This is a genomic window from Vicinamibacterales bacterium (assembly GCA_036496585.1).
Taxonomy (GTDB): Bacteria; Acidobacteriota; Vicinamibacteria; order Vicinamibacterales; family 2-12-FULL-66-21; genus JAICSD01.
The window spans coordinates 114,261-171,931 of record DASXLB010000022.1; the positions used below are offsets into that span (position 1 = coordinate 114,261).

Below are 57,671 nucleotides of genomic sequence, written 5' to 3' on the forward strand. Positions count from 1 at the left end.
CCCCGACTGGCGCGCGTCGCTGCGGGAACTCTGCCGCGTCGCGTCCGGCCAGCTGGTGTTCGACTTTCCGTCGCTGTACAGCACCGCCGCGGTCCAGGCTGCCACGCGGCGCGTGACGCGCCGGTTCGACGCGTCGGTGGAGGCCTATCGCGTGTTCGCCCCGTCAGCGGTGGCGCGCGTGCTCGCGCAGGGCGGTTTTCGCGTCGACAGAGTGCACCGGCAGTTCGTGCTGCCGATCGCGCTGCACAAGACGATCAACTCGGCGGCGTTCACCACCGGCGTCGAAACGGCGCTGACGCGCCTCGGGTTGATGCGGCTGTTCGGCTCGCCGATCACCATGATCGCCACTCGCGAGCGGACGTGAAGGTTCTCGTCACGGGCGCGACCGGGTTCACCGGCGGCCACCTCGCGCGTGCGCTGGCGGCGGCCGGCGAAGACGTCACCGCGATGGTCAGGGACGTGTCGCGCGCCGGCGATCTGCAGCGTGAGCAGATCAAGTTGATCGCCGGGGATCTGGCGTCTCCGAGGACGTTGGCGCCCGCGCTTGCCGGCGGCTACGACCTGGTCTACAACATCGCCGCTCTCTATCGCCAGGCCGGGCTGCCCGACGCCGTCTACGAGCAGGTCAACGCGGTGGCGGTGGGGGAGTTGATCGAGGCAGCAGCCGCTGCCGGTGTTCGCAGGGTCGTTCACTGCAGCACTGTCGGCGTGCACGGCGATGTCGAGCATCCGCCGGCGGACGAGGACGCACCACTCCGGCCCGGCGACGTCTATCAGGTGTCGAAGGTGCACGGCGAGACGCTGGCGCGCGAGGCCGCGGCGCGCACAGGAACCGAGGTCGTGATCGCCCGTCCCAGCGGCATCTACGGTCCCGGCGATCGCCGTCTGCTGAAACTGTTCCGCGGCGTGGCGCGCGGCCGGTTCGTGGTGCTCGGCAGCGGCCGCATCTTCTATCACCTCACCTACATCGACGACCTGGTGGAAGGCCTGCGGCTCTGTGGCGAGCACCCGCGCGCCGCCGGCCGGACCTACATTCTCGCAGGCGGCGAGGTGCCGACACTCAACGAACTCGTCGAGATGATTGCCGAGCAGGCGGGCGTCAAGCCGCCGCGCCTGCACCCGCCGGTGTGGCCGGTCTGGCTCGCCGGGGCCGCCTGTGAGGCGCTCTGTGCGCCGCTCGGGATCGAGCCGCCCCTCTATCGGCGTCGGGTCGATTTTTTTACCAAGAGTCGCGCGTTCGACATCAGCCGGGCGCGCGCCGAACTCGGGTTCGCCCCGTCGATCGGTTTGCGCGAGGGCATCCGACGCACCCTCGCCGGGTACCAGCAGAAGGGATGGATCTGAAGCGCGGGCGTCAGGGGCACTGATACACCCGCGGCACGAGCATCCGTCCGCCGGCGCATGGCGTCCGCGAGATCCTGACGGCTTCGGCCGCGTGGTGCTCGACCAGCACGTTGTAGGTCCGGATCCGGACGAAGTCGCTCGACGCCAGGATGATCCGCTCGTCAGTGAGGAACGTGATGTAGTACGCGATCCAGTAGTCGGCGGTGCCGTAGCGCACCCCCTCCTGCTCGAGCATGCGCATGACCTCGCGTTTGGCGCCAACCGGCGGGTGGGTGAGGTACTCGTGCCACAACCGCGCGTGCGAGACGCAGGCGAGCAGCGTCCAGCAGGCAACCGCCGCCAGCCACGGCCGGGTCCATCGTGGAGAAGGCGAGAGGCTGAAAAACCATGCCGCCACACCGGCCGCGCCGAGCAGCGAGAGCAACTCGTACCGCATCGTGTAGAAGCTGAGTGATCCGCAGCGGCCCGCCACGTAGCCGGCAACGGAAAAGCATCCGACCAGGGTGAGGTAGCCGGGGATCGAGGTCAACGCCCGCCGGGCTGCCGGCCAGCCGGCCCGGGCGATCGCCACGCCCGCGATCAGCATCGCGGCCAGCGGCAGCAGCGAAGCCCACGCCAGCCCCTGAGACACGCCGCTCTCGATCGAGAAGTCGCTGAGCGGATACGGAGCGGTGCCGAAGAGTTGCGGCCAGTGCTCGGTGAGCAGCAGACGTCCGCCCTGCAGGAGTGTCGACGGAGCAATACACGTCCGGGCCACTAACTCCATCAGGTTGTTCGGGGCCGTGCCGAGGTCGGCGATCGTCGTGCCGGGACCGGCGGCCGACGACACGCGCTGCAGCTGCTGCACGATCACCCAGACGATCCCCGCGGTCGATACCATGAGCGCGACTCGTGCCAGCCCCTGGCGCGTGAAGAGCGTCCGTTCGACCGCCCAGACGACGCAGAGGGCACCCGCCGCGTAGACGGTGAACTCGCGGTGCAGGAACCCCACGCCCAGGATGGCGCCGCACAGGATCGGGTTGGTGCGGCACATCCACATCAGCAACGTGTAGAGAAACGGCTCGAGGTTGCCGCCGCTCGGCTCGAGCAGGTGCGCGGCGGTACCTGGTGCCGGAAGCACGAACGGCGCCGCCGCCACCGCCGCCGTCAGCGGCCGCAACTGCCCTTCGCGCTCGAACAGGCGCAGCAGCAGCACCGCCACCGTCACGTTGATGATGAGCAGCGGCAGCTTCAGCGCCGCGACCGACGGACCGAAGAGCAGAAACAACGGTGCCGCCATCCAGGCTTCGACGCCGAGGATGTAGCTCTGGCCGTACATGAACACGGGAAACGCGCGGCCTTCGCTGAGATGCTTTGCCATCAGGCCGAAGACCGCCTGATCGGAATCGAACTGCGCTTGTTGCCAGAAGACCAGCACGGCCGATCGCCAGATGACGGCGACGATGACGACGAAGAAGACGATCCGACGCTCGCGGGTGCGGCGGTTCCCGGCGGTGGAGGACACGATCAGTTAATCAGCGTCCGTTGTTGGCAGTTGGGGCAGCCTGTGCGGGATGAACGGCCCGGTATCGATCCGTGCGCATCAGGGTGCTGCGAAGCGTGTCGATCGATGCGTTCGCGGACTTCCCGGATGCTCTCGCGGAGAGAAAGATGCCCAGGCCTTCGGCGATGCCCTGTTGATCGAGGCGGCCGTCCGGGCAGGCGCCACCGCTGCGGCCGAAGCCCGCGGCCGGATCGCGGTCGAAGTCGTCGAGCCACCGGAGCGCGCGACTGGTCTCGTCGATCGGCTGACGCGTCCAAGATGTCGCCACGCCCACGACGGCCGCGTCGCGCTCGCTGCGCAGCGCCTGCAGATCGGCGCGCGTCCGACGTATCGCGACTGCTTCGACGCCGCTCGTCACGACCAGCAGCACCGTCGCGGTCAGCAGGAATCGAATCGCGCGCGCGGAGCGCAGATCGGACTGGTCCTTCATTCAGGCTCCCTGGTCGGCGGCGAGCGTCACCATGGTGCGCTCGACGCGCAACGATCCGTCGCGGAGTTGTAGCCAGGCGGCGATCGTATAGGTGCCGGTTTGCGAATAGCGATGCTGAAACTGGGCCGCGGAGACGATCCCTTCCCAGCCCGTCGCCGTGCCGTCGCCGAACTCGATGCGAATCCGACCGAAGCCTGCGACGTCCGGCGGTGCGTCGAGCGCGACGTGCACCGTCACGGCGCGGCGTGAGTGGTCGGCGTCGAGCCGAAGTCCGGTGGCGCCGTTCGGTTCCAGTTCTCTCCAGTCCACGGCTGGCCGCCGCGACGTGAAGCACAGCGCGCAGCGGTCCTGGGCGACGAGTCCGACCGCCGCTCGCTGATGCGCATCCGCCGTGGCGATCGTGTAGTGCTCGTCGGACCACAGTCCGTTTGCGGCGGTTGCGCCCGTCATCGCCAGGACCAGCAGGGCTGCGCCGGCCAGCGGCGTCCACCATCGGACGTCCCCTGCCGGACGTAGGGGAGCGCCGGGCGCGCGACGCGTCAGGAACCACACGACGAGCGTGGCGATCACGATTACGGCCGCGATCGCGAGGAACAGCCAGAAATTGCTCCACGAGGTATCCCACTGGGTATCGCGAATCACGGGAAATGCGAGATTCGGCTTCCACCCGCTGATACTGATGTCCCGCATAGGACCGACGTGCTTCTTGTGACTCACGTTGTAGGCGAGACCCGCGTCGAGCGACAGCACGACCGCGGCGACGACGCCGATCCGGAATGGCACGACCCTCCAGAACTCACGCGCAAGAAGGGCGACCGGCCAGATGGCGAGGGGCACCACCGCCAGCACCAGCCTGCCGGGTGTGCCGCCGGCCGCATGGATCGTGTGTCCCGACGCCGGGATGGCGAGCGCCAGACCGATCGCCAGAAGCGCCAGCGCATGCCCTGGTGTCCGACGCACCAGAAGGGCGAGACCCGGGAGCAATGCCAAAAGCCACGGAGCCTGCGGCGCCAGACCCCACTCGCGGTCGAGCCCGTACGCCACCAGGTTGAGGGGCATTGCCGACGCGTGCAGCGCCCCGTCCGGGGTCGCCACGTCCCACAACGACGTGGGGAGCGGGCTTCCGGTGATGCGATAGTCGTAGACCGCGAGTCCCAGCAGCACGACGGCGAACGCGGTCGCGAACCACCGGCGCTGGTTCGACCGCGTCTGGAGGAGGGCGGCGACGAGCAGGCAGACCGCCACGGCGAGAAATCTCGGATGCAGCCAGGTCAAAGCCGCGGCGGCAGCGCCCGCGATCGCGGCCGTCGTCGAACCCTGCCGGCCGGGGAACAGCGCGTAGGCGGTCACGGCAACCACGACCGCCGCGGCAGGCAGCTCCGGATACAGCTGGAATGCGAACGCGGTCGTCGGCATCGTCATCGCCCCGATGGCTGCCCATACCCATGCGAGGGGTCGATCGTCGAGCGCCCGCACCAGCAGACGGAAGAGAGCGAGGGCGCAGCAGACGTATGACAGCAGCATCATGAAGGAGGTCATGGGCAGCTGATCGGGGAACTCGTCGTTGTATCCAGGATTGAGGCCGATCAGATAGCGATCGACGAAATAGCCGGGCATCAGCACGGCGGAGGTTCCGGGCTCGTGAATCTGGTAGACGCCGCCGTGCTTGCCGTGTACGAAGCCGTTGTCGCCCGTCGCGCGAATCCACCTGAAGCCCCTCGGATCCGACGCAAACTGGCGCAGGTCGCCGGCGAACAGCTGCGCTTCCTGGATGGTGGCGTGGGCCGCTCCGGCAATCGCGTGCAGGACACGCGGCGGTGCATCGAGCGGCTGTTCGGAGAACGGCGTCTTCTGCGAGATGTCCGCTCCACCGCCCTGGTACCAGACCTCGCAGTAGCGCACATACTTGGGCTCGTCGCCGTGAAGGACGCCGATGAATCTCAGATTCGGCGTGGTTGCAATCGCCCAGGCGCTCACGGTAACGGCGAGGAGCAATTCAACGCCGATCCGACTCGAGACGCTCTCGGATCTGGCAAAGGCCTCGAGTCCGCTTGCGAGCGGAGCGCCGAGCAGCGCGTCGGCACGCAGCAGCGACCACCCGGCGAGCCCGATGCACCACCACCATCGCAGGTCGTAGAACACGTACGCTGCCGGAGCGCCGTACTGTCCGACCCCCGGTACCGCGGGCAGCACGCCCGCGACAATGGCCGCCAGTCCCGTCAGGGGTGCCAGCCATGCCGCCGACCGCGCGTCCGCCATGCGATCGGGAGTGCGCCCGGCACACAGTCGCATCGCGAGCTGGCGGAGCCCGCCAAGGACGAGAAACGCCGCCGCCCAGGAAACCACCACCGGAACGGCTCCCGGCCACGCGAACAGGTACTCGACACCCGCGGCATCGCGCAGCGGCACGAAAATGCCGGAGACGACGGACAGAAAGACGGCACACGCGGTCGCGCTCGCCACCAGCCAGGCCATGACTGCGGCAGATTCTATCCGACGCCGCCATGATGCACGCGGGCATTCGCGGCCTTATCATGTAGGCCGATCAGATGCCGGAGATTCAGCGAGCCCAGGACCAGCTGTTCGAGGGCGGGCAGTCCGCGCGCGAGCGGTACTCAGCGCTCGTCGTCGGCCGCCGCGGCTGGGGCGCGCTGCTGCACTATGAACTCGTGCAGCTGTTCTCCCAGAACGTGCCGGGCGCGCTCGGCCTGGCGATGCGCAAGACGCTCTTCCCGTCGCTGCTCGGCGCCTGCGGGCGCCATGTCGTGTTCGGCCAGAACGTCGTGCTCCGCCACCCGCACAAGATCCGGATCGGCGACAACGTGGCGATCGACGACAACTGTCTGATCGACGCCAAGGGGACCGGCAATCAGGGGATTACGATCGGGTCCGGTGTGTTCATCGGGCGCAACTCGATCCTGTCGTGCAAGAACGGCGACATCACCCTGGAAGACGGCGTCAACGTCGGGTTCAACTGTGAGGTGTTTTCGGCCAGCCGCGTCAGTATCGGCCGGGATACCTTGCTGGCCGCCTACTGCTACGTGATCGGCGGCGACCACGATTGGAGCGATCCGGCGGCCGCCGTGCTCGCGCAGGGCCGCACGTCGGCTGGGGTGACGATCGGCGCGGGCGCGTGGTTGGGCGCCGGCGCGAAGATCCTCGACGGCGTCAGCATCGGCGACCGCGCGATCGTCGGGGCCGGCGCGGTCGTCCGCGAGGCGGTGGCGGCCGGCGCGATCGCGGTTGGGGTGCCGGCGCGCGTGGTGGGACAGCGATGACTGGTGCGGCGGACCGCCGCCTGAACGTCCTGCAGGTCTGCGATCATCTCGGCTGGGAAGGTTCGCGGATGCACGGCGTCAAGCGGCTGTTCTCGTGGATGATCCCGCGCTTCGACCAGACCCGCTACAACGTCGCGCTCGTCAGCCTCCGCACGAAGGATCTCTCGGAAGAGACGCTCGAGTCGATGGGGATCGACATCACCTACCTGCACAAGTCGAAGTTCGATCCCGCCACGCTGACGGCGCTGCTCAAGGTCATCGATCGCCAGCAGACCGACATCCTGCACCTGCACGGCTACGGGGCGACCACTTTCGGGCGGCTGGCCGGGTGGATGCGCGGCATCCCGACGATCCTGCACGAGCACGCCAACCTGACTGGCACGCCGGCCAGTCCGACGTGGGTGACGAGGGTCGCCGATCGGGTGCTGGCGCCCGCCACCGACATCTCGATCGCCGTCTCGAAGAGCACGGCGGACTTCGTCGTCACCGAGCGGCAGATGCCGGCCGATCGCGTCAAGGTCGTGTACCTGGGCGTGCCCCTCGAGGAATTCAGCCGGCCGCGCGACGCCGACGAGATCGCCGCCGCCCGCCGCGAACTCGGCGCCGCACCCGATGAGTGCGTTGTCGGCACCGTGACCCGGCTGCACGACTCGAAAGGGAACGTCTACCTCGTCGACGCCGCGCGCACGGTGCTCGCCGCGCGCCCGAAGACGCGCTTCTACCTGTTCGGCGAAGGACCGCTCCGTCCGGCGCTCGAGGCGAGGGCGCAGGCGCTGGATCTCGGCGATCGGTTCGTGTTCGGCGGCTTCACCCGCGATGTCGCCCGGACTGTCTCGGCATTCGACGTCGAAGTGTTTCCGTCACTCTGGGAAGGCACGCCGCTCACCGTGTTCGAGGCGCTCGCGATGGGGAAGCCGATCGTCGCCACCGACGCCGACGGCCTCGTCGACGTGCTGACCCACCAGAAGGACGCCCTGATCGTTCCCAAGCGGAATGCCGACGCTCTCGCGGCGGCGATCGTGAGCCTGATCGACGAACCTGAGCTGCGCGCGGATTTGTCGGCGCGCGCCCGTCTCACCGGCCAGCAGTACGGCATCGCGGCATTCGTGCGCAAGATGGAACGGCTCTACGACCTGCTGCACCGGGTGTCGCGGCCGACGCGCCGGCGCGGCGTGCTGGACGCCGATCTGTCGTTTCTCGAAGAGTCGCGTCTGGCTGAAGGATCGCGCGCGTGAGCCTGAGGCCGGGGCTCGTCGTCGCGGCGCTCTTCCTGTGCGTCTACGGCACGTTCGCGCTGACGGTCGACGTGCCGAGAGCCACCTACGGGTTCAAGAGCGACGAAGCTACGTACTACATGCAGGGACTCAGTCTCGTCCACGACTGGGACCTGACCTACCGCAAGGAAGATCTGGTTCGGGTCTGGCGCGAGTTCCCGTCGGGGCCGGCCGGTGTGTTTCTCAAGCGCGGCAGCAAGATCGACGGCCGTCCCGATCCGGCGCGGAGCCGTTTCTTCTACGGCAAGTCGTTCATCTATCCGCTGTTCGCCGCGCCGCTGATTGCCGTGTTCGGCACCAACGGGTTCCTGCTGCTCAATGTCGTCTGTCTGGCGCTGGTGCTGGTGTGCGGCTATCTGTTCCTCCACGCCCGCGCGCCGGCGTGGCCGTCGGCGATCCTCGCGGCCGGGTTCGTGATGGCGAGCGTGGTCCCGGTGTATGTCGTGCAGATCATGCCGGAAGTGTTCACCTTCTCGGTGTGCTTCCTGGCGTACTTCTGCTGGCTCTACAAGGAGGTCGCGGCGCCGGAGCGATCGCCGCGCGGCACGCAGTGGCTCTTCACGTCGAAGAGCGACGTCGCGATGGCGATGCTGCTGGGCATCGCGACGTTCTCGAAGATCACCAACGCGCTGTTGTTCGCCGCGCCGGGCCTTGTCTGGATGTCGCGCCTCCGGCTCTCGCGAGCGAAGGCGGGGGTGAGCTCCAGCGGGTTTTTTCTCGCCATTCCCGCGTTTCTCGTCGTCGCCGGCGGGCTGTTCGGGATCAACATGGCGATCTCGGGCGACTGGAACTACCAAGGCGGCGGTCCGGAAGTGCGCAAGGCCTACTACTACGAGTTCCCGTTCCAGAACGACGTACCCGTGCACCAGCTCGGCGTGTCGAAGTCGCGCGACACGGCGATGACGCAGGTGATCTTCAATCCGCGAACCTTTCGGTCGAATCTGTTCCACAATCTGGAGTACTTCTTCATCGGCCGTTACGCGGGACTCCTGCCGTACTTCTTCCCGGGATTCTCCGCGATGCTGCTGATGCTCTCGGCGCCGCGACGCAGGCCGGGGTGGCAATGGCTCGTGCTCGGGACCGCGCTCGCGTCGGGACTCGTGTTTCTGATCGCCACGCCCTACACCTGGTCGGGCGGCGGGGTCGGCAACCGCTATTTCTTCGGCGGCTACAGCGTGATGCTGTTCGTGATGCCCGCGATGGAGTCGATCGCCGCCGCGCTGGTGCCCTGGATCGTCGGCGCGCTCTTCGTCGCGCCGGCGGTGCTCAACCCCTTCACAGCGTCGTTCCGGCCAGCCGACCTCGCCAAGGCGGGGCCCCTGCGCGCCCTGCCGATCGAGCTGACCCTCCTGAACGATCTGCCGGTGTTCTCGGAGGGGGAGGCGCGATCACGGGTCGAGTTCGGCAACGTGTCCGGCTCCGATCCTGCCTTTCTGGTGTCGTTTCTCGACGACAACGCGTATGGCCGCGAGGCGGATCGAAGCTTCTGGACCCGCGGCGATTCACGCGCGGACCTGGTCTTCAAGGTCGGTGGAACGCTCGCACGCATCGACTGGACCGTCGCGGCGGGGCCGGTGCCGGTCGATCTGCGCATCGTGGTCGACGGTCACGAGACGCGCGTCCATCTCGATGCCGGGGAGAGTACGCAGACCTCCGTCTCGCCGGGAAGCGGTCTGCCGTACGAGAAGGAAGTGCAGGACGCCCGCCTCTACAACGTGCGCATCTACACGGGCGGAGGCTTCACGCCAATCTTCTTCGACCCGGCGGCGAACGACGCGCGCTACCTCGGCGCGCGCCTCAAGCCGATGCTGGTGCCCGGCCATTGAGTCCTTGGGCGAAGCGAACCAGCGCCGCGAGTGAGAGATACTGAATGCGGATCGCCGTGGTCACGTCGAGCCCGCCACAGACCGAAGGCGGTCACATGGTGATCGCCCGCGAATTGACCGCGGCGTTGACCCGGGCCGGGCACGACGCAGCGCTGGTCGTGACGCCCGACTACGGATTCGGCCGCCAGGCGCGCGCCTATGTCGACACCTGGCGCACCGATCTCTCCCACGTCGAGGGACGTCGCGTCGATCAGATCGTCAGTCTCCGCTATCCGAGCTACGCGGTGCGGCACCCGCGTCACGTCTGCTGGCTCAACCACACGATGCGCGAGTACTACGACCTGTGGCCGCGTTTCTCGGCGCAGCTCAGTCCCCGTGGGCGCGTCAAGGAACGCGCCCGCCGGACCCTGATTCACGCCGCCGACCGCTATCTGTTGCAGCATCACGTGACGGCGCTCTTCGTGCAGTCGCGCACCATTCAGGACCGTCTGAAGATCTGGCCGTCGCTACGATCGAGCGTGCTCTACCCGCCGCCGCCTGACCGCGACTACCGCACCGAAGGGTACAACGGTGATCTCCTCTTCGTCTCACGCCTGACGGCGCTCAAGCGCGCCGACCTGGTGCTTCGTGCCGTGGCACACCCGGCGTCGGGCGGCGCCACCCTCACGATCGCGGGCGTGGGCGAGGAGCGTGCCGCGCTGGAGCGCCTCGCCGCGGAGCTGGGGGTCGCCCCGCGCGTGCGATTCGCCGGCAGGCTGACCGACGAGCAGATGCTCGAGGCGCTGGCGCGCTGCCGCGCGGTCGTATTCCCGCCGCTCCAGGAAGACTACGGCTTCGTGACGGTCGAGGCGTTTGCCTCGCGCAAGGCGGTCATCACGTGCCGGGACTCAGGCGGCCCGGCCGAGCTCGTCGCGGACGGCGTCTCAGGTCTGGTGACCGAGCCGGAGCCGGCGCCGCTGGCCGCGGCAATGCAGCGTCTGGCCGACGATGCCGCCCTCGCCGAGCGGATGGGGAATGCGGCGCACGACGCGGCCGCCACCCTCACCTGGCCCGAAACCGTCCGATCGCTCGTCTTACAATAAGAGCGCCATGAGTTACTCGAGCGAACTCGAATCGCGGATCGCCAGGAAGGTCACCAAGGTAATCGTCGAGCACAGGCTGATCGAGGACGGCGATCGCGTGATGGTCGGGCTCTCCGGCGGCAAGGACAGCTGGGCGCTCATCCAGATCCTCGAGGTCCTCCGCAAGCGGGCGCCGATCACGTTCTCGATCGTCGCCGTCAACATCGACTCCGGCTACGACGGCTACGAGCACCACAAGCTGACCGACGCGTGCGCCGAACGAGGCTGGGAGCTTCACGTCGAGCACACCAGCATCGGCGAGACGATCGAGGAGATCCTCGACGAGGGGGCGACGCCGTGCTCGCTCTGCGCCCGGCTCCGCCGCGGCGCCCTCTATCGCCTGGCCGACACCGTCGGCGCGACGAAGATTGCGCTCGGCCACCACGCCGACGACTTCATCGAGACGCTGCTGCTGAACGTCTTCTTCCAGGGATCGATCAAGGCCATGCCCGCGCGGCTCGTCTCGGACAACGGCAGGCATGTCGTCATCCGGCCGCTCGCCCACGTCCTCGAGTCGGAGGCGCGCCAGTATGCCAAGGCCTCGAATCTGCCGATCATCGGCTGCTGCTGTCCCGCCTGCGGCGACCTCAGTCTGCAGCGGCAGCGCATGAAAAGCCTGGTCGCACAGCTCGAACTCGAACACCCCGACGTGAAGAACTCGATCATGCGGGCGCTCGGTAACGTCCATCCGCGCCACCTCCTGGTGCCGGAGAAGAAGGCGGCCACCCGGCTGTCAACCGTCCAGTACCTCACGGAGGTCAGATGATCGGCGCGCGAGAAAGACTGTTTATCCTGGCGGTTGCGCTGCTGACGGCGGTCCCGGCCGCGGCGCAGCAGCGGCCGCTCGTCACCGAGGATCCCGAGGTGGTCGGCGCCGGCATGATCCTGGTCGAGGGGGGCTTCGATTTTTCGCACGACATCGTCTATCCGACCTCCGGACTGCAGGGCAATCTCCTCCGCGTGCCGCTGCTCGGCCTGAGCTTTGGCCTCAGCTCGATCGCCGAGCTGCAAATCGACGGCGGGCCGTACGATCACCTGTCGATCTCGCATACTGGCGTCGGCCCTGCGCCGCTCGCCGGCATGGTGACGGTGACCGGCGACTCGACCCACGACGTCGACGACATCGTCGTGGCGACGAAGATCCGGGTCCTGTCCGAAACGCCGTCGCGCCCCTCGTTCGGCCTCCGCTTCGCCACGCGCCTGCCCAACGCGGGCAACGAGAGCGGCCTCGGACTCGACACCACCGACTTTCACGTGCAGATGCTCGTCGGTAAGACCGCACGCTCGGTCCGCATCGTCGGCAACATCGGTCTCGGGATTCTTGGCGACCCGACCCGCGGCGACAATCAGAACGACGTGCTCGATTTCGGCCTGTCGATCGCGCGCGCGGTAAAGGAAGGCGTCGAGATCGTCGGCGAGGTCAACGGCCGCGCCAGCACGCGTGGCGGCACGCCGCCGGTCGGCACCGAAGGCCGGGGGATGATGCGCCTCGGCGGCCGCATCACCCGTGGGACCACGCGCTTCGATGCCGGCATTCTGTTCGGCATGACCTCGCGCGATCCGAGCGTCGGCTTCACCGCCGGCGTGACCTACGTGTTCAAGGCATTCACAGTGAAATAGAACGTCCGCGCGGGCCGCCACACCGGCGATCCGCGTTCTACGAACTGCTATAGTTACACGCGATGAGGATCTTTGCGTGGCGCCGGATCTCGGTGGCGATACTTGCGGCGCTGACACTCTCGGGTGTCGCCGTCGCACAGCGCGGCGGCGGCCCCGCCGGTCCGCAGCAGGCGACGACGCCGGAGCCGCTGAAGTTTCGCTACATGGGACCAGCGGCGGCAGGCCGCATCGCAAGTGTCGCCGGCGTACCCGGCGATGCCAATGTCTACTATCTCGGGTCGGCGTCAGGCGGCTTGTGGAAGTCGGTCAACGGCGGTCAGACGTTCGAGCCGATCTTCGACGACGAGCCGGTTGCGGCCATCGGCGCCATCGCCGTCGCACCGAGCGATCCCAACATCGTGTGGGTCGGCAGCGGCGAATCGTGGGTCATCCGCTACAGCGACGTCATGGGTGATGGCGTCTACGTGTCGAAGGACGCCGGCAAGACCTGGAAGAACATGGGTCTGCCGGAAACCGGCCGCATCTCACGCGTCATCGTTCACCCGACCGATCCCAACATCGTCTATGTCTGCGCGGCGGGCCGCATGACCGGTCCCCAGGAGGAGCGGGGCGTCTTCAAATCGACCGACGGCGGCACCACGTGGAAGCGGAGCCTGTTCGTCGATCAGAAGACCGGCTGCTCCGGGCTCTCGATCGATCAGAAGGACCCGAATATTCTGCTGGCCGGCACCTGGCAGGCCGAGCAGCACACCTGGGGTCAGTTCAGCGGCGGTCCGGGCAGCGGGGTCTACCTGACGAAGGATGCCGGCGCCACGTGGACGAAGCTGACCAAGGGCCTGCCCAGGCCGGATGTCGGCAAGATCGACGTCCAGATCGCGCCGTCGGACAGCCATCGCATGTATGCGCTCATCCAGACGGCGAACCAGGGCTCGGTCTGGCGGTCGGACGATGCGGGCGCGACCTGGAACGTGGTCAGCTGGGATCGATCGCTGATTGGCCGGGCCGGCTACTACATACGGATGGTCGTCAACCCGCAAAACCCTGACGACGTCTTCATCATGTCGAGCTCGATGCATCGCTCGCAGAATGGCGGCAAGACGTTCAGCGGCAACGGCGGCGGCGCGCAGGCGTTCGCCTTTACGCAGGGACAGGCGAGCTGCGGCGACTGCCACGACGTCTGGATCGATCCGAAAGATCCGAAGCGCTACGTCCTCGTCGACGACGGCGGCGGCTCGATCAACACGCCGAACGGTCCGCAGTCGATCCGCCTGCCGAATGGCCAGATGTACCACGTGCACGTCGACAACCGCGTTCCGTACTGGATCTACAGCAACCGCCAGGACGACGGCACGATGCGCGGACCCTCGACCAGCACCGAGGAAACCGGCAACGGCTGCCTGCCCGAGGGGAGCGCCATGCCGGTGAGCGCGGCCGGGTTGGGGCGTGGCGGGCGCGGCGGTGGCCGTCGCGGCGCGGCGCCTCCTCCGGCGCCGGCCGACAATCCGTGTGCCGGCGTCGGGCGCGGCTATCGCGCCACCAGCAACCCGCCGTGGCAGCCCAACATCGGCGGCTGTGAGTCGGGCTTCACGATTCCGCAGCCCGACAATGCCGACATCGTCTTTGCGAGCTGCTACGGTAACAAGGTGACGCGCTGGGATGCCAAGACCGGCACCGCGCGCTCGATCGAGCCGTGGATGGTCACGCTCGACGCGCCGCCCGAAGAGACGAAGTATCGCTGCCACTGGACCGCGCCGATGGCGATCGATCCGTTCGACACGCGCAACGTCCTCTACGGATGCCAGCTGATTCTGAAGACCTCGAACAACGGCCAGTCGTGGACCGAGTTGAGCCCGGATCTCTCGACCAAGGATCCGTCGAAGGTGGTCTCGAACGGTGGTCTCGTCGGCGACAACCTCGGCCAGTACGACGGCGAAGTCGTGTGGTCGATCGAGTACTCGAAGATCAAGCAGGGACTCATCTGGGCCGGCACCAACGACGGCAAGTTGTGGAACACGGACAACGGCGGCCGGACCTGGAATGACGTCACGAAGAACTTCACCGATCTGCCGCCCTGGGGCGCGTTCAACCAGATCTGGCCGTCCACCTTCGATCCGGCGGAAGCCTACGTGGCGGTCTCGCTCCATCTGATGGACGACCGCAAGCCCTACATCTACAAGACGACCGACTACGGGAAGACCTGGAAGAAGATCAACGGCAACATCCCGACCGGCCACAACCTGGACTACATCCTGTCGATGTCGGGCAATCCGAACAAGCGCGGCATGCTGTTCGCCGGTAGCGCGCACGCGTTCTACTACTCGATGGACGACGGCGGCACGTGGACGCCGTTCAAGGACGGCCTGCCGCCCGCGCCGGTCAGCTGGATCACCGTCGAGCCGCGCTTCCACGACGTCGTCATCTCGACCTACGGCCGCGGCCTCTTCATCCTGCCGAACATCACGATGTTCGAGCAGAACGGACAGCCGAATCCGCCGCCGCCGGCGTCGGCGAAACTCTACGACCCGGCGCCGATTTTCCGACTGGCGCGCAGCGTCTACGTGCAGGCCGACCGCCCGCACTTCCAGATCTATCTGCCGGCCGCCCCGACAGAGCCGGTGAAGATGGAGATTCTGGACGTAGGCGGCAAGCCGGTGCGGACGCAGACGGTGACGCTCCATCAGGGGCTCAACGGCATCAACTGGGATCTGGCGCTCGACGCGCCGAAGCTCGTCGAGCTCCTGACGACCCCGCCCGACAATCCGCATATCTGGGAAGAGGAGCGGTTCAAGGACGTCCAGGTCCGCCGCATCACGCACTGGGGGATCACGCCGCAAACCGGCATTCCGATGGCGGCGCCAGGCAAGTATCAGGTCCGCTTCACCGTCAACGGGCAGGCACTGACGGCGCCGTTCGAGGTGCTGAAGGATCCCGCCGTCCCGACTTCTGACGAGGATCTGATGGTGTCGACGCGAACGCAGATGCGCATCCGCGACGACATCAGCGATACCTCGACGATGGTAAACAGAATGGAAGTCTGGCGGCGCGCGCTCGAAGATCACGCCAAGGCGAACGCCAGCAAGCCGGCCATTCTCAAGGCGATCAAGGATCTGGACGCGAAGATCTGGGCGACCGAGAACCGCCTCGTGTCGCGCTCGGAGATCCACAGCGACGACAAGTATTTCCCCGAGGCCTACAAGGTCTACATGAACCTGATCTGGCTGAGCGGCGGGGTCGGGCAGGGGGCGAGCGACGAGGCGGGCAGCATCGACTACAAGCCGACCGACACCCAGATGCAGGTGCTGGAGGTCATCGAGAAGGAGCTCGCCACCGCACGGACCGAGTTCGAGCGGCTCCAGTCGACCGATCTCCAGGCCTTCAACAGGGCGATGGAGGGGAAGCTGCCGGCGATCAAGTAGGGCATTGGGGTGGTCGGCGGAGGGTGAATCGGGTAGTCTATCTCTCGACTTAATGCGCACGATTCCACGCCGCGTCTGGATTCTGGTCCTTCTTCTCACCTGCATGGCGGCCTCCGGCTGCCCGAGCGGTTGCGACGAGCTGACCAAGCTTCTGAACCCGACGGGCACATCCGTGGAGTCGGTGACGATCTCGCCAGTCGCGGCGCAGTTGACGGTGGGGCAGACGCAGCAGTTCACCGGGACGGTGCTGCCGACGGGAGTTTCGGACCGGTCCGTGACGTGGTCGGTGGCGCCCACGGGCCTGGCGACGATCGACACCAATGGCATCCTGACGGCGCAGGCGCCGGGCGCGGTCATCGTGACGGCGGTCAGCGTCGCGACTCCCGTCCACACGGCGCAGGCCGCCGTGACCATCGCCGGGTCGACCTTGACGCCGGGGAAGTAGGCCGGCGGCCCCCAGCCTGGCAGCAGGAGTCGCAGCCGCGCGACCTCAGCGAGCCCCAGGACAGACGCGGTTCCCGTCCTTCCGCGTCGCGGCTCCCACCCGCGCAGGAATGCCCCGGGCTGCTGCGCCCGCGTTTCCTATGAACTCTTGACGCAACGGAAGCCCAGGTGGTTCGTGCCCGTGTCGACGTCCCCTTTGCCGCGCGTCCCCACCATGTAGCGCGAGCAGTACTGATCGGTGCAGAGAAACGATCCGCCGCGCTGCACCTTCTTCTGGTGTCCCGGCTCCGACGGATCGAACGACGACGAGGGACCGCGCGGATTGCGCGCGACGCCGCCGGCGGCGACCAGCTGGGCGTAGGCGTCGTCGCGATACCAGTCGCTCGTCCACTGCCAGGCATTGCCGGCCATGTCGTACAAGCCATAGCCGTTGGGCGCGAACTGCGCGACTGGCATCAGGCCGGCGCGGCCGTCTTCGCCGGTGTCGTGATCGGGAAAATGCCCCTGATGCGTGTTCGCCATCCACTTGCCGGCGGGGCGGAAGTCGTCGCCCCACACAAACGGCTTGCCACTGAGGCCGCCACGCGCGGCGAATTCCCATTCCGCTTCCGTCGGCAGACGCTTGCCCGCCCACTTCGCATATGCCTCAGCGTCTTCGTAGGCGACGTGAACGACGGGATAGTCGTCCTTGCCAGTGAGGTCGCTCGATGGTCCGAGCGGATGGCGCCAGTTCGCGCCCGCGACGTAGCTCCACCACTGCAAATGGTTGTCGAGCGGCACCGGATGATCCGGCGGCGAGAAGACCACCGAGCCGGCGACGAGATTCTCGGGAGGCGCGCCGGGAAAGTCGTCGGGGCGCGGCTTGCGCTCCGCGACGGTGACGTAGCCGGTCGCCTTCACGAATGACGCGAACTGCGCGTTGGTCACGTCCGTTGTGTCCATGAAGAAACCGTCGACATGCGCGCGGTGGATCGGCCGGGCATCGCGCGAGGCCTGCATGCCGACGTCGTCCATCTGCGGCGGGTCGACGGCGCCCATCGAGAACTCGCCACCCGGAATCCAGACCATCCCGTGTGGCGCCGCAGCGGGCGGGACAGCGGTGTTCGGCACCGTGTCGCGAAAGCCGATTTCAGAAACGCCGGCCGGCGGCGGCGAAAGCGCAACCGCAGTGGTCATTGTTGAAGCCCGCCAACGGACAGACGCCATGAGCGCCACCACGGCGATTGCACCGACGATCGCGCCGAGTGCAGCTCGTCTCATGGCGAGGTCTCATCGCGCGGGTTGGTACGCCAGACGGTCTCTGCCATTTCGGCAACCGCCACGTCAGCGGCCGGACCAGCGCGGGCTGAGCCACACTGTCTGCCACGCGACCGAGACGGTGCGGAAATTCGTACCGGTGCGTTCGACGATCCCGGACGTGTACGCGACCTTCAGCGTGTAGCGCGTCTTCACCGGCAGTGACATCGTCGCGCCGACGCGCGCGTTGTTCAGCGGCGCCGACGGCGTGCCGCCGGTCGTCTGCGCGCTGCCGCCGCGATACCAGGTCCCGTCGCCAGCGATCCAGAACCCGCGCCGGATGGTGTAACTGGCGTGTCCCTGAAGGGTGAGAATCGGATCCTGCGATCGCGCGACGCCGCCGGGATACGAGTCCGGGTTGTCGAAGTAGAGCCACCCGCCGACGTAGGCGTCGAGATCCCAGTGGCCGCGCGGCACCGAGACGCCGAACTCCGGCTTCAGACTCCAGCGATTGGTGCCGAGGTTGATGAGCTTCGTGCTGCTGTACTGACTCGCCGGCACGGTTGTCGTCAGGCTCGCGCCAAGGACGACACGCCGCGGCGCCGCGGCGAACTCGCGCGGCGACATCGCATCATTGCCGCGGAAATTCATCGACAGCCTGACGCGCGAGTCGGCGAGGCCAGAACGTGTCACTTCCCGGCGATCCTCCCCGACGTTTCCCGTCACGTCGCCGAGCACATACGGCACTGCCACGCTGAGGAGTCCCAGCTTGCCAAACAGATTGAAGGTGTGGCCGAGACCGGCGGCGGTCGCTTCGACGGTGGCCTGGGCGTCGGTGATCGGCAGCGACGGATCGAAGACGACGCTGCCGGTGGATCGGCTGTAGCTGACGACGAGGAAGTTCACGCCGACGGGAGATGCCGAGTAGGCGCGCGGTTCCATGTCCTGCGCACGCGCCACGCCAGGGTTGGCTACGGTGCTTGCGAGTACAAGGGCGATCAGCAGGTTCCGCATCGGTCTCGTGTCAGTCTCGTCGGGAGATCCGCAAGCAGTCTATGCGGTTTTCGGCACGCGCTCCGACATGCCGGAGAATCTCCGCCGTCGCCATCGTGGAGTCCCGGGAGACGACGTGCGGCCGGATGTCAGAGCGGCCGAGGTGGCGCGGTGGACGGGGGAGAGCCTGCGCCGCGGTAGAACGCGTCGATCGAGGCAATCTCACGAGCCCGGCGATCCGCCGGCCACGCCAGTTCGTCGGCGGCGATGCGCGCGGCCGCGGCGGCGAGTTCAGGGCCTGGATGGTGCATCGCGCCGAGCTCCATCCGCCGGATCACGATGTCGGCGAGCGTGATCGCCATCTCGTGGCGGATCGCATGGACGACTTCCGCGCCGACCGACGGCCGGCCGGGCACGAGCGGCATGCGCCAGTCGGTCCGCTCGGCCATCAGCCGTACGATCGGCGCCGAGCGGTCGCCGTAGACGCTGGTGAGGTGGCTGACGATCGCCGGCGACAGCTCGAGGCCGGCGGCGCGGGCGGTCTCGATCACCAAGGCCTCGTGGTCGGCGATGCCTGCCCCTGGCAGCACGGCGATCGGCTCGCGCGCGGGTCGGAGCGACGGCTGGCCCAGGCGCCGGATTGCCGCGTCGGCGGCCTTCGCGCCGGTCGCGCGCGCGGTCGTGTACTTGACCCCGACAACCGTCAGCGCTCCGCCGGAACCCTCCGCGTCGTGATCGATGATCTGCGGCGACGCGAGCAGCGCGGCCGAGCCGTCCCGCCGCTGCTGCGCCGGCACGATGCCGCGGTGGACGAGCGTCACTTCGTCGCGGGTCAGGCGCAACGCGGGGAATGCCGCGTTCGCCGCCGCCACCATGGCATCGATTTCCTCCGGCCCCACAGCGAGGTCGGACGGCTGCTGGACGCGCGCCGACTGAAAAGTGCCGACCATCGCGCGGCCGTGCCACGGCGTCAGGGTCAGCATCGCGCCCGACGGTCCGCGAGCCGCCAGCGCCATGTCGCTCGCGGGCTTCGACGTCACCAGGTTCATGGCCTTGAGGAGCGGCAGCTCTCGGGCGACGCCGAACAGCCGCATGATCTCGCCGGCGTGGGCACCGGCGGCATTGATCGTCAGCTTGGCACGCACCTCGAGCTCCTCGCCGCTCAGCGCGTCGCGCACCCGCATGCCGGCGACCTTGCCATGGTCCTTGACTGCGGCGATGGCCGCGGCGTAGTTGACCAGCCGCGCGCCGTGCGCGGCCGCGCCCTCGGCAAACGCGAGGCTGAGACGGTTGGCGAGCACCATCTGATAGTCGTACCAGTTGGCGCCGCCGGTGAGACCCTCCTGCCGGATGCCGGGGAAGAGCTTCAGGGTCGCGGCGCGCGAGACGAGTCTGGCGGGCGGCAGGTGCAGCTCCGGTTCGACGCCGACGTTGCGGTCGCGTCCGAGCCAGGCGTCGATCCGGAACGCGGCGTGCAGCGCCAGTCGACTCCTGACCAGCGAGCGATAGGTACCGACGAGAAAGGGGAGCGGGCGCAGCAGGCGCGGCGCCATGCCGGCGAGCGCCCGCCGTTCCAGGATCGCTTCGCGCGCGTGCCGCAGCCGTCCGGTCTGCAGCGACCGCAGTCCGCCGTGCGCGGTCCGCTGATGGTTGAACGAGGTCGAGGCGGCGAAGTCCGCCTTGTCGATCAGCGCGACCGAGACGCCCCGCCGCGCCGCCGCGAGCGCCGTCGCGAGGCCGTGGATGCCGCCGCCGACCACGAGGATGTCGTACTGAGCGTTGGCGAGGGCGTGAAAGTCTCGGCGCTCCACAGGGTGAATATATAGTAGCGTCTCGCGACTCGACGCATGGCCACGATCACACAGGTCCGGGACTACTGGAACGCCCACATCCACGATCTCGACGTCAGTGCTCACCAGCCGGGCACCCGCGAGTTCTTTCAGGATCTGGATCAGTATCACTTCGAGAAGCTGCATCACCTGCCGAGGCTGATCGACTTCGACGCCTATCGCGGCAAGCGGGTGCTCGACGTCGGCTGTGGCGCCGGCACCGATCTGGCGCGATTCGTCAAAGGGGGCGCGCTCGGCGCCGGCGTCGATGTCTCGTCGTCAGCCATCGCGCTCGCCAGGCAGAACTTCGCGCAGCAGGGGCTGGAGGCAGACCTGCGGGAAGCCGACGGCGAACGGCTGCCCTTCGAGGACGACACCTTTGACCTGGTATTCGCGCACGGCGTCGTCCAGTACACCGCCGACGACACGGCGCTGGTCGAGGAATGCCGCCGCGTGCTGCGGCCTGGCGGAACTGCGATCTTCCAGGTCTACAACCGCATCTCGTGGCTCAACGCGCTGTCGAAGGTGATGAAGGTGCCGCTCGAACACGAGGACGCGCCAGTGCTCGAGCGCTACAGCGCGAAGGAATTCCGGGCGCTCCTCGGCGGATTCCGCGACGTGCGCCTGGTGGCGGAGCGGTTTCCGGTGAAATCGCGCCTGCACGGCGGCTGGAAGGGGTTGGCCTTCAACACCTGCTTCGTCGGCACTTTCAACGCTCTGCCGCGCGCGTGGGTGCGCCGCTTCGGCTGGCACCTGCTGGCGTTCTGCACCAAAGAGCGCCGGGGATAGAGATGACGCCGATGCGCCCCATCCGGCGCCGCGCGACGTGGGAGGGCCTGTGAGGCTGGTCAAGGGACACGCCTACGGCAACGACTTCCTGCTGGCGGCCGCCGATCAGATTCCAGCCGGTGCGGATCGCGCATCGCTGGCGCGCGCATTGTGCGATCGCCATCGCGGCTGCGGCGCCGACGGGCTCATCGTCTTCACGACGTCCGGCCGTATGGATCTGCTCAACGCGGATGGCAGCTATTCCGAGGTGTCGGGCAATGGTCTCCGCTGCCTGGCGGCGTGGCTGGCGCGTGAGAACGGACTCCCGGCAGGAGGTCGGATCGACATCGAGACCGACGCCGGCGTCAAGGCGCTGGAGCTGCTCGCCGTCGAGGGACCGCGCTATCTGTTTCGTGCTGCGATGGGGCCGCCCGAGGATCTCCAGCGGCGGACGATCGATGTCGGCGGTACGCCGGTTGACGCGATCACGCTGCGAGTCGGTAATCCGCAGTGCGTCGTCCTCGGCGCGGTGACGCACGAGCGCCTGCACACGATCGCGGCGCAGCTCGCCGTCCATCCGATCTTCCCGCACGGCAGCAACGTGGAACTCGCCGAGGTCGAGGCGCCCGACCAGGTTCGCATGCTGATCTGGGAGCGTGGCGTCGGACCGACCCAGGCGTCGGGTACCGGCGCCTGTGCGTCGGCGGTGGCGGCCATGGCGTACGGCGGCGCCTCGCGCGATCTGCGGGTGACGTCGCCGGGCGGGACGCAGCGCGTGGAATGGACGGAGGCCGGTCTCTATCTGACCGGATGGGCCGAGCTGGTATTCGAAGCGCGGCGGTTGACGTCGGACTGAGGCGTACGTCACACCTGGCGCGCGGTGCCTTCGGGCGGCAGAATGTCGCGCGATTCACGCAGGCTGCGGAACCCGCGGTCGACCAGGATGAGATGGTCGATCACCGCAATCCCCATGATCTCGCCGGCCTTCATCAACCGTAGTGTCAGCGCCACGTCGTCGCTGCTCGGACGTGGATCGCCCGAGGGGTGGTTGTGGAAGAGGATGATCGCCGCCGCGCCGGCGACCGCTGCCTCGCGGAACACCTCGCGCGGGTGAACGATGCTGGCGTCGAGCGTACCGACAGATACGAGCGTGGTGCGCAGCATCTGGTGGCGCGTGTCGAGCAGCAGCACGCCGAAGTGCTCGACCGGCTTCACCCCGAACTGCGGCACCAGCACCCGCGCCGCGTCGGTCGCGGAGGCGATCAGCAGACGCTCGCGACGGCCCCGCAGCAGCGTGCGCCGGCCCGCCTCGACGGCCGCGATCAACTGCGCGGCGCGCGCCACCCCGATGCCCGGCACGCGCCGCAACTCGTCCGACGAGCAGCGCGCCAGCGCGTGCAGGCCGCCGACCGCGTGCAGCACCGCGTTGGCCAGCTCGAGCGCGCCCGCGTTCGGCACGCCGTGCCCGAGCACGATCGCGAGCAGCTCGTTGTCGCCAAGAGCCGCCGACCCGGCGCGCGCGAGCTTCTCGCGCGGCCGGTCGTGAGTCGCAACCGTCTTCATGTTCCTTCGGTTCCTTCGTTCCTGCGTGTCCTTCGCCGTCCTTCGTGCCCTTCGTGATACGGTTTTCCCTGTGCGCCGTGCGTTGATCGGACTGTTGCTGCTGGCGGCCGCGGCCTGCTCCGAACCCCCCCAGAAAGAAATCGATCAGGCGCAGTCGGCGATCGACGCCGCCCGCGCCGCCGGCGCCGACACTGGCGCGGCTGCGGAGTACGCGGGCGCGACAGAAACGCTGCAGAAAGCCCGCGCGTCGGTCGATCAGCGCGACTACCGTCAGGCGCTCAGCTACGCGATCGACGCCCGTCAGCGGGCAGCCGAAGCCACGGCGCTCGTCGCCGCAGCCAGGACGCGGCAGAAGGCCTCGGCGGAGGCCGAGTACGCGACCGCCGCGCAACGCGGATCGATTCTCGAAGCGGATCTGCATGCCGCCGAGTCGGCTCGCGTCCCGGCGCAGCAACTGCGCACTGCCCGGGAGGCGCTCGACGCGGCGAAAGGGACCTTGCAAGAAGCGCGCAGACGGCTCGATGGTGGGAATACAACGGACGCGGAAGCGACGCTGGTGACAGTACGCGAAAAGCTCGATCTTGCCGCGAAAGCCGTGCAAGCGATTCCGCAGCATGGCAGAGCCACCCGGCGACGGCACTGACCGATGCTGTACCTTGATTGTTTTTCAGGCGCGTCCGGCGACATGGTGCTCGGGGCGCTTCTCGATCTTGGTCTTCCGCTCGACGCGCTGCGCGCCGCACTCGGCAGCCTGGCGCTCGAATTCGGCGACGTCGGCGCCGACGTCGTCACACGCGCGGGAGTGACGGCCAGGAAGTTCCGCCTCACCGATACCCGCGAGAAGACGGCGTCTGGCACGCACGCGCACTACCACCTCAAGGGCATCGTCAAAGCGATCCAGCGCTCGTCACTGTCAGCAGCCGGGCAGGATCGGGCGATCCACATGTTCGAGCGCCTCGCCGCGGCCGAAGCGGCGATCCATGGGACGCCGATCGAGAAGGTGCATCTGCACGAGGTGGGCGCCCTCGATTCGATCATCGACATCGCGGGGGCCGTCTTCGGGTTCGAGTATCTCGGCTTCGACGACATCGAGGCGTCCCCGCTGAACGTGGGCGGCGGGAGGGTGCGGTGCGCGCACGGCGTGTTTCCCGTGCCGGCGCCCGCCACCGCCCGGCTGCTCGAAGGCGTGCCGGTCTACGGCAATGGCACGTCGGAGTTGGTGACGCCGACCGGCGCGCTGCTGGTGACCACCTATGCGAAGGCCTATGGTCCGCTGCCGGCGATGACGATGTCGAAGATCGCCTATGGTGCCGGCGATCGCGATCCGACAGACACGCCCAACGTGCTCAGGATGGTGAGCGGCACGCGAACGCCACAGACGCGCACGTCGGGCGTCGCCCCGCGACCGTCCGACACCGAGACGATTCTCACGATCGCCTGCGAGATCGACGACATGAATCCGCAACTCTTCGGACCGCTGATGCAGCGCCTGCTTGCGCATGGCGCACTCGACGTGTTCTATACGCCGGTGCAGATGAAGAAAGGCCGTCCCGGCACGCTCGTGACCGTCTTGGCCAGACCTGCGTCGCGCGGGGCACTGACCGACGTGCTGTTTCGTGAGTCCACGACGATCGGCGTGCGCTATCAGGAGATGGAACGCTGCTGCCTGGAACGGACGGTCGAAACCGTGCAGACGCCGTACGGCAGCGTCCGCTTCAAGGTGGCGCGACGCGACGGACGCGAGCTGAACGCCGCTCCCGAGTTCGACGACTGCGAACGATTGGCGGCCGAGCAGAGCGTGCCGATCAAGGAAGTGCAGGCGGCCGCCTGGCACGCGCGCGGCCGTTGATGTGGAGATGTGAGCCTCTCCACATTTCCACATTTCCAAATTTCCACATAAACTTGTTCGGATGCCCCGGTTCTATCTGACGACGGCGATCGACTACGTCAACAGCTCGCCGCACCTGGGCACGGCCTACGAGAAGATCACCGCCGACGTCATCGCCCGTTACAAGCGTCTCGCGGGTTTCGAGACGTTGTTCGTGATGGGCAACGATGAGCATTCGCAGAATGTCTTTCGCCGCGCCAGAGAACAGGGGATGGATCCGGTCGCGTACTGCGATCAGATGGAGCGGGAATTCCGGGCCGCCTGGGATCTGCTCGACATTTCCTACGACGACTTCATACGAACCACCCAGCCGCGGCACGCCGCGGCGGTGCAGGAGTTCGTGCGCCGGATTGCCGCCGCGGGCGACGTCTACGAAGGCTACTACGAGGGCTGGTACTGCGTCGGCTGCGAAGCGTTCAAGCAGGACAAGGATCTCGTCGACGGCAAGTGCCCGCTCCATTCGACTGTCGAGTGGATCAGGGAGAAGAACCATTTTTTCCGTCTCTCCAAGTATCAGCAGCCGCTGCTGCGCCACTACGCCGCGCACCCGGAGTTCATCGAGCCCGACGTACGGCGCAATGAAATCCTGCGGCTCGTCGAGGGCGGCCTCGAGGACATCTCGATCAGCCGCGCCGGGCAGTCCTGGGGCATTCCCGTCCCGGACGATCCGCAGAGCGTCGTCTACGTCTGGTTCGACGCGCTCATCAACTACGCCGCGGCGGCGGGCTTCGGCACCGACGCCGCGAAGGCTGCGCGGTGGTGGCCGGCCGACCTGCACGTCATCGGCAAGGACATCACCCGCTTTCACACGGTGATCTGGCCGGCGATGCTGATGGCGGCGGGGCTCGAACTCCCGTCGCAGGTGTTCGGTCACGGGTTCATGACGGTGGAAGGCCAGCGCATGAGCAAGTCGCTCGGCAACGTCATCGATCCGAACGAGGCCGCCGCCAGCCACGGCGTTGATCCCCTGCGTCTGTACCTGGTGAAGGAAGTGACCTACGGCGGCGACGGCGATTTTTCGTGGTCGCGGTTTCACGAGCGCTACAACGTCGACCTGGCCAATAACCTGGGGAACCTGGTCAGCCGGACGGCGACGATGGCGGAGAAGTATCGCGGCGGTCGCCTCGCGCCGTCCGGCGAGCCCGGACGTCTGGCGGACGCGGCCGCGGGCGCCCTGGCCACGTATCGCCGCGGCATGGATGCCTTCGCGCTCGAGCAGGGCGCGGCGGCAGCGTTCCGGCTCGTCGACGCGGCCAACGAGTACATCGCCGAGACGGAACCCTGGAAGCTGGCGAAGGACGAGGCGAACGCGGCGCGGCTCAGCCAGGTGCTCTTCGACGTCGCCGAGGCGGTGCGCGTCGCCGGCGTGCTGCTGCTGCCGATCATCCCGCGTTCGGCGGCCGAGATCCTGCGCCGCGTCGGCGAAGGGACGCCTGCCGCCGACCTCCGTCTCGAAGACGCGGCCTGGCGTAACAGCGGCGAGCGGATCATGCTCAAGGGGGCGGCACTGTGGCCGCGGGCCGACATCCCGGCCGCAACCGGCGCGCGCACGAGCACCGACAAGCAGGGATCGACTGGCGACAAACAAGGACCCGGAACGCCGGACGTGGCGCCCGCCGCAGCCGCGGCAGGCACGCCGGCCGGGCGCGCGATGAGGAGCAACCACGTGTCAGAACAGCAGAATCCAGGCCCGGCCGCGCCCGCATCAGCACCCGCGGCGCCACCGGCCGACAACCGCATCACCATCGACGACTTCATGAAGATCGACCTGCGTGTGGCGAAGGTGCTCACGGCGGAAAAGGTACCCAACTCGCGCAAGCTGATGAAGCTGTCGATCGACGTGGGCACCGAACAGCGAACGCTCGTCGCCGGCATTGCCGAGGCCTACGAGCCGGAGCAGCTCGTCGGCCGGACGGTCGGCGTCGTGTTCAACCTCAAGCCGGCCAAGCTGATGGGGATCGAATCGAACGGCATGATCCTCGCCGCCAGTCCCGAAGGGGGGAAGCCGACGCTCGTCGCGTTCGAAAGTGACGTGCCGCCCGGTTCGCGCATCCGGTAGACGGAATGGACCGAGCGTGAGGCCCCGGAGCGAATGGTGAGGCGAGCGAGCGTCGCGAGGCGAGCCACGCCAACGGCGCGCGCCGGCGAAGCGGCGCGCCAGCGAGCGTGTAGGGGGTCCGCGGGGCGAAGCCCCCGGATCAAATGATCGACAGTCATTGTCACCTCGCCGACGAGGCGTTCGAGCGCGATCTCGACGCCGTGGTGGCGCGCGCGACGGATGCGGGCCTGACCGCGGCGCTGGTGATCCTGTCGGCCGGCGACGAGGCTGAAGCGGCGCGGGCCCGCCGCGTCCGCGAGTCGTGGAGCGCGGTCCGGTTCGCGAGCGGGGTGCACCCGCACAATGCCGGCGCGTTCGCGGGGCGGCCGGAGGCGGCCGCCGCGGTCGCCGCGGCGCACGGCGGGGCGTTCGCCTCGTGCGGCGTCGGCGAGATCGGCCTCGACTATCACTACGATTTCGCGCAGCGCGACGTCCAGCGCGCCGTCTTCGCGGCCCAGCTCGCGCTGGCCACCGAGCTCGCGCACCCGGTGATCATCCACACCCGCGAGGCGACCGACGACACCTTCGACCTGCTGGCGCAGGCCGGCGTCGGCCGGGGGGTGTTCCACTGCTTCACGGGCGATGCCGCGATGGCGCGGCGCGCCCTCGACTGCGGCTTCTACGTGTCGTTCTCGGGGATCGTGACGTTCCCCAAAGCCGAGAGCATCCGCGAGGCGGCTCGGCTCGTTCCGGACAACCGGCTGCTCGTCGAAACCGACAGTCCCTACCTGGCGCCGGTGCCGCGGCGCGGCACGCGCAACGAGCCGGCGCACGTGGCCCACGTGGTGGCGGCGGTGGCGGCCGTGCGCGGCGCCTCGGCCGGGGACGTCGCCGAACGGACCAGCCTCAATTTCGACGCCCTTTTCGGGCCGTGCTGAGTCTGATATTGTGAAGCAGCAACCGGCGACACCCCTTTGAGCGAACTCGCGCAAAACCTTCCCGTGACGGCGGATCTGGCGCAGATCTTCGAGCCGATCCGCGACGATCTGGATCGCGTCGAGCAGGAGTTCGAGCGCCGTATCCAGTCGCGCGTCGCGCTCATCCCCGAAATGGGGAAGTACATCCAGAAAAGCGGCGGCAAGCGCGTGCGCCCGGCCGTTCTGCTGATGGCGGCGCGCCTGAGCGGCTATACCGGCGACAAGGCCGTCCTCAACGCCTCGGTCGTCGAATTCATCCACACCGCCACGCTCGTCCACGACGACATCATCGACGGCGCCGACGTCCGGCGCGGCCGCCTGGCCGTCCATTCGCGGTGGGGCAACGACATCACCGTCCTGCTCGGCGACTACCTCTATATCAAGTCGATGGCGATGGCGCTGACGCAGGACTCGCTCGACATCGTGCGGCTGCTCTGCGACGTGACGCTCCGCATGATCGAAGGGGAGCTCTACCAGCTCACCAAGACCGGCGACGTCGACATCACCGAGGACGAGCATTTCGAGATCATCCGCCGCAAGACGGCCTACCTGTTCGGCGGCTGCGCCGAAATCGGCGGCCTGCTGGGCGGCGTCTCGAAGGAGCGGCAGCACGCCCTCCGCGAGTTCGGCTTCAACCTCGGGGTCGCCTTTCAGGTCGTCGACGATCTGCTCGACTACACCGCCGAGGAATCCGCCCTCGGCAAGCCGGTCGGCGGCGATCTTCGCGAAGGCAAGGTGACGCTTCCGATCATCTACCTGCGGGAACGGGGCGGCGAGGAAGCCGGCCGCCTGATTCGCAGCGTCGTCTCCGAGCGCGCCGTGTCGAAGGAGCAGTGGCGGCAGATCATCGCGCTGCTGCGCGAGCACCGGACGCCCGATCTCGCCTACGCGAAGGCGACCGAATACGCCGGCAGGGCCAAGGCGTCGCTCGAGATCTTCCCGCCGAGCCGCGAACGCGACGCCCTCACGGCGCTCGCCGACTACGTCCTCTCCAGGGACCGGTAGTCCCGGCCCCCGCGCCTCTCGCTACGTGGCATGTCCCGGCGCCTCGCCGGGCGCCAACTGCGCCGCGAGCTGGTGCAGGAACAGTCCGACGTCGGTCACCAGCCCCATCGTTTGAGACGACCCCCGATCGGCCAGCTTGGTGACCACCGCCGGGTTGATGTCGACGCACACGACCGGCACCCACGCCGGCAGCATGTTCCCGACCCCGATCCCGTGCAGCATCGTCGACAGGACGATGACGATGCCGACGTCCTGCAGCGCGGCGGTATAGCGATTCTGCGCCTCGGTCATGTCGGTGATCGTGTCGGCCAGCGGCCCGTCGTCGCGGATGCTGCCTGCGAGGATGACCTCGACGCCCGCGCGGTGGCACTCGACCATGATGCCGCTGGTCAGGATTCCGGCATCGACCGCGGCCCGGATGCCGCCGGCTCGGTTGACCGCGTTGATCGCGCGCATGTGGTGGCGGTGGCCGCCGCTGACCGGCGCCCCGGCATCGAGGTCGACCCCCAGCGAGGTGTTGAAGAGCGCCTGTTCGGCATCGTGGACCGCCAGCGCATTGCCGGCGAGGAGCAGGTCGGCGAAGCCCGCGCGAATCAGCCGGGCGAAGTAGGCGGCCCCGCCGGTGTGGACGACCACGGGTCCGGCGACGAACGCGATGCGCCGGCCGGCCGCCTTCACGTCGCGCATCATTCGCGCGATGCGCATCACGCTCACCTCGACCCGCCGCTCCGACGACACGTCGTTGGACATGAACGTGAAATCGGCGCGATCGCGATCGCGGAATTCCGGCGTGACGCGGATGCCGTCGAGCCCGCAGACCACGCGGTCGCCGGTGCGCAGATCACGCAGCTTGCGGCACTCGGCGCCGTCGGCCGTGAGTACGACGGCGGCGTCCATGCGCTGTTTGCGGACGTCGAGCCACAGCCCGCCGACCCGGACCTGGGTCCGCTGGTTCGTGGTCGAGTAGAAGTCCTCGGGGGCGGCGCCGTCGCGGTCGCCGTCGCGGATGACGGCGTCCTGTTCGCTGGCCGCATGGCAGCCGAGCGGAATCAGCGCCTCGACGAGCGCGCTCAGAGCGCCGGCGTCGGGGGCCGACACCTTCAGCGTCAGCCGGGAGTATTCGTCGTTGGTGCGGCCGATCGTGAACGCGAGGACCTCGAAGGCGCCTCCGCGGTGGATGATCGCGTCGAAGATGCCGCTCAGGAGCTGCGAGTCGATCAGGTGGCCTTGAGCGACCACGGTGGCGGACGGCTGCATGGTGAGGGTCAATTATAGGTACACTGGACGCTCGACCGCATGGATCCCGCTCAGCGTCTCGACAGCCTCCGCCAGCAGATCCGACGCCACGAAGAGCTCTACTACGTCCACGACAGGCCGGAGATCTCCGACGAGGAGTTCGATCGCCTGCTGCACGAGCTCGAGCGGCTGGAGGCGGAGAACCCGGATCTGGTGACGTCCGATTCTCCCACCCAGCGGGTCGCCGGCCGGCCGACCGAGGGCTTCTCGACCGTGCGACATCTCACGCCGTTGCTCAGTCTCGACAACGCCTACAGCGAGGAGGAGCTGCGCGCCTTCGACGAACGGGTGCGCAAGGGCGCCGGTCCCGCCGCGGGTCAGATCGCCTACGTGGCCGAGTTGAAGATCGACGGGCTCAGCATCGCCTTGACCTATCAGGACGGCGTGCTGGTCCGTGGCGCGACGCGCGGCGACGGCACGCTCGGCGAAGACGTCACGCCCAATGTCAGGACGATCCGCGCGATTCCGCTGGCGCTCGCCCGGAGAATGCCGGGCCGCCTTGAAGTGCGCGGTGAAGTGTACCTGCCGCGCGTCTCGTTCGAGCGAATGAACCACGAGCGGGAAGCGCTCGGCGAGCCGCTCTTTCAGAATCCCCGGAACGCGGCGGCCGGGACGATGCGCAATCTCGAGCCGTCGCTGGTGGCCAGGCGGCGGCTGTCGGCGTTTACTTACCAGACGGTGGTGGGGCCAGGGGACTCGCTGCTCCTGCCGGCGGAAGGGGATCAGGGGGCGCCGGTCGTGTCGTCGCATGCGGCGGTCTTGCGGGCACTGCAGCGTCTGGGTCTTCCGGTTGAGCCGCATTGGCGTCGATGCGAGAACATCGACGCGGTCGTGGCGTTCGTCAACGAGTGGGGGGACAAGCGCCGGGGCCTCCACTTCGACACCGACGGGGTCGTCGTCAAGGTCGACGACCTGGAGCTGCGCGAGAAGCTGGGAGCCACGGCGAAGTTCCCGCGATGGGCGACGGCCTACAAGTTTCCCGCCCAGCAGGCGCAGACGAAGCTGCTGCGCATCGACGTCAACGTCGGGCGCACCGGCGCCAACACGCCCTACGCCGTGCTCGATCCGGTGTTCGTGGCCGGCTCGACGATCTCGATGGCGACGCTGCACAACGCCGAGGACATCGCTCGGAAGGACCTGCGCGAAGGGGATACGGTCGTGATCGAGAAGGCCGGCGACGTCATCCCGCGCGTGGTGGCGCCGATCGTCGGGCTGCGTCCGGCCGACTCCGTGCCGTGGGTCATGCCGATGGACTGCGCGGCGTGCGGCAGCGCGCTGTCGCGAGACGAAGAGGAAGTGGTCTGGCGCTGCGAGAACACGTCGTGTCCGGCCCGCCTGCGCCGGAGCCTCGAGCACTTCGCGTCGCGCGGCGCGATGAACATCGAGGGGCTCGGCGAATCGCTGGTCGATCAACTGATCGAGCAGGGACTGGTGCGCGACTTCGGCGACCTCTACCACCTGACCGCCGCGCAGCTCGAAGGGCTGGTCGTGGCTCCCCGCGAACCGCGCTCCGAACGTGCGGTGCCGCGAAAGCTGGGCAAGGTCGGACGCAACGTCTGCGAACAGATCGAACGCAGCCGGCACAACGATCTGTCGCGGCTCGTCTACGCGCTGGGCATCCGCCACGTCGGCGAGAAGGCGGCGGCGACGCTCGCCCGCCACCTCCGCACGATGCCGGCGCTGCTCGACGCGCCGATCGCGTCGCTGCAGGCCGTCCCGGAGATCGGTCCGGTGCTGGCGGCGTCGGTTCGGGCGTTCGCGGAGGAGCCGCACAACCGCGGCCTGGTCGAGAAGCTGGCCGCCGCCGGGGTCAACATGGAAAGCCAGCAGCCGCCGCCGGCTGCGGCCGCCGCCGGGGCGCTTGACGGCAAGACCTTGGTGCTGACCGGGACGCTGCCGACGTTGACCCGCGAAGAGGCCACCCGGATGATTCAGGAGCTCGGCGGTAAGGTAGTCGGTTCGGTCAGCCGCAAGACCGCTTACGTGGTCGCGGGCGCAGACGCCGGCAGCAAGCTGCAGAAGGCGACGGACCTTGGCATTCAGGTGCTCGACGAGACCGCATTTCGCGAGAAGATAGACACTGGCAACTGGTAATCGCTCCCTGCCGACTGGGAGCCGTGACCAGTCGCCTTCCCTGATGCGCCGCTACACGCTGATCGTCGTCTCGCTCGTCGCCGTCGTGTCGTTCCTGCTCGGCGCCATCGTGACGGGCGGGTCGCCTGGCACGCCGACGGTCGCCGCGCCGCAGGCGCGTGCCACGATCCGCCCGGTCGGCCGACACGCGCCGGCGCCGGCCGGTGTCGGCGCGCCGAACTTCGCCGACGTCGCCGAGCGGCTCAATGCGTCGGTGGTGAACATCGACGCGGCATCGCGCGCCGGCCGCGATCGCCGGCCGCACGGCGACGACCAGGAGGGCGCCCGCGACTTCGACGTGCCGCGCCAGGGATCGGGCAGCGGCTTCGTCATCGATCGGACGGGCTTCATCCTGACCAACTACCACGTCATCGAGGACGCGGACCGGATCGCCGTGACCCTCGCCGACGGCCGTCTGCTGCGCGGCGAGATCGTCGGCACCGACCCGGCGATCGACGTGGCGCTCGTGCGGGTCGGCGGTGCGGGCCCGCTGCCCGAAGCGCCGCTGGGCAATTCCGACGAGCTGCGCGTCGGCGAATGGGTCTGCGCGATCGGCAATCCGCTCGGCTACGTCCATTCCGTGACCGTCGGCGTCGTCAGTTTCATCGGCCGCAAGCTGTTCGACGCCAGCCTCGACGACTACATTCAGACCGACGCCGCCATCAACCTGGGCAACAGCGGCGGCCCGCTGATCAACGCGCGCGGCGAGGTGATCGGCATCAACGCCGCGATCAGTTCGCGGGCGAACAACATCGGCTTCGCCGTGCCGATCAACCAGGCCGTCGCGATCCTGCCTCAGCTCAAGGCGCACGGCACGGTGTCGCGCGGCTACATCGGCGTGACGCTGGTCGACGTCAACGCCGATCTGCAGCGCTCGCTGAGGCTCGGGGTATCGCGCGGCGCGCTGGTCGAGGACGTCCGCGCCGACTCGCCTGGGGAGCGCGCCGGGCTGAAGCCCTACGACGTGATCCTGACGGTCGACGGCCGCGAGATCTGGACCAACGAGGAGCTGATCCGCGACGTCTCCGGCCGCCAGCCCGGCACGGTGGCGCGTCTCGAGGTGCTGCGCGACGGCCATCGTGAGCTCGTGCCGGTGAAGCTCACCGAACGCCCCGGCACGGAGGACAGCCTGGCCGGGGGCGCGTTGCCGACCCGCGCACCGGCGGCGCCGTCCGACCCGCTGCTCGGACTGACGGTGCGCGACATCGACGCGGCGGCGGCGCGGCGGATGGAGCTGCCGTCGTGGCTCGCGGGGGTCGTGGTGGTGCGCATCGATCCCGCGGCGGCTTCATTCGTGCCAGCGATGCGGCGCGGCTTCGTGATTGTCGAGATCAACCGGCAGCCCGTTCGATCGCCGGCCGAGTTCCAGCGGGTGATGAACGCGGCGCGCACCGGTGACGCGCTGGCGTTTTACGGCTACGATCCAGCCGTGAAGCAGCGGGCGATCGTGATGGCGACGGTGGATGCGCGATGAGCGGGAGCAGATCATGAAGGCGAGAATCCTGGTCATCGACGACGAGGCCGAGATTCGGCGATCCGTGCGGATGATCCTCGAGTACGAGGGGTACGACGTGCAGGAGGCGGCGAGCGGCCCCGAAGGGCTGGCGCTGATCGAGCGGGAGCCGCCCGACCTGGTGTTCATGGACATCCGCATGCCAGGGCTCGACGGCCTGGAGGCGTTGCAGAAGATCCGCGAGATCAACGAGGCGCTGCCGGTCGTGATCATCTCGGGACACGGCACCGTCAGCACCGCCGTCGAGGCGACCAAGCTCGGGGCGTTCGATTTCATCGAGAAGCCGCTGGCCAGCGAGCGGGTGCTGGTCACCATCCGCAACGCGATCGACTCGACCCGGCTGCAGAACGAGAACCGCTCGCTCAAGCGGGCCGTCGAGGCGCGCCACCAGATGGTGGGCGAGAGCCCGGCGCTCCGCTCGATCTGGGACGCGATCAAGCGCGCCGCGCCGACCAACGCGACCGTGCTGCTGCTCGGCGAGAGCGGCGCCGGCAAAGAGCTCGTCGCCCGCTCGATTCACCGCAACAGCCTGCGGAGCCGCGAGCGCTTCGTCCAGGTGAACTGCGCCGCCATTCCCGAGGAGCTGATCGAGTCGGAGCTCTTCGGACACGAGAAAGGCTCGTTCACCGGCGCCACCGAGAAGCAGATCGGCAAGTTCGAGCAGGCCGACCGCGGCACCATCTTCCTCGACGAAGTCGGCGACATGAGCGCCAAGACCCAAGCCAAGGTGCTGCGCGTGCTGCAGGAAGGGGAGGTCGAGCGGCTCGGCTCGGCGCGCACGATCAAGGTCGACGTGCGCGTGATCGCCGCGACCAACAAGGATCTCGAAGTCGAGATCGAGCGCGGCACCTTCCGCGAGGATCTCTACTTCCGCCTGAGTGTCATCCCGATCCGGGTGCCGCCGCTGCGCGACCGCCGCGACGATATCCCGGCGCTCGTCCGCCACTTCGCCGATCTCTTCGGACGCGAGAACAACCGGCGCGCGCAGCGGTTCACCGCCGCCGCCCTCGAGTTCATGCAGAAGGCGCGCTGGAAGGGCAACGTCCGCGAATTGCGCAACACGGTCGAGCGGCTGCTGATCATGACGCCCGGCGATTCGATCGACGTCGACGACCTGCGCGACGTGGTCCGCGCCGAGGTCAAGGCTCCGGCACCGGAACCGGCCGGTGCTGCCGGCGGCGTCTCGCCGAACACGTTGCGCGAGTTCAAGGAATCGGCCGAACGCAGGTTCCTGGTCGAGAAGCTGCGCGAGAACGCCTGGAACATCTCCAAGACGGCCGAGGTGATCGGCACTCCGCGATCGAATCTCTACAAGAAGCTCGAGCAGTACGCCATCAGCCAGGAATCAGACGGCTGAGTCGTGCGACAATACGAGGTTGTCGCAGAGTGCCAGACGATCGCCCGTTGTCGCGCCCGCGTGGGCGCGGCGGCGAGAGGAAAGTCCGAACTCCGCAGGGCAGTGCGCCGGTTAACGGCCGGTCGGGGCGACCCGAAGGACTAGTGGCACAGAAAACATACCGCCCTGAGCGAGGCCGCAAGGCCGAGTGAAGGGTAAGGGTGAAAAGGTGCGGTAAGAGCGCACCGCGCCGGTGGCAACATCGGTGGCAGGCAAAACCCCGCACGGAGCAAGGCCAAATAGGGGGACCACGGCCCCGCGCGCAAGCGTGGCGGCCGATCGATCGGCCCGATCGACGTGTCTCCGGGTAGGCTGCTCGATCGCGTCAGCAATGACGCGGCTAGAGGAATGATCGTCGCTCCGCCGCGAGGTGGAGAACAGAATTCGGCTTACGGCGCTCTGCGACTCTATTTAATTCTTTAGGTGTATGTGCATCCTGACAGATACGCGATCCGTAAGACGGTGATTGACGGTTGAGTCGCTGCAGGTTAACGTAGTTGTCACACCCCATGGTACGGCGTCTCGTTCTACCGGTCATGACAGTTCTGCTGATCGTCAGCGCTGTCCTGCCGGCGTCCGCGGCGACCCGGCGCGCGTCACGCGTTCGCCACATCGCGCGCGTCAGCGTCCAGAGGGAAGGGCGCGGCAGCATCATCGCGGTGACCTACCGCAGCGGGCCGCGGCTCCACATCCGGTTTCTCCATTCCGCCACGGCCATCGACCGCGTCGCGCTGAGCGACGCCGACTACGACGGCCGGCAGGACATCCTGGCTCTGCCATACGACGGCCGGCTGCAGTTGTGGCGTAACGTCGGACAGGGCAGGTTCGTCCTGGCCTCGCTGCCGGGCGGCATACGCCTGGTGGCAGAGCGCGGACCGCGCTACCTGCGCTACGGGTCCGGCGACGAGGCCTCGCAGTGGGGCGACGAACGATACGACGCCGCGATGCCGCGCGCGCCGGCTGCGGCGACTGTCCTGCCGGTTGCGCTCCTCACTGTTTCCGCCCCCGCTTCCGCTCCCCTCGTTTCCGTTCCATCCCGTCCCGGCCGCGCTCCGCCGTCGCTCTCGTAGCCCTCTCGCAGTCACGTTCGTGTTGGGTCGTTTCGCGCGCCGGCTGGGCCGTGCGTACGGGCGGCGCCTTACAGGGATTCCGTTCCGGAGGGAACTGATGCGTGTTCTGTTGGTGGATTTGCCGGCGCGCGACGGTATCGTCTCGAAAGACACCGTTGTCGGCGGCTACGGTTCGCGGCTGCTACCGTTCACGCGGGTCACCGCGGTCATCGGGACGCTCAAGGAGCGGCTGCACGCCGTGCCGAGCGTACAAATGGCCTATCTCGCCGGCGTGTTGTCCCAGTACGGGCACGAGGTGATCTGGTCGCACGGCGAGTTTCCCGAGACCGGACGGCCCGACGTGGCGATCGTGCTCAGCTCGCTCGTCGACTACCGCAACGAGACCGCCTGGGCCGATCAGGCGCGGGCGCGTGGGATTCGCACCGGCTTCGTTGGCCTCACCGCCTCGAAATTGCCGGAGCTGTTCCGCGATCACGCCGATTTCGTCATCCTGGGAGAGCCCGAGTCGGCAGTCCAGCGGCTGGCCCGCGGCGAGACGCTGACGGGGGATTGCGTCAGCGACCCGATCAACGATCTCGACTCGCTGCCGTTTCCCCGGTGGAACATGCGCCCCGCCGAGAAGCGCCGCTTCACGCTGCCGTTCGCCGGCCGCGGAAACGGCGGCGGCATCCCGCTGCTGGCGAGCCGAGGGTGCCCCGAGTTCTGCACTTATTGCCCGCACCGCATCCTCGCAGGCCATCGCGAGCGATCGGTGGCCAATATCCTCGAGGAACTCGACGTGCTGAACCGGACGTTCCGGCGTCCGTACGTGATCTTTCGCGACCCGCTGTTCACCGTGAACCGCGATCGCGCGATGGAGCTGGCCGAAGGGATCCGCTCGCGCGGCTTCGACCTGCGCTTCGAGTGCGAGACGCGCATCGACCGTCTCGATCCGGCGCTCCTCAACGCGCTCCATGCCGCCGGCCTGCGCGCGATGAGCTTCGGCGTCGAGTCGATGTCGCCTGAAACGCTGAAGAAAGTCGGCCGCCGTCCAACGCCCGAAGCGCAGCAGCGGCTGATCATCAACCAGTGCCGCGAGCTCGGCGTCGCTACGGCGGCGTTCTACGTCCTCGGGTTCCTGCACGACGACTGGCAGTCGATCGCCGCCACCATCGACTATTCGATCGACCTGGGGTCGACAGTCGCGCAGTTCAAGCTGCTGACGCCGTACCCCGGCACGCCGCTCTTCAAGCAGATGCGGCCGCGCATCTTCGAGACAGATTGGCAGAAGTTCGACGGCTTCACGCCGACCTTCGAGCACCCAAACCTCACCGCCCTGGAGATGAAGTTTCTGCTCGGCGCCGCGTACAACCGCTTCTACCTGCGGCCGTCGTGGCTGGCTGACTGGGCGCGGGTGACCGCACCGAGCGTGCGCGCTGGCGTACGGCGCCTCGACGAACGCGCCAACGCCCGTCACGCGCGGCTGGAGATCAGCGACATGCAGCGGTCGGTGAGCTGCTGAGCCGTCAAGGTGAGGCATCCGGGGGGCGCCGCCCCTCGGATGGGATATGCTTGCATGCTTATTGCTTAGGCAGGCGGCATGTCGACTTACCTCGTGACCGGCGGAGCCGGCTTCATCGGCTCGCATCTCTCTGAAGAACTTCTGCGCCGCGGCCACGCCGTGCGGGTGGCCGACAGCCTGATTACCGGCAAGCGCAGCAACCTCGCTCACCTTCCGGCGGTGGAATTCCTGCAGGGGGATCTCGCCGATCTGCCGTTTGCCCAGCGCGCCGTGCAGGGGGTGGACTACGTCCTGCACCAAGCGGCCATTCCGTCTGTCCCCCGATCGGTCAAGGATCCGATTGCCTCGAACCGTGCCAACGTCGAGGCGACCCTCAACGTGCTGGTGGCGGCGCGCGACGCCGGCGTGAAGCGCCTGGTCTTCGCCGGGTCGTCTTCCGCGTACGGGAACGCGCCGACCCTGCCCAAGCACGAGGGCATGCCGAACAGCCCGCTCTCCCCCTACGCGCTGCAGAAGGTGATCGGCGAGCAGTACCTGCAGATGTTCACGACGCTCTATGGGCTTGAGACGGTGTCGATCCGCTACTTCAACGTGTTCGGACCGCGCCAGGATCCCTCGTCGCCCTATTCCGGTGTGATTTCCGTGTTCGCGACGGCGCTGCTCGCCAATCGTTCGCCGACCATCCACGGCGACGGCGGACAGACCCGCGACTTCACCTACGTCGCCAACGTCGTCGACGGCGTGCTGCGCGCCTGCGAGGCACCCGGGGCGAGCGGCGAAGTCATCAACGTCGCGACCGGCGGCCGCATCTCGCTCAACGAACTGTTCTCGAAGATGCGCGACCTCGCCGGCGCGACGGCCGAGCCGACCTACGTCGAGACCCGGGCCGGCGACGTCCGCGACTCGCAGGCCGATATCGCCAAGGCGTCGAGGCTGCTTGGCTATACGCCGATCGTGTCGTTCGAGGAGGGCCTCTCGCGGACCCTCGACTGGTACCGATCGGAAGCCGTCGTCTAGCAACCCGTGATCCGGATCGGGATCCTGATCACGGATCCCGGATCGATGATCAGGGATCGATGATCCCCGATGAAGGATCCAGGATGAAGGATCAGGGATTCGCGATTCGACATCGTCTGCTGGTACTCCTCTCGGCCGCGATCGCCGCGCTCGTCCTTTCGGCCGGCCCGCACGGCCAGTCGGTTGTCGCGGCATCAGATCGGATGTGGTTCGCACCATCTCCAGGGTCGATCGACTATCTCGATCTCTTCACCCGTCCCGACGAGTGGCCGCTCGCGCGGCAGCTCGTGTCGGTCTTCAAGTTCTATCAGCAGCACACGCAAACGCCGGCGCCCGCGCTCGTCGGGCCCAATACCTACGACGCGCTGGTACGCGCCAACGCCTTCCGGCTGCTGACCTCGTGGCACAAGGCGATCGCGATCGAGGCCGGCGCGGTGAAGGACTTCTACTGCACGCCCGATGCGAGCGGCATGAACGCGGCGATCGCCGTCACCGTCGCGTCGATCCAGGCGGTGCAAGCGGCGGGTGGCACGGTCGGCTACGTCTCGATGGACGATCCGTTCGCATCGGGGCAGGCCACCGTGTGCGGAGGGCCGGCGCTCGAACCCACCGCCGATCGGATTGCCACGTACGTGCATGCCGTCGGGGCAGCATTTCCAGGGATGCGAATCGGGTTCAGCGAGGCGTTTCCGCTGCTGAGTGAACCGAGCCTCGAGCGGGCGCTCGATCTGCTCATCGCCCGCGCCGCCGCGCCGGCGTTCCTGCACGTGGACGTCGACTCGCGGGCGCTCGTACGGTTCGGCGCCGACTTCACGCGGGACATGCGCGCGCTGTCACAAGCGTGTCGAGCCCGCGGCGTCGCGTTCGGCGTCATCCTCTGGGGCTACAACGGCGACGCCGATGCCCTCTACGCGGCCGATGCGGGAGCCGTGGCGCGCGAGGTCGGCGCCGCGTTTCCGACCTGGGAGGACATGCCAGACAACCTGATCGTCCAGAGCTGGGCGGTCTCGAGCACCGGCCTGGCGATCACCCCGTCCAACCTCCCTGAAGACCAGCTCGACACCCACACGAATCTCGTTCGCCAATTCTGGCATCAGTTCCGCGGTCAGACGGCGCCGCCTGTCGATACCGCCGTGAAGAAGCGGCCGTAAAAGGCCTGCGCTCAACGGGACGCGCCGCGAATACGTGCGCTGACCGCAACGTTGAGTACGACGATCGCCGCCATCACGGCGAGCGCGGTCGTCCACGTCGACGGAGACGGCACGCGGAACGAGGGGAGCCACTGATCGGCGCCCCCGCCCAGCAACGCGGACACCACGCGGTTGTGTCCGTCGCCGTGCGGCCAGAGGTCGTGTGGATGCTGCCAGCCGTAGGCAGCGATGATCGCCTGCGGAACCAACAGCAGCAGGATCGCCACGCGCGCTCCGCGGTTCCGCAGCAGGTCCGCGCCGACGAGGGACAGAATCGGCATGAGCGGCACCAGGAAGCGGCACGCCGGCGAGAATCCGGCCCACCACTGTTCGTGGGCCGCGGACGGAATGAACAGCGCCGCAATCGGAGCCAGCCAGAGCAGGCGAGATCGATCGAGCGCGAGCGCTGCCGGCGCGAGGATGCAGACCGGCGCCCACCAGAACAGCCCGTTCTCGCGATCGATCAGCAGGCCGGGTCCGCCATACGCGAATCTCGCCAGCGAGAATGGCGCACCCTCGAGCGTCAACGGTCCGCCGACGCTGCCCCAATAGTGATACGTCCAGGCCGCCAGCACCGCGGAGGGCAGCGCCAGCAGCGCGCCGGCCGCGACCCACTCGACCGCAGACAGACGAGCCATGGTCTGTCGTTTCTGCCACAGCACGACAGCGGCGACGCTCACCGCGTAGAGCAGATACTTGCGGTGGAACCACGGCAGCAGGCCGAGGGCCGCCAGGAGAACCCAGCTCCGGCGCGTCCATCGGGCCGGATCGCTGGTCCACTCGCGAATGCCCCATGCGGTTGCCAACAGCGCGAAGGGCTCTGGAAACACCTCGTAGGCGTTGGCGAGGACCGGCGCCGTCGCCCACAGGGCAAAGACGATGACGGCGGCCGTTGCCGGAGAGTGCGCCCGCTGCAGCAGCGCGGTGAAGGTCGCACTGGCGGCGAGCAGCACGACCGCCATCACGGCGAAGGTCATCAGCGCATACGCGAACAGCCCCCGGTTCATGCGGAATCGGGTCAGCAGGCGTGCCGGTACGCGGGGCGCCACGGTGGTCGCCAGCACGTAGGCGGGCAGCAGCGCGACTGCGACCCCTACATCATGCACGGGCCGCAGCGCGCCATCCCGCGCCGGGACAGCGTGGCGTTCGTGTTGGAGTCCAGCTGCTCCAAAAACCGATCCCTGGTCCTGAGCGTAGTTGTTGCCCAGATCGAAATCGCGGTCGGCCCAGAGGCTCTGCGCGACCATCAGATAGTGTGGCTCGTCGCCGCTATCCGTGTACTTGCCGTGGGTGGTCAGGCTCCAGAAGACGAGGAGCAGCAAGACGAGCAGCAATCGTCGGCACCGCCGCGCCACCATTCGTCGCGATTATAAAGGCACCGGGCCTGCACGCTGTCTGGTCCGTGACGCGGACCAGCGCCCGCCGCGCGCAATAAAAGCGTCCAGCTCCGCGATCGCCGAGGTGGCGCAAAGTCCGCCCCAGGCCGATGGCGCTCCACAACTCCAATCGCTGCCGTGAAATCGGCAGGCATCCGACGCCGCGCCGCACTGGCGCCGCGCTTGCCATAGGAGTCCACGGCCCCGCCACGACTCATCACAAGGTGCCCGAGCCTCTGTGTCTTGTGCGTGTGCCCGGGCGGGGTCGCCACCATCTCTTTCTCTGGAGGAACGTCACATGCGAATCGCTCTCATGCTCCTCGCCGTCGCCGCCATGGCTGTCATGCCGGTCGCCGCCGCGCAGCAGACCAAGACGACCGCGGGCGCACCCGTCAAGGCCTCGCGCGCGAAGGCTGCCCCGGCACCAACCACGCCGGTCAATCTGAATACCGCGACCCAGGCGCAGCTCGAAGCCTTGCCGGGCGTGGGTCCGAAAGCCGCCGAGCGCCTCATCGAGTACCGGAAGCAGAATGGCAGCTTCAAGAAGGTCGAAGATCTGATGAACGTCAAGGGCTTCGGCGAGAAGACGTTCCTGAAACTGAAGCCGATGATCACGGTCGGCGACAGGGCCGCGCCCTCCGGGCCCTCGCTCTAGCAGCCGGCGAGGCCCACGTCGATGGCGCGCAGTTCCGGCGACACACGCCCTGGATTCACCCTCATCGAGCTCTTGTTCTCGATGGCGATCATGGGCACCTTGACGACAATCGCCGTCCCGCAGGGGTTGCGCGCCCTCGACGACTTTCGCACGCGTGCCGCGGCGCGCTACCTGGCGCAGCGTGTGCTGGAGGCTCGGTTCCGATCGATCACGCACTCGGTCACCAGCGGTCTCCGCTTCGAGTCGTCGTCTATCGACTATCTCATCACATCGGTCGAGGACGGCAACGGCAACGGCCTGCGGACGACCGAGATCCTGCGCGGCGTCGATCGCACGATCACTCCGCCGGAGCGGCTCGACGCGCAGTTTTCCGGCGTGGCGTTCGGGATCCTCGACGGTGTTCCGGACGCGGATGGCGGGCCAGCTCCGGGATCCGATGGCGTTCGACTCGGCGTCTCCACGATTCTCTCGCTCAACGCCGACGGCACCGCCACGTCCGGCACGCTCTATGTGCACGGCCGCGGGCGCGCCCAGTACGCCGTGCGCGTGCTCGGCGTGACCGCGCGGGTGCGTGTCCTGAAGTTCGACTTCGTCACCGGCCGGTGGGTCGATGCCTGATCGCCGTCGTGCACCGCGTCGGCGTACGCGCGGTCTCGCCGCCCGCGTTCGGCCCGGCCACCTCGTCCTCGTGCTCGACGTCGGGCCCGGCGGCGCGCTGCTCGAGGGGGTACGTCCACTGCGCCCTGGCGCCGAAGTCGAAGTGCAGTTCGACCTCGGCACGCAGCGCATCCGCGTCGGCGCGACGGTGGTCCGCTGCAGCATTGCGATGCTCGATCCGCACCGGGGCCCCACCTACCGGTCCGGGATCGCCTTCGAGGCCGCGTTCGACTGGACGCGGGAAGACACGACTCAGCGCGGGTATGGAGTGCCCGATCCGCACGACCGCCGTGCGTCACGGGATCACGGGAGCGCGAAATGACCTTGGAAACGTCTGTGCAGCCGGTGGCAAGGGAATTGGAAAGAGCGCCAGCCTCGAACAATGGGGGAGGCGGCATGACACGCAGTGAGAGGCGCGCACCCGAGCGGCGGCGCGGCCTGATGGCTCTGCTCGAATCCGTGGCGGACGTGTTGCCGTCCTGTCGGGAGGCGCGCGCGGTGCGCAACCGCTTCGAGCGCAAGCTGTGCGATCTGCTGCACCTTCGCGAGGTCGAGCTGCGCGACGGGCCGGCGATTCCACACCCGCCGGAGGATGTGCTGTCGCTCGAGGTGCGATCGGGCGAGTTCACGTTGGGCGCCATCGACGCGGTCGTCGATCCCCAGCGCGCGCTCGACGCGTGGGATCGCCAGTTGCTCGACGCGGCGCGGCAGATCGCGTCGCTGGTGCTCACCATCGATCGGGCGCAGCGGGCGGGGATGTTCACGACCGCGGGAGGATATCGGCGCAATGGCGCGGCACCGATCGTGGGCTCGAGTGCAGGCATCCGGGCCGTCCGCGAGCGGATGGAGCGAGTGGCGGCGACGCACTTCACCGTCCTGATCGAGGGGGAGTCAGGGGTTGGGAAGGAACTCGTGGCGCGGCAGATTCACGAACTGTCGCCGCGCCGCGGCGGGCCGTTCGTCGCCGTCAATTGCGCGGCGATTGTCGAGACGCTGCTCGAGGCCGAGCTGTTCGGCATCGAAGAGCGCACGGCGACCGGCGTGCGCGGCCGCCGCGGCAAGTTCGAGCATGCGGACGCCGGGACGCTGTTTCTGGACGAGGTGGGCGATCTGTCTCTGGCGGCGCAGGCCAAGCTGCTGCGCGCCATCCAGGAAATGTCGGTCGAGCGGGTCGGGGCGATCGGCGCACGGCCGATCGATACGCGGATCATCGCCGCCACGAACCAGCCGCTCGCGGAGCTCGTCGATCGGGGCAAGTTCCGGCTCGATCTCTACTACCGCCTCCACGGCGTCGGGATCGTCGTGCCGCCGTTGCGCGAGCGTCCCGAGGATGTGATCGAACTGGCCGAGTACTTCCTCGCGCTGCATCGGGATTTCCGGAAGCTCAGGCTGTCGCAGGCGGCGGCGGATGCGCTCGTGGCGTACCGCTGGCCGGGCAACGTACGCGAACTGCAGCGGGTCATCGAGCACGGGGTGGCGTTGGCGGAAGACGATGCGCTCCGGCTGGAGGATTTGCCACCGTCGGTGCTCGACGGCTATATGCCGGTGTTGCTGCCGTCCGTTCACGCCGTCGACACGATGCGGGCGTGGGGCGCCCGCTATGCGCGGTTGATCTACGAGCGGTGCGGCGAGAACAAGCGCCGGACCTGCCGCGAGCTGGGGATCTCGTATCACACGCTCGTGGCCTATCTCCGCTATCGACCAGATCAACGCCGCGGCATGCCTGCGGCGACTCGTGCCGGGTTGCCTCCGGCCACACACAGCGGCGCAGGCGGGGCGGATGGTCCGCAGAGGTGCGCGCCGGCTCAATCTGGAGGTTTGTAATGGTGAAGAAACTGCTGTTTGCGTGCGTGCTGCTGGCCGGATTCGTCGCGACTCCGCGTCCCGCGATCGCGGGATGCACCACCGATCTGGGTGACTGTTACGGCCGGGCCGCCCGCGTCGACAGCTTCTGGTACCGGTGGGCGACCGGCCTCGACTGCGAGCTCGACTACACCCAGTGCGTCCGCATCAAGCTGGTAGGGGCCTGATGCTGCGCTTCGCCGGCTCGGCGCTGCTGCTGGCGATGACCGTGGGCGCCTGCAAGACCCCCGTGGCCGGGCAGGCGCCCGCTCTGGTCGCACCGGTGCCGATCTTCGGACCGGTCATCGGTTCCGAAGTCATCGCCGGGAGGTCAGACGATGGGGTGGTGACGTTGTTGGCGGGAGGCCTGGATTTGGTGCGAGTGGATGTGGAACGGAGGCGTGTCGAGCGGGTCCGGCTGGCCCTGGCGCCTGGCGAATCGTGTTGGGGGCTGGCGCGGTTGTCGGATGGCACGCTGTGGACCTTGAAAGGCCGACAAGTCGCCGCGCGCCTCTCGGTCACCGGTCGCCTGGCGGAGCAGATTCCGTTGCCGACGCCGCAGTTCGGGATCTTCGCCGCGGGGAACCAGCTGCTCTTTCAGGAGGCCGTGTTCACCGCTCCGTCCCCGGCGCTGACGAGTGGGAGTTCTGGCGCCCCCGCGCGCGTGCCTTGGAGCAGTCTCATGACGAGGCGGTTCGATGGCCTCGCGCGCGCCTCGGCCGCCGCCCTCAACCTGCTCTCGTGCGGAGCGACGCGCGATCGCGAACGCGCGTGCTGGTTTCCCGACGAGCCCGCGGTGAACCTCGTCGATGATGACGGGCACGCACGGCGTGTGACGCTGGCGGGGCTTCGCGTCGTGTCGCCCGAGGTGCTGCTCACGTCCGACAATCCCCCTCGCCCCGTACGCGATGCGTTCGTCACCGAGCATGGGGAAATCTGGGTGCTCAGCAGCGGGGTGCCGCCGCCGGGACATGCCGACACGCCAGGCGGATGGACGCTGGCGCGTTTCGGGAGACGAGGCGAGGTGCTGGGGCAGAGCCGGCTCGCGGAAGCGGCCCGTCTGATTCTTGCTGCGGACTCCCGGAGGGTCGAGCTGCTGCTCGCCAGCGGAAAAGTCGGAGAGGTACCTGCATGGTGAGCTTCTTCTTCGCGCTGCGGCCGTTTCCCGTGTCTGGAGTCGTCGCGCTGGCGGCGGTCACGCTCTATGGCGCGGTGATCGTGGCCTCGAGCCCCGGCGAGCTGGACTCGGCGCTGGGGCTGCTGTTGTTCGTGCAGATGTTCATGGCGTCGAGCGGCTTTCTGATGGCGGCGCATCGCGGTCATTTCGATCCGATGCTCGGGTACGGACGCAGCCGCGCGGCGGCTCTGGCGGTCCAGTGGGGCGCATCGGTCGTTCCGGCCTTGGTGGCATGGCTGGCCCTGGTGTTGGCTGGCTGGGTGGAGGGGAGCGCGGTGGTGCTTTCGGCACTCGCCGGTCGGCGTCTCGCAGCCTTCTTCATCGTTTCGGCCATTGCATGGTCGTGCGGTTTCGCGCTGCCGCGTGGCGCCGCCGGCGCTCTGTGGATGGGTGTGCTCGGCTGGCTGCTGCTCCGTCATCCGGATCTGCTGTCCTGGGCCGGACCGGGTACCTCGGCCCTCGCGGTGACGAGACGGGCGATGTCGATCGTAGCGTGTCCGTTTCTGCTGATCGGTGGTCCGTCCGGCATCGACGCCGCGTCGGTCACTGCCGCGCTGGCCGCGAGCTGTGTGCTCATGCTGACTGTCTGGCGCGCCGGGCGCTGGATCGACGTATACCTCGTGGAGCGAGCGTGACACCGCGCCTCGACGTTGCGGGCGTGTCGAAGGCGTTCGGCCGGCACCGCGTGCTCGACCAGGCATCGGTGCAGGTACGCGCCGGCGAAGCGGTCGGCCTGCTAGGCGCCAACGGCGCCGGAAAGACCACACTGCTGCGTGTCGCCGCCGGGTTGATGCGGCCTGACGCGGGTGGCGTGCGCTGGCTGCCGTCGGAACCGTTCGCCGTGCCGTCTGTACGGTATTTCGGGGGCGAAGGCACGCTGCCGCCAACCATCAGCGCGCGCCGCTGGGCCTCACTCTTCTCGATCGTTGCGGCCGAGCGGCGTGCGATTGGCCGGCTGTCGCGGGGCAGCCGCCAGGGACTCGGGTTGCGGGTCTTTCTGGCCGGCGATCCGACCGATATCGTGCTGCTCGACGAGCCGTGGGAAGGGCTCGACCCGCCGGGAGCCGCATGGCTCACCGACACGCTGCGGCGTTGGCAGCGTGCCGGCTCGGCGATCCTGCTGTCGTCACACCGGCTGTATGACCTCGACTCGATCTGCACGCGATTCGTCATGCTCGAGGACGGGCGGTGCTCGCCGCTCGTCGCCCGCGATGAGCGGCCACGACTCGAGCAGATCCAGCGTGCCTTTGTACGGGGTGGCCGATGATCGCGATGCCGATCGTCTATCACGACGTTCCGGCCGAGGTCTCCACAGTGACGCCGTACGCATGGCGCCAGGGGAGTGCGCCGGTACCGCTGCATGTGGCGGTCGAGCGCGACGGCCGGGACGTCAGGTTCGTGCTGGCCGTCGAATCTCCGATCGTGGTGTTGTTGCAGCGTCCCGATGGCTTGTATTTGCTCGACGGGCCGTTGATTGTCGACCGTCCCCTCGAACGGCGTGTCGACGGCAATTGGCGGCGCTCGGTCGTTGGATCGACCGCCGGAGTGACGGCGGCGGCTGCGCCGCTCACCTGGATCAGCGCTGATGGCATCGGGGGAGTGTGGCCCGCGTGCTGGTGGACGTCTCCATCGCGGTGGGAGTGCATGGGCCTGCCGCTCGACGCGGCCGGCGTCGTGACGGCGATTCAGGATGGGTGGCTGCTGGCGGCTCCGGTCAGTGGAAATGCCGTGCCCACCCTGCGTGCGTCAGCGTGGGGCCGGCTTGCCGTCGTCTCCGACCGCGACGGGGGACTGCCACCGCGCCTTCGCTTCACCGCGGCCGAGCCGCAGACGCCGCCGCAGCGCGCCAGGGCCGTGCGCCTCGAGACGAGACAGCTCGATCTCAAGGTCTTCCCCCTTTCGCCTGGCGTCTTCTGGCTCGCGGGAGGGTCGTCACCGCCCGATTCGTGGCTCGAAGTCCGCAGTGTGCGATCGGGGCCGCAGTTTCTCTCGCTGGACGAGGTCGCCAGGGACACGCCGCTGTCGCCGTTGCGCGTCGTGCTCGAAGCGCGGAGAGATGTCGATGCGGTCGTGGCGTCGAATCGCGGGGATCCGATTCCTGGCGCACTTGTCACCTTGTTTCGGCTGATCGATCGTCAGCCCGAGATCGTGACGCCGGGACAGCCGCCGCCACGCCGCGTGCTTGCGGGTGAATGGACGACTGCTTCGGATGGCAAAGTCGTGGTCGAGAGCGCTGGCGAGGCGGACTACGAGATCGTCGCGTGGCATCCGCAGTTCGGGCGCACCTCGCTGCGGCTCCGTCCTGGTGTGACGGCCGTGAGCATTCGGCTGCAGCCAGCCGGCGTGGCCGGTGGCCGCGTCCTCTCCGGCGGTCGGCCGGCCGCCGGCGTCGACGTGATCAGCGCGCCCGACCCGTCGGCATATGCGGCGGCCACTGATCCGATCGAAGTGAAGGGAGGAGAAGCCCGCACCGGTTCGGATGGTCGATTCGCCGTCGCGTTGGCACCGGACGGTGGAGGGGAACTGCGTATCGGCGGCGCCGGCTTCCCCACAGTGCGGGTGCCGCTGCCGCGGGCGCCGCTCCCCTTGATCGAGCTCGGCGACATCGAGCTCGGTCGTCCGATCGCTGTCTCGATCGCGCTCGATCAGGAGACCAGCTGCGACCTCAAGGCGGCGGGGCCGGTCGGGCGATCGGGGTTGCAGATTGTTGCCGCGTCGCGCACCGGGCCGGGTCTGTTCTCGATGGTCCTGCCCGAGGAAGGGACCTGGGAGTTCGTCTTGATCTGCGGCCGTGAGGAGCGGTCCCTCGTCCCGTCGATCCTGACGGTTTCGGCGCGCGACGGCCCCCGTGACCTGCGCCTGAGCGTTCGATGACGGAGGGGCCCTGGTGGAGGGTGGGCGCCCGCTTGTCGAAATCGGTCGTCGCATAGTACCTTTGAAGGCTTGAACGCCCTCAAGAAGACTCCGCTCCACGCCCGTCATCGCTCTCTCGGCGCCCGCATGGTCGAGTTCGGCGGCTGGGACATGCCGGTCGAGTACAGCGGCATCGTCGACGAGCACATGGCGGTGCGGACACGCGCCGGTTTGTTCGACGTGTCCCACATGGGGGAGATCGAGGTTGCCGGCGCCAACGCGCTCGACGCCGTCCAGCACATCACTTCTAACGACGCCTCGCGGCTCGCCGTCAATCAGATCCAGTACTCAGCGCTGACCACCCCGCAGGGGACGTTCGTCGACGACGTGCTGACCTACAAGTTGGCGGACGACCATTTCATGCTCGTCGTCAACGCGTCCAACATCGTCAAGGACTTCCACTGGATTACCGAGCATGTCCGCGAGGTCGGCGGCGATGCCGTGGCTGTCAACACCAGCTCGCGCTACGCCCTCGTGGCGCTGCAGGGGCCGGTGGCCAGAGAAGTGCTGCAGTCGCTGACTGGCGTCGATCTCGCGGCGCTCAAGTACTACTGGTTTGCGACCGGTGAAGTGGCCGGCGTCCGCGTGACGATCTCGCGCACGGGCTACACCGGTGAGGACGGGTTCGAGGTATTCGCGCCGCCCAACGCCGCCGAGCGGGTGTGGGATGCCATCCTCCAGGCAGGGAAACCGGCCGGAGTGCTGCCGGCCGGGCTCGGCGCGCGAGACACGCTGCGCCTGGAAGCCGCGATGCGCCTCTACGGCAACGACATGGACGAGACGACCACGGTCGTAGAAGCGGATCTCGGTTGGATCGTCGGGTGGAAGAAGCCCGAGTTCCTCGGCGCCGGCGTGCTCAGGCAGCAGAAGGCCGAAGGCGCCCCGCGGCGGCTCGTCGGGTTCGAGATGCTGGAACGCGCGATCGCGCGGCACGGCCACGACGTCTACGCCGACGGCGTGAAGGCCGGCGTGGTCACGAGCGGTACGCAGACGCCGTTTCTGAAGAAGGCGATCGGCATGGCCTATCTGCCGGTCGATCGCACGCAGCCCGGAACGGAATTCGAAGTGGACATCCGCGGCCGCCGCGCCAGAGCGGCCGTGGTTTCGATGCCCTTTTACAAGCGAGCAAAGTGATGGCTTACCCGACCGATCTCCAGTACACGAAGGATCACGAGTGGATTCGCCTGGGTGCTCCCGGCAAGGACGAAGCCCAGGTCGGCATCACCGACTACGCCCAGAAGCAGCTCGGCGACGTCGTCTATGTCGAGCTGCCGCAGATCGGCCGCACGCTGAAGAAGGGTGAAGTCTTCGGCACGATCGAATCGGTGAAAGCGGTCTCGGAGCTGTATAGCCCGGTCGGCGGCGAGGTCACACAGGTCAACGCGGCGCTCGTGCAGAATCCCGAGCAGGTCAACAAGGATCCTCACGGCTCGTGGATGATTGCCATGAAAGTGAGCGGCGATCAGAACGATCTGATCGACGCGGCCGCGTATACGGATCTGACGAAGTGAGCACGAACGCGGACCCCGGATCCAGGACATCGGACCTCGACACGTTTCAGCGGCGACACATCGGACCCGACGCGGCGCAGCAGGACGAGATGCTGCGCGCGATCGGCGTGCCCTCGCTCGACGCGCTCATCGAACAGACGATTCCGGCCGGCATCCGTTTCGCCAGGCGCCTGAGCCTGCCGCCTGCCGAGAGCGAAGCCGGCTATCTGCGGCGTTTGCGGCATGTCGCGGCGAGGAACCGCGTGACGCGGTCCTATATCGGCATGGGCTACTACGACACGCACACCCCCGCCGTAATCCTGCGCAACATCTTCGAGAATCCCGGCTGGTACACTCCCTACACTCCGTACCAGGCGGAAATCGCCCAGGGCCGCCTCGAGTCGCTGCTCAACTTCCAGACGGTCGTCGCCGATCTCACCGGCATGGAGATCGCGTCGGCCTCACTCCTCGACGAGGGCACGGCGGCCGCCGAGGCGATGGGGATGTTCCATCGGGTCAACGCGAAGAAGGCGCCGGCCGGACAGCCGAGCGTGTTCTTCGTCTCGTCGCGCACGTTCCCCCAGACGATCGACGTGCTGCGCGGACGGGCGCTGCCGCTCGACATCACGCTTGAGATCGGCGATCCGGAGACGTGTGCCTTCGACAAGGCGTTCGGCCTTCTCCTGCAGTATCCCGACGATCACGGCGAGGTACGGGACCTCGAACCGATCATCAAGCGGGCGCACGCCGCTGGAGTGCTCGTCGCGGTCGCGAGTGATCTGATGGCGCTGACGCTGCTGGTGCCGCCCGGCGAAATGGGAGCCGACGCGGTCGTCGGCAACTCGCAGCGCTTCGGCGTGCCGCTCGGCTACGGTGGTCCGCACGCGGCGTTCTTCGCCACCCGCGAGTCGTTCGTGCGGCAGGCGCCGGGCCGGATCATCGGGGTGTCGGTCGACGCGCGCGGCAGGCGCGCCTACCGGATGGCGCTGGCGACGCGCGAGCAGCACATCCGCCGCGAGAAGGCGACGTCGAACATCTGCACGGCCCAGGCGCTCCTCGCCAATATGGCGGCGATGTATGCGGTCTTCCACGGGCCGAAAGGGCTGCGCGCGATCGGTGAGCGGATTCACGGCATGGCTCGAGCTGTGGAAGACGGGCTCGTCGCGGCGGGCCTGCGGCAGACGAACGCGGCCTATTTCGACACGCTGCGCATCGACGGGGCGACGCCCACCGCGGTGCGCGCCGCCGCCGAGTCCGCCGGCCTCGACTTCCGGTATACCGGGGACGGCGCGATCGGCATCTCGGTCGACGAAACGACCACAATCGAAGACGTCGCCGACATCGTCGCGTGCTTCACGGCCGGCAACCGCCCGCTCTACCGCGCCGGCGCGCCGCCGATGATCAAGGCGCCGGTGCACCTGCGCCGGACGAGCGCTTACCTGACGCATCCGGTCTTCCAGTCGCATCACTCCGAGACCGAGATGATGCGCTACATCCGCAGCCTCGAGCGGCGGGACGTCGGGCTCGACACGTCGATGATCCCGCTCGGTTCCTGCACCATGAAACTGAACGCGGCCGCCGAGATGCTGCCGGTCACCTGGCCTGAGTTCAGCCGGATGCACCCATTTGCGCCGACCGGCCACGCGCAGGGGTACGCCGACGTGTTCCGCGATCTGGAAGCGGCGCTCTGCGAGGTGACCGGGTTCACCGGCTTCTCGCTGCAGCCGAACTCGGGTGCGCAGGGGGAGTTCGCCGGCCTGATGGTGATCCGCGCCTACCATCGCGACCGAGGCGACGCGCAGCGCGACATCGTACTCATTCCTGCCTCGGCACACGGCACGAACCCGGCGAGCGCGACGATGGCCGGGATGCGGGTGGTGGTGGTGGCGTGCGACGAGCACGGCTACATCGAGCTCGACGACCTGCGCGCCAAGGCCCAGCAGCACGCGGCGGCGCTGGCGGCGCTGATGGTCACCTATCCGTCGACCTACGGCATCTTCGAAGAGCGCATCCGCGAGATGTGCGCCATCGTCCACGAGTACGGCGGACAGGTCTACATGGACGGCGCCAACATGAACGCCCAGGTTGGGCTGACCAGCCCGGCGTCGATCGGCGCCGATGTCTGCCACTTGAACCTGCACAAGACGTTCGCCATCCCGCATGGCGGCGGCGGGCCCGGAATGGGGCCGATCGGCGTCGCGAGCCATTTGACGCCGTACCTGCCGGGCCACGCCGTGGTCACGGTCGGCGGCCCGAAGGCGATCCCGGCGATCTCGGCGGCGCCGTGGGGAAGCGCGAGCATCCTGTTGATCTCCTACGGTTACGTCCGGATGCTCGGCGCGGACGGCATGACCGAGGCGACGCGTGTCGCGATTCTCAACGCCAACTACATCAAGGCGCGCCTCGAGGGACATTACGACGTGCTCTTCGCGAACCACAACGGCCGCGTCGCGCACGAGATGATCTTCGACCTGCGTCCGTTCAAGCATGGCGCCGTGCCGGTCGACGAACAGGATGTGGCGAAGCGGCTGATGGACTACGGCTTCCACGCGCCGACCGTCTCGTTCCCGGTCGCCGGCACCATGATGATCGAGCCGACCGAGAGCGAGCCGAAGGGAGAGATCGATCGCTTCTGCGACGCGCTGATCGCGATCCACGGCGAGATCGCGGCGATCGTCGAAGGACGCGCCGACGCGCGGAACAACGTGCTCAAGAACGCGCCGCACACCGTCGACATGGTCGTGGCCGACGTCTGGGACCATCCCTATTCCCGGGAGCAGGCGGCGTTCCCGCTGCCGTTCGTCCGCGAGCACAAGGTGTGGCCGTCGGTCGCACGGATCGACAATCCGTACGGCGACCGCAATCTAATCTGCTCGTGCCCGCCGATGGACGCGTACGAGTCCGCCGCGACACGCTGACGGCCGCGTCGCATGAAGACCAGGAGATGAGGCCGGCGCCCGACGGTTGGCTGGACAGCCGGCTCAGGCCTGACGCGCCAGCGCGCGGGTGAGTTCCTGCGCACGCTGCTGGTAGAGCGCGGTGAGCTTCTTCGTCACCGGCCCCACACGACCGTCGCCGACCGGGCGGCCGTCGACACTGACGACCGGCGACAGCTCGCGCGTCGTCGAGGTGATGAACATCTCGTCGGCGGTCTCGAGATCCTTCGGCACCAGCGTCTCTTCACGCACGTCGATGCCGAGCTCGCGCCCCAGCTCGAACAGGAACGCGCGCGTCACCCCTTCCAGCAAGCCCGATTCCGACGTCGGTGTCAACGCGGCGCCGCCGCGCACCAGGAAGAAGTTCGACTGCGAGCACTCGCTCAGCTCGCCGCGGTAGTTGCACATCAGCGCTTCTTCGGCGCCGGCGCGATACGCCGCCTGCATGGCGAGCGCGTTGTTCATCAGATTGTTCGACTTGATGATCGGGTTGACCGATCGCGGATGGTTGCGCAGCATGTCGACGAGCGCCACGCGGATGCCCTCGTCGTAGACGCGCGCCGGGTACGGCTCGAACGGCTTGACGATGATCACCGTCGTCGGAGTAGGCGTCGATCGGAGATCGTAGGTGAGGTCTCCGACTCCGCGCGTGTGCAGCACGCGGATGTACGCCTCGCGCAGATCGCCGGCGGCGCCGACGGTCTGGTCGATCCAGGAGAGCAGCGCCGGATCGTCGAACGGCACGCCGAGCGCGAGCCGCTCCGCCGACTGGCGAAGCCGGCGCATGTGCCGGTCGTACAGGAACGGTACGCGGTTGTAGGTGCGCATCGTCTCGTAGACGCCTTCGCCGTAGACGAAGCCATGATCGTAGACGGGCACGACCGCCTGGTCGGCGGAAGTGATCCGGCCGTTGACATAGACTGCTCCGCGCATCGCAAGATCGTAGCACTGTCGGTTGGCAGGTGGCGGCAGGCCGTTGGCAGTAGACTTCACTTGTGCTGCGGACACCCACGCAAAGGGACGGCCCGTCCCCGGCTGAGGGCCACTGTCGACTGCCAACTGGACACTGCTAACTGACCATGCGCGTCTTGAACACCCAGCAAATGCGCGAGGCCGATCGCCAGACGATCGACGAGATCGGCATTCCTTCCCTCGTGCTCATGGAGAACGCCGGCCGACAGGCCGTTGCCGCGATGGAGGCGGCGTTCGACGACCTGTCGTCGAGCCGGGTCGGCGTCCTGTGCGGACGGGGGAACAACGGCGGCGACGGCTTCGTCGTGGCCCGCACGCTGGCGCAGCGCGGCATCGAGGCCGTCGTCTACATCCTCGGCAGCGTCTCGGACGTGCGCGGCGACGCTCGGACGAACCTGGAGATTCTCGGCAGGGTCGGCGTCACGGTCGTCGAGGTGACCAACGCGCAGGAGTGGGAGCTGCACTTCAGCGAGGTGTCCGAGTGCGACCTGATCGTCGACGCGATCGTCGGCACCGGGTTCCACGGGCCGCTGACCGGTCTGCTCGAGACCGTGGTCGCCGACGTGAACGGGTTGGGTGTGCCGGTAGTGGCGATCGACCTGCCGACCGGCGTCTCGGCCGACTCGCACGAGGTCGACGGGGAAGCCATCGAGGCGTCGATGACGGTGACGCTGGCTGCGCCGAAGCTGCCGCTGATCCTGCCGCCGGCTGATGCGCACGGCGGCGATCTGGTGATCGCCGACATCGGCATTCCCGCCTCGGTCATCGACGAGCTCGACGGGCCCCGGCTGGAGCTGCTGACACGGGAACGGATGCGCGAGCTGGTGCCGGCGCGGGCGGCCGACTCCCACAAAGGGGACTTCGGCCGTGTGCTGGTCATCGCCGGATCGCGAGGCCGCACCGGCGCCGCGAATCTCGCGGCGACCGGCGCACTTCGCTCCGGCGCCGGGCTGGTCACGATCGCCACAGCCAGATCCTGCCTGCCGATTGTCGCCGCCATGGCGCCCGAGTACATGACGCTCGGGCTCGAGGAGACCGAAGCCGGTACGATCGATTTCAGCGCCGCCGATCGCGTGCTCGACTTCAAGGCCGACGTCATCGCGATCGGCCCCGGGCTCGGGCAGGATCCCTCGACGACAGCCTTCGTCCACGCGGTGTTCGAGCGCTCGGGCGTGCCGCTGGTGCTCGACGCCGACGCGCTCAACGCGTTCGAGGACGATCCCGAGCGACTGACCGGACGCGACGGGGTCGACGTGATCGTCACGCCGCATCCCGGCGAGATGGCGCGACTGCTCCAGAGCAGCATCGAAGACGTGCAGGCGGATCGGCTCGAACACGCGCGCGATTTTGCGAGGCGGCACCGCTGCCATGTCGTGCTGAAGGGGCATCGTACGATCATCGCCGGCCCGGAGGGTCGATCGTTCGTGAACCTGACTGGTAACGCCGGAATGGCTACGGGCGGTACCGGCGATTTGCTGACGGGCATGATCGCCGCCTGGTTCGCGCAGATCCTCGACGCCGAGGCCGCATGCAAGCTGGCCGTATACCTGCACGGCACGGCCGGCGATCTCGCCGAAGCGGACGAGGGCGAGACGGCGCTGCTGCCGTCCGACATCGCGACGCGCCTCGGCGACGCCGTGCTCGAGCTGACCGCCCGCCGCCGGGTCAAGCGTGATAACAACTAGCGAAGGCGAGACGGAGCAGGCCGGCGAGGCGCTGGCACAACGTCTCGGGGCCGGCGCGCTCGTACTGCTCTATGGGGACCTCGGCGCGGGGAAGACCGCGTTCGTCCGCGGACTGGCGCGCGGACTCGGCGCGTCCGCAGACGAGGTGTCGAGCCCGACCTTTACGATCATCCAGGAATACAGAGGCGGACGCGCGACGCTCTATCACGTCGATCTCTACCGTCTCTCGCCTCCGGAGATCGAAGACCTCGGCCTCGACGATCTCATCGAGAGTGGCGGCATCGTGGCGATCGAATGGGCGGATCGCTGGGGCGGCCGGCCCACCGCGGCAGTCGAAGCGCAGCTCGAGCGTGTCGATGACAACCGGCGGCGAATTCGCGTACACGAGTAGTACGTACTGGAAACAGTTGCTCGCTTCCGCGGCGTCTGCCTGGCCGCTGTGCACCCATTCATGGCCTTCGACGACGGCGGCTCGTTTGCAGATGCAGCCTCTGAACGAAGATGTCCTTTGGAGGCATATTGATGAAGCGCTCACATGTATTTGGAACAGCCGCGGCGTTCGCACTCGCGGTGTGCACGGCCGCTGCGCAATCTCCGACGCCGCAGGACGCGAATGGCAACCACAACAGCAGCCGCAACGAGAAGACCGTCACGGTGACCGGCTGCCTCGTTCCGGGCTCCGGTGCGAGCAGCTCGACCGGCGCGACCGGCACGAGTGGAAGTTCGAGCACCAGTTCGGCGTCGCGCGGTTGGATGCTGACCAGCGCGATGGTCGGCGGCTCGTCGACGTCAGGCTCGAGCACGGGCTCCTCGACCACCGGCACGAGCGGCCAGCCGCCGTCGGGAATGTCGGCGAGCAGATCGGCCAGCTCGTTCACGCTCGTCGGCCACGAGAGCGATCTGCAGAAGTACGCTAACGCTCGCGTCGAAATCCGCGGGACAGTAGAAGGCAACTCGAGCCCCAGCTCCAGCACGACGTCGGCCGCCGGCTCGAGCACCTCGGGATCGAGCCCGACCGGCAGCATGACCAGCGGCTCGAACGCGGGCGCGCTGAGCGCCGCGTCGGATCACGAGACCCTGCGCGTCGACTCCGTGAAGAAGATCAGCGACAGCTGCAGCGGACACTAACTGACGATCCAGGCCGGCGCTCTTTCAAAAAGACGAGCGTTGGCAGGATGACGGGCGGCGGCCTACACGGCTGCCGCCCGACGCGCTACGATGGGGGACAAGGCGGTGCAGAGATGAACAGTGCGCAGCTTGGAACCACCATCGTGACGATCATGGCGTTGGCGTTTGGCGCGCAGCAGTCGGCGACGCTGAATGTGCCTGTCGCCTCTGACAAAACCCCGACCGCTCTGACGGGATGTCTGATGCCCGGGGGGAGCGTCAGCATGCCTGGCTCGGGTGGTTCGAAGGGAACGGGGCCAGCCGGTATGAACGCCGACGCAGCGAACACCGGAGCGTTTCTCACGCTTCATCTCGGGAAGAAGCATCCCAAGACCGTCGAGGAGTCCTACACCCTCGAGGGCTTGGAGGCCGCCCAGCTGAAACAGTACGAGCATTCGCGCGTCGAGGTCCAGGGTGTCCTTCTCCCCCCACCGAATCCAGACTCTACGGTGAGTGGCACGACGATGACGACGACGACGGGGAAGAAGCCGCAGTCCAAGTCAGCTCCGCTCTTCCGGGTGACCGCGATCAAGCAGGTGCCAGGGAGCTGCGGCGGTCAGTGACCGCCACGTAATTCCTACCGACGTGAATACCGACATGGAAGGCACTCGCGGCCATTCATCGCCCTGCCTCATCCGGCTCTGTTCTTGCTCGCGCACCACATGATGGGGCGCGCACTCTGGCTGATCCCGATCACGCTCCTTGCGGTGGGGGCGGGGGTCATGCTCCGTGCGCGGGTCCGTCGTCAGTATTCGGCGCCCTCAACGGATCACGTCAGCGGCGACTGGCTTGCCCAGGCCAGGGGGCATGAAGAGCAGGAGTGGTAGGGGAGCGACGCAGTCGCGGTGCATCGCGGCAGTGGCGCTGAGTACCGTTATCTGCCTGTGGTCATGCACGGCCGGCGCGCAGACGCTGTCGGTCGATGGAACGCGGTTCGGCATCGATGGTCGCGCGACGCGGCTTCTCCTCTTCATCTCGTACTTCGACGGCCTCCACGCCTCGAAACTGAACGACGACCTCGACTACCTGTCCGTCACTCTGCGCTTCGACGGCATTCGCGTGCTGCCGAACTGGCAGCGGCGCGATGCCGGG

General features: G+C 68.0%; 51 protein-coding genes and 1 other RNA gene (2 of these 52 cut by a window edge). 41 read left to right on the forward strand and 11 right to left on the reverse strand.

Features of this window, described 5'->3' with window-relative positions:
- On the forward strand, nucleotides 1–364 hold the final stretch of the coding sequence (locus VGI12_07340) for a class I SAM-dependent methyltransferase (protein ID HEY2432473.1). 416 nt of this gene lie to the left of the window's left edge; only the last 364 of its 780 coding nucleotides appear in the window; its start codon lies beyond the left edge, outside the window; it ends in the stop codon at nucleotides 362–364.
- On the forward strand, nucleotides 361–1,344 hold the full coding sequence (locus VGI12_07345) for an NAD-dependent epimerase/dehydratase family protein (protein HEY2432474.1): 984 nt from the start codon (nucleotides 361–363) through the stop codon (nucleotides 1,342–1,344). Before VGI12_07340 ends, VGI12_07345 begins: the two co-directional genes overlap by 4 nt.
- Before the next feature lie 10 nt (nucleotides 1,345–1,354).
- On the opposite strand, the gene VGI12_07350 is transcribed toward VGI12_07345, so the two are convergent.
- From VGI12_07350 to VGI12_07360, 3 genes are read right to left on the reverse strand one after another with little or no spacing between them, the layout of a single operon-like run.
- A complete protein-coding gene (locus tag VGI12_07350) occupies nucleotides 1,355–2,848 on the reverse strand; it encodes a hypothetical protein (GenBank protein HEY2432475.1) in 1,494 nt (497 codons plus the stop codon).
- A gap of 10 nt (nucleotides 2,849–2,858) precedes the next feature.
- Nucleotides 2,859–3,317 (reverse strand): hypothetical protein, encoded by a 459-nt coding sequence (locus VGI12_07355; GenBank protein ID HEY2432476.1) that lies wholly within the window; start codon nucleotides 3,315–3,317, stop codon nucleotides 2,859–2,861.
- Nucleotides 3,318–5,792: a hypothetical protein gene (locus tag VGI12_07360; protein HEY2432477.1), complete on the reverse strand. Its 2,475-nt coding sequence runs from the start codon at nucleotides 5,790–5,792 to the stop codon at nucleotides 3,318–3,320.
- Between the two features lie 74 nt (nucleotides 5,793–5,866).
- Between VGI12_07360 and VGI12_07365 the strand changes: the two genes are divergently transcribed.
- The 8 genes from VGI12_07365 to VGI12_07400 all read left to right on the forward strand — a co-directional run bounded on the left by VGI12_07365 (nucleotide 5,867) and on the right by VGI12_07400 (nucleotide 16,297).
- Nucleotides 5,867–6,595 carry a DapH/DapD/GlmU-related protein gene (locus VGI12_07365; protein HEY2432478.1) on the forward strand — a complete coding sequence of 243 codons (729 nt, stop codon included), beginning with the start codon at nucleotides 5,867–5,869 and terminating at the stop codon, nucleotides 6,593–6,595.
- Entirely contained in the window at nucleotides 6,592–7,830 is a 1,239-nt protein-coding gene (locus VGI12_07370) for a glycosyltransferase (protein HEY2432479.1), read from the forward strand. The genes VGI12_07365 and VGI12_07370 overlap by 4 nt, the downstream gene beginning before the upstream one ends.
- Nucleotides 7,827–9,695, forward strand: coding sequence for a hypothetical protein (locus VGI12_07375; protein ID HEY2432480.1), 1,869 nt, complete (start codon nucleotides 7,827–7,829; stop codon nucleotides 9,693–9,695). The genes VGI12_07370 and VGI12_07375 overlap by 4 nt, the downstream gene beginning before the upstream one ends.
- A 44-nt stretch (nucleotides 9,696–9,739) precedes the next feature.
- Nucleotides 9,740–10,777 carry a glycosyltransferase family 4 protein gene (locus VGI12_07380; protein HEY2432481.1) on the forward strand — a complete coding sequence of 346 codons (1,038 nt, stop codon included), beginning with the start codon at nucleotides 9,740–9,742 and terminating at the stop codon, nucleotides 10,775–10,777.
- Between the two features lie 7 nt (nucleotides 10,778–10,784).
- Nucleotides 10,785–11,582 carry a tRNA 2-thiocytidine(32) synthetase TtcA gene (ttcA, locus tag VGI12_07385; GenBank protein ID HEY2432482.1) on the forward strand — a complete coding sequence of 266 codons (798 nt, stop codon included), beginning with the start codon at nucleotides 10,785–10,787 and terminating at the stop codon, nucleotides 11,580–11,582.
- Entirely contained in the window at nucleotides 11,579–12,436 is an 858-nt protein-coding gene (locus VGI12_07390; protein HEY2432483.1) for a hypothetical protein, read from the forward strand. The genes ttcA and VGI12_07390 overlap by 4 nt, the downstream gene beginning before the upstream one ends.
- 62 nt (nucleotides 12,437–12,498) lie before the next feature.
- Nucleotides 12,499–15,852 (forward strand): hypothetical protein, encoded by a 3,354-nt coding sequence (locus VGI12_07395; GenBank protein ID HEY2432484.1) that lies wholly within the window; start codon nucleotides 12,499–12,501, stop codon nucleotides 15,850–15,852.
- Nucleotides 15,853–15,904: 52 nt separating this feature from the next.
- A complete protein-coding gene (locus tag VGI12_07400; protein HEY2432485.1) occupies nucleotides 15,905–16,297 on the forward strand; it encodes an Ig-like domain-containing protein in 393 nt (130 codons plus the stop codon).
- A 137-nt stretch (nucleotides 16,298–16,434) separates the two neighbouring features.
- On the opposite strand, the gene VGI12_07405 is transcribed toward VGI12_07400, so the two are convergent.
- From VGI12_07405 to VGI12_07415, 3 genes are all read right to left on the reverse strand, one after another.
- The gene (locus VGI12_07405) at nucleotides 16,435–17,472 is read right to left on the reverse strand and encodes a formylglycine-generating enzyme family protein (GenBank protein HEY2432486.1); all 1,038 of its coding nucleotides are present in this window, start codon (nucleotides 17,470–17,472) and stop codon (nucleotides 16,435–16,437) included.
- A 147-nt stretch (nucleotides 17,473–17,619) separates the two neighbouring features.
- Entirely contained in the window at nucleotides 17,620–18,546 is a 927-nt protein-coding gene (locus tag VGI12_07410) for a transporter (GenBank protein HEY2432487.1), read from the reverse strand.
- A gap of 128 nt (nucleotides 18,547–18,674) precedes the next feature.
- The gene (locus VGI12_07415; protein HEY2432488.1) at nucleotides 18,675–20,336 is read right to left on the reverse strand and encodes an FAD-dependent oxidoreductase; all 1,662 of its coding nucleotides are present in this window, start codon (nucleotides 20,334–20,336) and stop codon (nucleotides 18,675–18,677) included.
- Between the two features lie 36 nt (nucleotides 20,337–20,372).
- Here VGI12_07415 and VGI12_07420 point away from each other — a divergent pair, with 36 nt between their 5' ends.
- Both VGI12_07420 and dapF read left to right on the forward strand, forming a co-directional pair.
- The gene (locus tag VGI12_07420) at nucleotides 20,373–21,143 is read left to right on the forward strand and encodes a class I SAM-dependent methyltransferase (protein ID HEY2432489.1); all 771 of its coding nucleotides are present in this window, start codon (nucleotides 20,373–20,375) and stop codon (nucleotides 21,141–21,143) included.
- A 49-nt stretch (nucleotides 21,144–21,192) separates the two neighbouring features.
- Entirely contained in the window at nucleotides 21,193–21,978 is a 786-nt protein-coding gene (dapF, locus tag VGI12_07425) for a diaminopimelate epimerase (protein ID HEY2432490.1), read from the forward strand.
- An 8-nt stretch (nucleotides 21,979–21,986) separates the two neighbouring features.
- Here the strand turns inward: dapF and radC are convergent, their stop codons facing one another.
- Nucleotides 21,987–22,685, reverse strand: coding sequence for a DNA repair protein RadC (gene radC, locus VGI12_07430; GenBank protein HEY2432491.1), 699 nt, complete (start codon nucleotides 22,683–22,685; stop codon nucleotides 21,987–21,989).
- A gap of 25 nt (nucleotides 22,686–22,710) precedes the next feature.
- Here radC and VGI12_07435 point away from each other — a divergent pair, with 25 nt between their 5' ends.
- The 5 genes from VGI12_07435 (at nucleotide 22,711) to VGI12_07455 (ending at nucleotide 28,593) form a co-directional block, all read left to right on the forward strand.
- Nucleotides 22,711–23,328, forward strand: a complete 618-nt coding sequence (locus VGI12_07435; GenBank protein ID HEY2432492.1) for a DUF4398 domain-containing protein — start codon at nucleotides 22,711–22,713, stop codon at nucleotides 23,326–23,328.
- Nucleotides 23,329–23,331: 3 nt separating this feature from the next.
- Nucleotides 23,332–24,534: a nickel pincer cofactor biosynthesis protein LarC gene (gene larC / locus VGI12_07440; GenBank protein HEY2432493.1), complete on the forward strand. Its 1,203-nt coding sequence runs from the start codon at nucleotides 23,332–23,334 to the stop codon at nucleotides 24,532–24,534.
- A 61-nt stretch (nucleotides 24,535–24,595) separates the two neighbouring features.
- Nucleotides 24,596–26,632, forward strand: coding sequence for a methionine--tRNA ligase (metG, locus tag VGI12_07445; GenBank protein ID HEY2432494.1), 2,037 nt, complete (start codon nucleotides 24,596–24,598; stop codon nucleotides 26,630–26,632).
- Nucleotides 26,633–26,775: 143 nt separating this feature from the next.
- Nucleotides 26,776–27,549: a TatD family hydrolase gene (locus VGI12_07450; GenBank protein HEY2432495.1), complete on the forward strand. Its 774-nt coding sequence runs from the start codon at nucleotides 26,776–26,778 to the stop codon at nucleotides 27,547–27,549.
- A gap of 36 nt (nucleotides 27,550–27,585) precedes the next feature.
- Entirely contained in the window at nucleotides 27,586–28,593 is a 1,008-nt protein-coding gene (locus tag VGI12_07455) for a polyprenyl synthetase family protein (GenBank protein HEY2432496.1), read from the forward strand.
- Nucleotides 28,594–28,614: 21 nt separating this feature from the next.
- On the opposite strand, the gene VGI12_07460 is transcribed toward VGI12_07455, so the two are convergent.
- Entirely contained in the window at nucleotides 28,615–29,850 is a 1,236-nt protein-coding gene (locus VGI12_07460; protein ID HEY2432497.1) for a TIGR00300 family protein, read from the reverse strand.
- 39 nt (nucleotides 29,851–29,889) lie between these two features.
- On the opposite strand from VGI12_07460, the gene ligA reads away from it, so the two are divergent.
- The 8 genes from ligA to VGI12_07500 all read left to right on the forward strand — a co-directional run bounded on the left by ligA (nucleotide 29,890) and on the right by VGI12_07500 (nucleotide 39,670).
- Nucleotides 29,890–31,983 (forward strand): NAD-dependent DNA ligase LigA, encoded by a 2,094-nt coding sequence (ligA, locus tag VGI12_07465; GenBank protein ID HEY2432498.1) that lies wholly within the window; start codon nucleotides 29,890–29,892, stop codon nucleotides 31,981–31,983.
- A 43-nt stretch (nucleotides 31,984–32,026) separates the two neighbouring features.
- Entirely contained in the window at nucleotides 32,027–33,496 is a 1,470-nt protein-coding gene (locus VGI12_07470) for a trypsin-like peptidase domain-containing protein (GenBank protein HEY2432499.1), read from the forward strand.
- Between the two features lie 13 nt (nucleotides 33,497–33,509).
- Nucleotides 33,510–34,892 carry a sigma-54 dependent transcriptional regulator gene (locus tag VGI12_07475; protein ID HEY2432500.1) on the forward strand — a complete coding sequence of 461 codons (1,383 nt, stop codon included), beginning with the start codon at nucleotides 33,510–33,512 and terminating at the stop codon, nucleotides 34,890–34,892.
- A gap of 24 nt (nucleotides 34,893–34,916) precedes the next feature.
- Nucleotides 34,917–35,338, forward strand: an RNA gene (gene rnpB / locus VGI12_07480) — RNase P RNA component class A.
- A 129-nt stretch (nucleotides 35,339–35,467) separates the two neighbouring features.
- Entirely contained in the window at nucleotides 35,468–36,001 is a 534-nt protein-coding gene (locus VGI12_07485; GenBank protein ID HEY2432501.1) for a VCBS repeat-containing protein, read from the forward strand.
- A 97-nt stretch (nucleotides 36,002–36,098) separates the two neighbouring features.
- Nucleotides 36,099–37,502 carry a B12-binding domain-containing radical SAM protein gene (locus VGI12_07490; protein ID HEY2432502.1) on the forward strand — a complete coding sequence of 468 codons (1,404 nt, stop codon included), beginning with the start codon at nucleotides 36,099–36,101 and terminating at the stop codon, nucleotides 37,500–37,502.
- Nucleotides 37,503–37,580: 78 nt separating this feature from the next.
- On the forward strand, nucleotides 37,581–38,519 hold the full coding sequence (locus VGI12_07495) for an SDR family oxidoreductase (GenBank protein ID HEY2432503.1): 939 nt from the start codon (nucleotides 37,581–37,583) through the stop codon (nucleotides 38,517–38,519).
- A gap of 83 nt (nucleotides 38,520–38,602) precedes the next feature.
- Entirely contained in the window at nucleotides 38,603–39,670 is a 1,068-nt protein-coding gene (locus VGI12_07500; GenBank protein HEY2432504.1) for a hypothetical protein, read from the forward strand.
- An 11-nt stretch (nucleotides 39,671–39,681) separates the two neighbouring features.
- On the opposite strand, the gene VGI12_07505 is transcribed toward VGI12_07500, so the two are convergent.
- Nucleotides 39,682–41,067: a hypothetical protein gene (locus VGI12_07505; GenBank protein ID HEY2432505.1), complete on the reverse strand. Its 1,386-nt coding sequence runs from the start codon at nucleotides 41,065–41,067 to the stop codon at nucleotides 39,682–39,684.
- 331 nt (nucleotides 41,068–41,398) lie between these two features.
- Here VGI12_07505 and VGI12_07510 point away from each other — a divergent pair, with 331 nt between their 5' ends.
- The 12 genes from VGI12_07510 to gcvP all read left to right on the forward strand — a co-directional run bounded on the left by VGI12_07510 (nucleotide 41,399) and on the right by gcvP (nucleotide 52,737).
- The gene (locus VGI12_07510) at nucleotides 41,399–41,740 is read left to right on the forward strand and encodes a helix-hairpin-helix domain-containing protein (protein ID HEY2432506.1); all 342 of its coding nucleotides are present in this window, start codon (nucleotides 41,399–41,401) and stop codon (nucleotides 41,738–41,740) included.
- Nucleotides 41,741–41,761: 21 nt separating this feature from the next.
- Entirely contained in the window at nucleotides 41,762–42,358 is a 597-nt protein-coding gene (locus VGI12_07515) for a type II secretion system protein (GenBank protein HEY2432507.1), read from the forward strand.
- Complete coding sequence (locus tag VGI12_07520; protein HEY2432508.1) at nucleotides 42,351–42,719, forward strand: PilZ domain-containing protein; 369 nt, start codon at nucleotides 42,351–42,353, stop codon at nucleotides 42,717–42,719. Before VGI12_07515 ends, VGI12_07520 begins: the two co-directional genes overlap by 8 nt.
- A 74-nt stretch (nucleotides 42,720–42,793) precedes the next feature.
- Entirely contained in the window at nucleotides 42,794–44,221 is a 1,428-nt protein-coding gene (locus tag VGI12_07525; GenBank protein ID HEY2432509.1) for a sigma 54-interacting transcriptional regulator, read from the forward strand.
- Nucleotides 44,221–44,427: a hypothetical protein gene (locus tag VGI12_07530; protein ID HEY2432510.1), complete on the forward strand. Its 207-nt coding sequence runs from the start codon at nucleotides 44,221–44,223 to the stop codon at nucleotides 44,425–44,427. The genes VGI12_07525 and VGI12_07530 overlap by 1 nt, the downstream gene beginning before the upstream one ends.
- Nucleotides 44,427–45,377 (forward strand): hypothetical protein, encoded by a 951-nt coding sequence (locus tag VGI12_07535; GenBank protein ID HEY2432511.1) that lies wholly within the window; start codon nucleotides 44,427–44,429, stop codon nucleotides 45,375–45,377. The genes VGI12_07530 and VGI12_07535 overlap by 1 nt, the downstream gene beginning before the upstream one ends.
- On the forward strand, nucleotides 45,371–46,051 hold the full coding sequence (locus VGI12_07540; protein ID HEY2432512.1) for a hypothetical protein: 681 nt from the start codon (nucleotides 45,371–45,373) through the stop codon (nucleotides 46,049–46,051). Before VGI12_07535 ends, VGI12_07540 begins: the two co-directional genes overlap by 7 nt.
- A complete protein-coding gene (locus VGI12_07545) occupies nucleotides 46,048–46,683 on the forward strand; it encodes an ATP-binding cassette domain-containing protein (protein HEY2432513.1) in 636 nt (211 codons plus the stop codon). The genes VGI12_07540 and VGI12_07545 overlap by 4 nt, the downstream gene beginning before the upstream one ends.
- Nucleotides 46,680–48,290, forward strand: a complete 1,611-nt coding sequence (locus tag VGI12_07550; GenBank protein ID HEY2432514.1) for a hypothetical protein — start codon at nucleotides 46,680–46,682, stop codon at nucleotides 48,288–48,290. Before VGI12_07545 ends, VGI12_07550 begins: the two co-directional genes overlap by 4 nt.
- A 69-nt stretch (nucleotides 48,291–48,359) precedes the next feature.
- On the forward strand, nucleotides 48,360–49,463 hold the full coding sequence (gene gcvT, locus VGI12_07555; protein HEY2432515.1) for a glycine cleavage system aminomethyltransferase GcvT: 1,104 nt from the start codon (nucleotides 48,360–48,362) through the stop codon (nucleotides 49,461–49,463).
- Nucleotides 49,463–49,840, forward strand: coding sequence for a glycine cleavage system protein GcvH (gene gcvH, locus VGI12_07560; protein HEY2432516.1), 378 nt, complete (start codon nucleotides 49,463–49,465; stop codon nucleotides 49,838–49,840). Before gcvT ends, gcvH begins: the two co-directional genes overlap by 1 nt.
- Nucleotides 49,837–52,737: an aminomethyl-transferring glycine dehydrogenase gene (gene gcvP / locus VGI12_07565; protein HEY2432517.1), complete on the forward strand. Its 2,901-nt coding sequence runs from the start codon at nucleotides 49,837–49,839 to the stop codon at nucleotides 52,735–52,737. Before gcvH ends, gcvP begins: the two co-directional genes overlap by 4 nt.
- 63 nt (nucleotides 52,738–52,800) lie before the next feature.
- Here gcvP and VGI12_07570 read toward each other — a convergent pair whose 3' ends face one another.
- On the reverse strand, nucleotides 52,801–53,688 hold the full coding sequence (locus tag VGI12_07570; GenBank protein HEY2432518.1) for an aminotransferase class IV: 888 nt from the start codon (nucleotides 53,686–53,688) through the stop codon (nucleotides 52,801–52,803).
- Between the two features lie 146 nt (nucleotides 53,689–53,834).
- Here VGI12_07570 and VGI12_07575 point away from each other — a divergent pair, with 146 nt between their 5' ends.
- Nucleotides 53,835–55,412, forward strand: a complete 1,578-nt coding sequence (locus VGI12_07575; GenBank protein HEY2432519.1) for an NAD(P)H-hydrate dehydratase — start codon at nucleotides 53,835–53,837, stop codon at nucleotides 55,410–55,412.
- Nucleotides 55,399–55,803: a tRNA (adenosine(37)-N6)-threonylcarbamoyltransferase complex ATPase subunit type 1 TsaE gene (gene tsaE, locus VGI12_07580; protein ID HEY2432520.1), complete on the forward strand. Its 405-nt coding sequence runs from the start codon at nucleotides 55,399–55,401 to the stop codon at nucleotides 55,801–55,803. Before VGI12_07575 ends, tsaE begins: the two co-directional genes overlap by 14 nt.
- Before the next feature lie 58 nt (nucleotides 55,804–55,861).
- On the opposite strand, the gene VGI12_07585 is transcribed toward tsaE, so the two are convergent.
- Nucleotides 55,862–56,437, reverse strand: a complete 576-nt coding sequence (locus VGI12_07585) for a hypothetical protein (GenBank protein ID HEY2432521.1) — start codon at nucleotides 56,435–56,437, stop codon at nucleotides 55,862–55,864.
- 216 nt (nucleotides 56,438–56,653) lie between these two features.
- Between VGI12_07585 and VGI12_07590 the strand changes: the two genes are divergently transcribed.
- Nucleotides 56,654–57,142, forward strand: a complete 489-nt coding sequence (locus tag VGI12_07590; protein HEY2432522.1) for a hypothetical protein — start codon at nucleotides 56,654–56,656, stop codon at nucleotides 57,140–57,142.
- A 295-nt stretch (nucleotides 57,143–57,437) separates the two neighbouring features.
- Nucleotides 57,438–57,671 carry the beginning of a hypothetical protein gene (locus tag VGI12_07595; protein ID HEY2432523.1) on the forward strand. It continues 789 nt past the right edge of the window, so the window shows 234 of its 1,023 coding nt (coding positions 1–234); its start codon is at nucleotides 57,438–57,440; its stop codon lies off the right edge, out of view.

Bases quoted from the DNA above. Each gene is read 5' to 3' on its own strand.
- VGI12_07355 (HEY2432476.1), bottom strand. From the start codon at position 3,317: ATGAAGGACCAGTCCGATCTGCGCTCCGCGCGCGCGATTCGATTCCTG.
- VGI12_07360 (HEY2432477.1), bottom strand. From the start codon at position 5,792: ATGGCCTGGCTGGTGGCGAGCGCGACCGCGTGTGCCGTCTTTCTGTCC.
- VGI12_07365 (HEY2432478.1), top strand. From the start codon at position 5,867: ATGCCGGAGATTCAGCGAGCCCAGGACCAGCTGTTCGAGGGCGGGCAG.
- VGI12_07370 (HEY2432479.1), top strand. From the start codon at position 6,592: ATGACTGGTGCGGCGGACCGCCGCCTGAACGTCCTGCAGGTCTGCGAT.
- VGI12_07380 (HEY2432481.1), top strand. From the start codon at position 9,740: ATGCGGATCGCCGTGGTCACGTCGAGCCCGCCACAGACCGAAGGCGGT.
- ttcA (HEY2432482.1), top strand. From the start codon at position 10,785: ATGAGTTACTCGAGCGAACTCGAATCGCGGATCGCCAGGAAGGTCACC.
- VGI12_07390 (HEY2432483.1), top strand. From the start codon at position 11,579: ATGATCGGCGCGCGAGAAAGACTGTTTATCCTGGCGGTTGCGCTGCTG.
- VGI12_07395 (HEY2432484.1), top strand. From the start codon at position 12,499: ATGAGGATCTTTGCGTGGCGCCGGATCTCGGTGGCGATACTTGCGGCG.
- VGI12_07400 (HEY2432485.1), top strand. From the start codon at position 15,905: ATGCGCACGATTCCACGCCGCGTCTGGATTCTGGTCCTTCTTCTCACC.
- VGI12_07405 (HEY2432486.1), bottom strand. From the start codon at position 17,472: ATGACCACTGCGGTTGCGCTTTCGCCGCCGCCGGCCGGCGTTTCTGAA.
- VGI12_07410 (HEY2432487.1), bottom strand. From the start codon at position 18,546: ATGCGGAACCTGCTGATCGCCCTTGTACTCGCAAGCACCGTAGCCAAC.
- VGI12_07420 (HEY2432489.1), top strand. From the start codon at position 20,373: ATGGCCACGATCACACAGGTCCGGGACTACTGGAACGCCCACATCCAC.
- radC (HEY2432491.1), bottom strand. From the start codon at position 22,685: ATGAAGACGGTTGCGACTCACGACCGGCCGCGCGAGAAGCTCGCGCGC.
- larC (HEY2432493.1), top strand. From the start codon at position 23,332: ATGCTGTACCTTGATTGTTTTTCAGGCGCGTCCGGCGACATGGTGCTC.
- metG (HEY2432494.1), top strand. From the start codon at position 24,596: ATGCCCCGGTTCTATCTGACGACGGCGATCGACTACGTCAACAGCTCG.
- VGI12_07450 (HEY2432495.1), top strand. From the start codon at position 26,776: ATGATCGACAGTCATTGTCACCTCGCCGACGAGGCGTTCGAGCGCGAT.
- VGI12_07460 (HEY2432497.1), bottom strand. From the start codon at position 29,850: ATGCAGCCGTCCGCCACCGTGGTCGCTCAAGGCCACCTGATCGACTCG.
- ligA (HEY2432498.1), top strand. From the start codon at position 29,890: ATGGATCCCGCTCAGCGTCTCGACAGCCTCCGCCAGCAGATCCGACGC.
- VGI12_07470 (HEY2432499.1), top strand. From the start codon at position 32,027: ATGCGCCGCTACACGCTGATCGTCGTCTCGCTCGTCGCCGTCGTGTCG.
- VGI12_07475 (HEY2432500.1), top strand. From the start codon at position 33,510: ATGAAGGCGAGAATCCTGGTCATCGACGACGAGGCCGAGATTCGGCGA.
- VGI12_07485 (HEY2432501.1), top strand. From the start codon at position 35,468: ATGACAGTTCTGCTGATCGTCAGCGCTGTCCTGCCGGCGTCCGCGGCG.
- VGI12_07490 (HEY2432502.1), top strand. From the start codon at position 36,099: ATGCGTGTTCTGTTGGTGGATTTGCCGGCGCGCGACGGTATCGTCTCG.
- VGI12_07495 (HEY2432503.1), top strand. From the start codon at position 37,581: ATGTCGACTTACCTCGTGACCGGCGGAGCCGGCTTCATCGGCTCGCAT.
- VGI12_07500 (HEY2432504.1), top strand. From the start codon at position 38,603: ATGAAGGATCAGGGATTCGCGATTCGACATCGTCTGCTGGTACTCCTC.
- VGI12_07505 (HEY2432505.1), bottom strand. From the start codon at position 41,067: ATGGTGGCGCGGCGGTGCCGACGATTGCTGCTCGTCTTGCTGCTCCTC.
- VGI12_07510 (HEY2432506.1), top strand. From the start codon at position 41,399: ATGCTCCTCGCCGTCGCCGCCATGGCTGTCATGCCGGTCGCCGCCGCG.
- VGI12_07515 (HEY2432507.1), top strand. From the start codon at position 41,762: ATGGCGCGCAGTTCCGGCGACACACGCCCTGGATTCACCCTCATCGAG.
- VGI12_07520 (HEY2432508.1), top strand. From the start codon at position 42,351: ATGCCTGATCGCCGTCGTGCACCGCGTCGGCGTACGCGCGGTCTCGCC.
- VGI12_07525 (HEY2432509.1), top strand. From the start codon at position 42,794: ATGACACGCAGTGAGAGGCGCGCACCCGAGCGGCGGCGCGGCCTGATG.
- VGI12_07530 (HEY2432510.1), top strand. From the start codon at position 44,221: ATGGTGAAGAAACTGCTGTTTGCGTGCGTGCTGCTGGCCGGATTCGTC.
- VGI12_07535 (HEY2432511.1), top strand. From the start codon at position 44,427: ATGCTGCGCTTCGCCGGCTCGGCGCTGCTGCTGGCGATGACCGTGGGC.
- VGI12_07540 (HEY2432512.1), top strand. From the start codon at position 45,371: ATGGTGAGCTTCTTCTTCGCGCTGCGGCCGTTTCCCGTGTCTGGAGTC.
- VGI12_07550 (HEY2432514.1), top strand. From the start codon at position 46,680: ATGATCGCGATGCCGATCGTCTATCACGACGTTCCGGCCGAGGTCTCC.
- gcvH (HEY2432516.1), top strand. From the start codon at position 49,463: ATGGCTTACCCGACCGATCTCCAGTACACGAAGGATCACGAGTGGATT.
- VGI12_07570 (HEY2432518.1), bottom strand. From the start codon at position 53,688: ATGCGCGGAGCAGTCTATGTCAACGGCCGGATCACTTCCGCCGACCAG.
- VGI12_07575 (HEY2432519.1), top strand. From the start codon at position 53,835: ATGCGCGTCTTGAACACCCAGCAAATGCGCGAGGCCGATCGCCAGACG.
- VGI12_07585 (HEY2432521.1), bottom strand. From the start codon at position 56,437: ATGCTGCCGGTCGGGCTCGATCCCGAGGTGCTCGAGCCGGCGGCCGAC.
- VGI12_07590 (HEY2432522.1), top strand. From the start codon at position 56,654: ATGAACAGTGCGCAGCTTGGAACCACCATCGTGACGATCATGGCGTTG.